A 57,671-nucleotide genomic window follows, 5' to 3' on the forward strand; every position below is an offset into this window, starting at 1 on the left:
AAAAAGCCCGTAAACATTACTGTTACGAGCTTTTGTTGCGGAGAAAGAGGGATTCGAACCCCCGGAGGTGTGACCCTCAACGGTTTTCAAGACCGCCGCATTCGACCACTCTGCCATTTCTCCTTGAGTGCCTCATCAGGTATTCCCTGAATGCGGGTGCAAATATAGTAACCTTTTGTTATTATATCAAATATTTTTATCGATTTAGTCTTTTAATCATTAGAGACCTTTCTAAAGGTGTTGTCCCTTAATAAATTAAGCGTTGATTTTTTTTAAGTATCACTAGAAATAAATGGATTATGTTTGTACGAGACTAATTAGATGATAGCCATCCTTCAATAAATTCATCATTTATTAAACTGTCGTCTATTAACACAAAACCAACGTGAGGTGTCCAAATGGCATTGCTTTCACGATGGCCATGCGCAGTTTTAATATTTACTTGGTATTTACCTTCGTCTTCAGGTAACTTGTCTTTTAAATTAATGTATTCCATGGCGTAAAACTAATTAATTCAGTCGTTGTATGAAAGTTTAGAGGTGTTTTCAAGGTGTTAATTTGCGGTATAAATAGAAAAAGGCTTCTTTCATTTAAAAGAAGCCTTTATATCTCTATGTATTTTGTAAAAAAGTTAGCTTTTAAAAGCGATTTTATTAAGAACTTCTAGTCTAACTTTATTCTTTCGTCACGGTTAGCAAGTTCCCATGCTGTGTGGAATACCAAGCGTGCACGTGTTTCTAATAAATCGTATTGAATTTTATCTGGTGTATCTGATGGTCTGTGATAATCTTCATGAGTACCGTTAAAATAGAAAATTACAGGAATGTTATTTTTTGCAAAGTTGTAATGGTCGCTACGGTAATAAAAGCGGTTCGGATCGTTATCGTCGTTATATTTGTAGTCAAAGTCCATGTTAATGTACTTTTTATTAACCTCCTCGGAAAGGTTATGTAATTCTGTACTTAATTTATCTGAACCAATAAGGTAAACATAGTTTCTGTTATCTTCATGCTTTTTATCAACACGACCAATCATATCAATATTTAAATCGGCTACTGTATTTTCTAATGGGAAAATTGGATCTACATCAGTATAGTATTTTGAACCAAACAATCCGATTTCTTCTCCGGTAACATGTAAAAACAAAATACTGCGTTTTGGCCCATGGCCTTCGTTAGCAGCTGTTTTAAAAGCTTCAGCGATTTCCAGTATGGCAATTGTTCCAGAACCATCGTCGTCGGCACCGTTATTAATTTTTCCATTACCATTAACTCCTATGTGGTCTAAGTGTGCAGAAATTACAATAATTTCATCTGGTTTTTCAGTTCCTTTAATGTAGGCCACAACATTTTCTGAAGCTTTAGCTTTATTTGAAAAGAAGGATTCAGGAATATCTTGAAAATAATCACCTTTAGCAATAGGGGATTCGATACCTAAACTTTCGTAATGTTCTTTTATAAAATTAACGGCCTTCTTTTGGCCTGGTTCACCAGTTTTTCTGCCTTCAAATTCATCGGAAGCGTAGGTGTATAAGGCTTCTTTTAGTTCGTCGGACGTAATGGTTTTGGCATAAGTAACCGGTAACCCCTCGTTGTCTTGTTGTTTATTGTTTTGCGAAGTACCACACGATGTAATTAATAATGCGGTACATAAAAAGACACTTAGTCGTTTCATGAAATTAAATTTAATTAGACTCTAATATTACAAAAATGAATTTATAGGTAACCCGATTTTGAAATTAATTTAACAAATGGTTGTTTTCGTCGGTAAGTAAACGGTTACTTTGATTAGCGATTTGCCATGCAGTTGCAAAAATAAATCGAGTGCGTTGCTCTAAAAGGTCAAATTCTATCTTATCTGGTGTGTCTGTAGGTTGGTGATAATCGCTGTGTTCGCCATTAAAATAGAAGATTACAGGAATGCCTTTATCCGCAAAATTATAATGATCAGATCTTGTGTAATATTGATTACGATCACCTTCGGCGTTGTAGCGGTAATCTAAATCCATATGAAAATAGGTGTTGTTTACCTTTTCTGAAATATAATGCAATTCTTTACTTATACGATCTGCACCTATTAAATACAGATAATTAGGATTGTTTTTATGAATATCGTCTACACGGCCAATCATGTCAATATTCAAATTTGTTACCGTGTTTTCTAGTGGAAATACAGGGTGTAGCGTATAATATTCTGATCCTTTTTTACCAATTTCTTCGGCAGTTAAATGCAGGAATAAAATACTGCGTTTTGGTCCGTGACCTTCATTCTTGGCTTGTTTAAAAGCCTGTGCCATTTCCATTAAAGCGACTGTTCCAGAGGCGTCATCATCGGCTCCAAAATAGATCTCATTTTTGTTATTAACGCCTAAATGGTCTAAGTGGGCAGAGATAATAATAATTTCATCAGGAGATTCACTCCCTTTTATAAAGGCCAGAACATTCTCTGTTGGTTTTATGTCTTTCAGGAAAAAGTCTTTGGGTATGGATTGATAATAGTTGATGGTATCACCGAGCGGCGAAACAATACCTTCGCTTTGATAGTAAGATTTTAAAAAATGAGCCGCTTTTTTTTGTCCGGGCTCACCAACACGTCTACCGTTAAATTCTGAAGAAGCAAACTTATAGAGTTGTTCTTTTAATTCTTCTGAAGTAATCGTACTTGCATATTTAGTAACCCAAGGTTGGTCAACCAATTGAATACTGTTTTTAATGTTTTCAATTTTTGTGGTATACTTAGGTGTTGCACATGTACCAACTAGGGTAAGTGCAGAGAGCATGCAGAAGATTTTCATGTGTTTAAGTTATGTCACATGAAACTTACGACCATCATTCTCTGGGGCAGAAAAATGTTGAACCTGTGAGTTTCATTTTTGTTCCTAACCCAAATATAGAAAAAACAAAGAAATTACTTACTATTCAATTTCTATGTTTTCTAATTCTGAAGCATCTATTTCAGATTCTATAATTTCATCAGCTTGAATTTCAATATTCTCTAATTCTGCTTCATCAATTTCTAAAGATTCTACCTGAGAATCGTCTATTTCTAAAGCTTCAATTTCAGAATCATCGATTTCTAAACCACCTAATTCCGATTCGTCGATATCAATTTCCAAACCTTCTAATTCTTCAATGGCAGCTTCTTCAAATTCTTCTTCCTTTGCTTCAAGAGCTTCGGTGTTTTCTACTTCGGTAACGGTAAAAGCAGCTTTATATGTTGTAACGGCTAAAGCCATAATGGTTAATAAAAAAGAAAACTGAACTAATTTTTTTACCTTACCTGTTTTCTTTCCCAAATAATACGCACCACCTGAAAAGAGCAGAGCTGCGATTGCCGGAAAAATAGCAAGATTAGATATTGGCAATACCGAAAATATTATAGCAAAAACAGAAGCTATTACAGCTAATATGGTTAAAGTCTTTCTCATTATTAATTAATTTTTTAATCCGGTAGCCGATTTAATTTTTAGCTCACCGTTACCAACAGGAATTTTAAATTTACCGTAAACCAAAACCTTATTAGCATCGGCTGTCAGCCAAATTAGGTTACTATTGGTTCCTTGTAAAACATTGTCACTGGAACCAACGGCTAATTTGTAACATTCTTTCTTACCGATAGCAGTGTTAATGGTTTCTTTACCTAAGTAAGTCACCTGACCTTTGGTTTCTTCTCGGTCAAATATAATGGTAAAACTTTTTTTAGATCCCACTTTCATGGCACTAAAATCTATCAACCTTAAGTTGTATATGGTAGAAACAATATCCTTTGTGCCTGCATTAATTTTTACGGTTTTGTTTTCCTCGTAATTGTTTTTCTTTTTCATTAACGATTTAACGGTTCCTTTGCTGTGGCTAAAGGTGTATTTCATGTATTTGTAATAACCACCTTCGTTAATATCGCGAGAGTATAGGTAAGGCGTAAGGGTTTTAGGATTTACATAGCTTTCGTATAAATCTCTAATCTTAAAAAAATTATCCCATTTGCTATAGGTTACCGCTGTACATTTTAATCGGAGTAAAGTTGCTTTAGAGGTTTTTACCGGGCTGGTTTCCATGGTAACCTGGGCGATATCGTTTAATACTCCAGACATATTGTAAGAGGCTGTATAGGTAAGTTTTTCCTTGTAACCAATGGCTGTGTTTTGGGCATTAGTAGTCAAGAATGCTAATAATAGCATGAAAAGAAATGGGATGCGCTTCATAATTATTTTAGATTATAATTTATAACGTCTAGGTTATCATTTATTGTGCCGAAAATACAATGCTTTAATTGATTATACTAATTTTTATTAGTTTGTAAGTGTTAATGTAGGAACACTGATAATTGTCATGATTTATAAGAACAAGTATTTGTAAATTTATACATCTGAATTTTAATTGTTTAATATTCAGTGATGAAATACGAGTGACAAGAAAAAACTTTAATTATGAAAACGATTTTATTACCTACAGACTTTTCAGATAATTCATTAAACGCAATTCATTATGCAATGAAGATGTTCAAGAATCAAACCTGTAACTTTTATGTTATAAATATACAGCGTGTTGGTTCCTATATAACAGATGATTTGATGATGTCGAACCCAACCGGAGTGCTTTACGATACGGTTGTTGAAGCGGCAAAAGTGTCTATAGATAAATTAATTGCCAGATTGGTTAAAGACTATCCTAATGAAAAGCACGAATTTATTTCGCTGGTAGATTACGATAATTTTACCGATGCCATTAATCAGGCTGTTTTAAAGCATCATGTAGACTTGATTATAATGGGAACCAAGGGCGCATCAGGATTAAGCAAGAAGATTTTTGGAAGTAACACCGTTAAAGTATTACAGCATAGCGACGTGCCGGTATTGGTGATTCCTGATGAATGTGAATTTTCAGGGTTGCAGGATGTTGCTTTCACAACGAGTTTTCAATCCTTATATAATATGACAGAATTGAGATTGCTGGATGAAATTATAGTAAAAAATAAAAGCAAGCTTAGTGTGCTTCATGTAGTCTTAGAAAATGAAGACCCAAAAGAACTCTTTCAGGATATTGACTTTTTTAATGAACATTTCGAAGAGGTGTCGTATAAAATGATTGAAACCAATGTTCAGGATATTTTTAATTCCATTCAAGGCTACATAACAAATAACGATGTGAAATTAATAGCTATGATTAATAAGAAACATTCGTTTTTTGAAAGTTTATTTGTGCATCATCAAGCCGAAACATTCGCATATAATGTAAACATACCTTTATTAGTTTTACCAAAACGAGATTAGAAATATAACACATTTTAAAAATTAGATTGATGTCTCTTCCAGATAACAGAAGAATGTAACCTTTGTTACACATTGAAGTAACATAAGTTACTGAAAATAAATATCTATCAGCCTACTTTTGAATTATTAATTTAAATAATTATGAAAGATAAAATAGGTGTATTAATATTTAGTTTTCTTAGTCTTGCTTTTGCGTCTCAGGCACAGGAAATCGTCCTGTTGTCAAAGGCAGAGGTATTGAACAGAGTTCAGGAAGAAAACACATCGATAAAAATATCGGAGGAAGAATATAATTCAGTAAAAGCCGATTTCAGGCAGACCAATGCTGTATTCTTACCAAATATAACTGCAAGCCATACCGGAATTTCTACAACAAATCCGCTTATGGCTTTTGGTTCTAAATTAAACCAGGAGATTTTAACGGCTTCAGATTTCGATCCGGCCTTGTTAAATGATCCGTCAAAAACTCAAAACTTCGCAACTAAAATTGAGGTGCAGCAACCTTTAATGAATGCCGATGGTATTTATCAGCGTAAAGCCGCTAAAACAAAAATGGAGGCGATGTCGTTACAAACACAGCGTACTTCAGATTATCTTGCATTAGAGGTCGATAAAGCGTATATGCAATTACAGTTGGCCTACAAAGCGGTTGATGTTTTAGAAAAAGCTCTTGAAGCCGCAAATGCCAATAAAACCTTAGCAGAAAATAGTTTTAAGCAAGGGTATTTACAACGTGCCGATGTGCTAAACGTTGAAGTACGTGTAAGCGAAGTTCTGGCACAGTTGCAAAACGCAAAAAGTAATGTGCAGAATGCATCAAATTACTTATCGTTTTTAATGAACGACGAATCCTATGTGGTTTACAAACCAAGTGAAGATTTGGTAGTCGAAGCTTTAGATTTTCAAAATTCAGGAATTTCAGAAAACCGTAGTGATATTAAAGCCATGGAGTTAGCAAGTGAAGCTTATAAAAATATGAGTAAAGCGGATAAAATGACTTTCCTACCGCGATTAAATGCTTTTGGAAGTTATGAATTGTATGACGATAAAATTTTCAGAGCCGATGCCAGTGGTTATGTTGTTGGTGCACAATTAAGCTGGGATATTTTTCAGGGGTCGAAACGCTTTGGTAAAGCACAGAAAAGTAAAGCCGAATACGAAAAATCGAAGTTAGAATACAATCAGTATGTATCGCAGAGTAAACTGGAGCTTAACAAAGCCAAACGTATGTTACAAGATGCAGAAAATAAACTGAATTTAACAAAACTGGCCTTAGAACAATCTGAAGAATCTTTAAGAATAAGAACCAACAGGTTTAAAGAAGGCTTAGAGAAAACTTCAGACTTACTAATGGCTGAAACCCAGTTTTCACAAAAACAATTAGAATATTATCAAACCATTTTTGAATATAACTATGCGCAGGCATATCTAGAATTTTTAACTAAAGAATAAGAGCAAGACATGAAAAAAATATACACATTAACAATATTATCACTAGCCGTTTTATTCGCTAGTTGTGGAAGTGATGACAAGAAGGCCATTGCAGATACCAGGGCTGCGATAGCGGTTACCGTAAATCAAGTTTCAGCAAATGGAAACTCGCCTTTTTTAGCCGTGAGTGGAAAAATTAAAGCAGAAAACAGTGCTACGTTAAGCACCAGAACGATGGGGTACATTAATAATGTGCTGGTTAATGTAGGTGATGAGGTTAAAAAAGGACAGTTATTAGTAGCTATTAATAATGTTGATTTACAAGCTAAAAAAGCGCAGGTTAATGCTGGTATTACAGAAGCAACTGCTGCCTTTAATAACGCTGAAAAAGACTATAAACGTTTTAAACGTTTATACGATAACAACAGTGCCTCTCAAAAGGAGTTAGATGATATGACGGCGCGATACGAAATAGCAAAGGCACGTTTAGAGTCGGCTAAGCAAATGGAAAACGAAGTGAATGCGCAGTTTGCCTATACAAATATTACAGCACCTTTTAGTGGTGTTGTAACCAGTAAAATGGCAGAAAAAGGCGATATGGCCAATCCGGGTCAGCCGCTTATTACCGTTGAAGCTCCAGGGAATTACGAAGTGATGGCTATGGTTCCGGAAACTGAAATTTCTTCAATTAAGAAAGGAACTGATGCAACGGTTTTAGTGAAATCTATCAACCAGAGTTTAAAAGGTAAAGTGACCGAAGTAAGTACCTCGGCGAGTCAGACTGGCGGACAGTATTTAGTAAAAGTGGTTTTAGAGAAAACCGATGCGAATATCTTATCAGGTATGTTTACAACCGTACAGTTTCCGGTGGAACGCAAAGCTAAAACTGCTATGGTTTTAATACCAACAGAAGCGGTGATTACAAATGGGCAGTTGTCAGGCGTGTATACTGTAAGCCAAAGTAATACAGCTATTTTACGTTGGTTGCGTTTAGGAAGAACGTTTGGCGACCAGGTGGAAGTATTATCGGGTTTATCGGCAGATGAATCGTATATCGCTTCGGCTGAAGGTAAACTTTATAACGGAGCAAAAATTTCAATTCAATAACTATAAATCTGCGTTAGGGATGGCAGCGGCATCCTTTTATTTTAACTTAGAAAATAGGTGTCATTACGAGGAGCGATTGCGACGAAGTAATCTTAAAATAATAAAGAGATTGCCACAGTAAAAAAGACGATTACTTCGCAATGACAAAAAATAAAAGATACAGCGTACAGCCCGTTAAAACGCCCAAAAAATTAAAACAATGAAAGAAGGTTTAGCAGGAAAAATAGCCAAGCTTTTTATAGGCTCGAAGCTTACTGTGCTTTTAATGATCGTTTTTATGGTTATTGGAGTGTATAGTTCGTTTTTAATTCCGCGTGAGGAAGAACCGCAAATTGATGTGCCTATGGCCGATATTTTTGTGGGGTACCCGGGAGCGAGCCCAACAGAGGTCGAGTCGCGCGTGGTAAAGCCGTTAGAGCAATTAATTTCGAATATTAAAGGGGTAGAGTACGTGTATTCTACGTCGATGAAAGAACAAGCCATGGTGATTGTTCAGTTTTACGTGGGTGAAGATATTGAGCGCTCGTTTGTGAAATTGTACAATGAAATTAATAAGCACATGGACCAAATGCCGGAAGGGGTGACGTTTCCGTTGGTGAAAACGCGGGCCATTGACGATGTGCCGATGTTAGGGTTGACGCTGTGGAGTGAGCATTACGACGATTATCAGTTAGGGTTAATGGCTCAGGAGTTGGAAGCCGAAATTAAAAAGGTGAATGATGTGGCCATAACCCATAAAATAGGCGGAAGAAGCCGCCAGTTGCGCGTGGTTTTAGATAAGGATAAGTTAGCCGCCAGTGGTCTGGATTTCTTATCGGTTTCTGAAATGATTAAGGCGAATAACGCACAGTTAAATTCAGGAACCTTCGATAAGAATGATACCGAGTTTGTAGTCAACACCGGTAAGTTTTTAGAGAGCGTTAACGATGTAGAGAATTTAGTGGTTGGTGTGCAACAAAATCAGCCGATTTACTTAAAACAAGTGGCGTCTATTATTGATGGACCAGAAGTGCCGCAAAATTATGTGAGTTTAGGTTTTGGTCAGGGTAGTGAAAAGGCATCAGATTTTAATTCGGAGTATCCGGCTGTTACTATTTCGGTAGCGAAACGTAAAGGTGCCGACGCCATGAAAATTGCCGATGTAATTATTGATAAAGTTGAGCATTTAAGACAAAATTTAATTCCGGACGATGTTCATGTAGAAATTACCAGAAACTATGGTGAAACGGCATCGCATAAAGTATCGGAATTATTATTACACCTTATCGGCTCTATTATTGCCGTAACCTTTGTGGTAATGTTAGCCATGGGTTGGCGCGGTGGATTAGTGGTGTTTTTATCGGTGCCAATTACCTTCGCTTTAACCTTGTTAAGCTACTATATGTTAGATTATACACTTAACAGAATTACCTTATTTGCGTTAGTGTTTGTTACTGGTATTGTGGTCGACGATTCCATTATTATCGCCGAAAATATGCACAGGCACTTTAAGATGAAGCGTCTGCCATTTAAACAAGCGGCTTTATACGCCATTAACGAGGTAGGGAACCCGACTATTTTAGCGACGTTCACTGTTATTGCTTCGGTATTACCAATGGCGTTTGTATCTGGATTAATGGGACCATATATGGCGCCAATGCCAATTGGAGCGTCTATCGCGATGATTTTATCGTTATTCGTAGCCTTAACCATAACACCATATTTAGGATATATTTTCTTAAGAGAAAAGGATAAAAAAGGTGTAGAAGAGAAACCCAAAAAGACTTTAGAAGAAACAGTAATTTATAAGTTCTATAACAAGTTCGAGCGTCCATTAATGGAAAATAAAGCAAAACGCTGGATATTTTTAGGCGGTACATTTGTTTTACTTATAGGAACCATGATGATGTTCTTTACCAAATCGGTGGCGGTAAAAATGTTACCATTTGATAATAAGAACGAATTTCAGGTGGTAATCGATATGCCCGAAGGCACCACTTTAGAACGCACAGCGTTAGTGGCTCAGGAGATTTCTCAGTATTTATCGACTCGCCCTGAGGTGGTGAATTATCAGAATTATATTGGAACATCGGCTCCAATAACGTTTAATGGGTTGGTACGTCACTACGATTTACGTGGCGGAAGTAATATGGCTGATATCCAGGTGAATCTTTTAGATAAGGAAGCACGTTCGGCACAGAGTCATGATATCGCTAAGTTGTTACGTCCGGATATTCAAAAGATTGCTTCAAAATACAATGCCAATGTGAAGATTGTTGAAGTTCCGCCAGGACCACCTGTATTATCAACGATTGTAGCTGAGGTTTACGGGCCAGATTACGACAAGCAAATGCAGATTGCCGACAGCATTCAAAGTATATTACATAATACCGAAGATGTAGTGGATATCGACTGGATGGTAGAAGCCGATCAAACCGAATATCAGTTTACGATTGATAAAGAAAAAGCGATGCTTTATGGTGTGGCGCCAAAACAAATTGCGTACACGATGAATCTAGCGTTGGCTAATCGTCCGATAACAACATTATACGACGAAGATGCAGTGAATCAGGTTGGTGTGGTGTTGAGTTTAGATGAAAAGGAAAAATCTACGATTCAGGATATTTCGCAGCTAAAAGTGAAATCGCAACAAGGCAATTTAGTGCCCATCGCCGATTTAGTTGATGTTGTTGAAACCACAAGCGCGAAGAGTATTTACAGAAAAAATCAGAAGCGCGTAGTATATGTGATGGCCGATATGGCTGGTGAACTGGAAAGTCCGGCGTATGCGATTTTAGGTATGGAAGAAAAACTTAAAGCGATTGATTTACCTCAAGGTTATGAGATGAATGAAATGTATTTAGGACAACCAGATTACGAAGATGATTATACCGTAAAATGGGATGGCGAGTGGCAGATTACTCTGGAAGTATTTCGTGATTTAGGAATTGCCTTTTTAGGAGCCATTATCTTGATTTACATCTTAATTGTAGGGTGGTTCCAGAACTTTAAAGCACCAGTGGTTATGATGGTGGCTATTCCGTTATCGTTAATCGGTATCATTTTAGGACACTGGATGATGGGCGCCTTTTTTACAGCAACATCATTTATTGGAATGATTGCTTTAGCAGGTATTATGGTGCGTAATTCGGTATTATTAATTGATTTTATAAATCTACGATTAGAAGAAGGTGTACCATTAAAACAAGCAGCAATCGAGGCAGGAGCGGTAAGAACAACACCTATTTTACTAACTGCTGGAACGGTGGTTATCGGGGCCTTCGTTATTCTATTCGATCCTATTTTCCAAGGTTTAGCTATTTCGTTAATGGGAGGCACCATCGTATCTACTGTGTTAACTTTACTGGTAGTGCCATTGGTGTATTACATGATTGAACGTAAAAACCATAAATAATCTATTAAAGGATAGTTAATTTAAAATTTAGGATCATGAAATTAGTAATAGTAACAGCGGTTGAAGAGTATCATAACGAGATTATAAAACTGTTCAGAAAAGCACAAATAGAAAATTTTAGTGAGTCAGATATTGATGGCTATAAAACATCAAATCCTTTAATAGTAGCTTCAAACTGGTTTGCTGGAGAATCTAGAGGGAACGAGTCTAATATGTTTTTCTCTTTTACAGAGGAAGATCGCATTGATGATTTATTTAAACTGATTAAAGAATTTAACACACATTTGGAAACCAACAATCCAGTAAAGGCGATTGTACTTCCTATAGAACGATTTATATAAAATTAAAAATTAATAAAAATGAAAAATAGAATAGTACGTGGTATTGCCGGAACTTTTATTCTGGTAAGTTTAATATTAGCCATTTATGTAAACCAAAACTGGTTATGGTTTACAGCTTTTGTAGGCGCTAATTTATTACAATCGTCTTTAACTAAATGGTGTTTAATGGATACCATTTTAGAAAAATTAGGAGTTAAAGATTAAGGTTTTTAAGTTGAAATTTACAGGGTTTGGTTGGCACTCAAAATTGATGTTGTTTAAGTTATTAATGTGTTAAGGTTATTTCTTATTGATAATATTTTTATTGTAAGTGATTAACTATTAACTTTATAGGGTGATCAGCCAAACCTTAAATTTCAATGATATGCAAGTTTTTTAGAATTGTATTATTTCTTTACTTTGCTGTTTCTTTTGGTCAATCGACAAAACTAGATAGCTTACAACAAGCTTTACAACTTGTAACCAACGATTCTTTACGGGTAAAAATATTAAAAGACATTTCGTGGGAATATTTAAATAATCGATCAAATATTCCTTTAGCAAAAAAATATATTGACAGTTTCTCAAAGTTAAGTAGCCAATCTCACATTGAGTGGGGGCAATATTTAGCAAGGTATCAATATGGTGTTTTAGAACGTCAGAAGGGTAATTATGATGTCGCTTTAAATCATTTCAATGTTTATTTAGAGTTTGCTAAAAAAAATAATGATAGTATTCAAATAGCAAACACGCAATATCAGCAGGCCCTAATTTACGACTACAGAGGTCAGTACGATAAAAGTCTCAAAATCTATCATAGAATTCATAAGATATACCAAAATGCAGGTGACGAATACAGTGCTGCAAACATTTTAAATAGCCTTGGAGAGATTTTAAAACGTTCAAATCGTATTGAAGAAGCCTTAGAGAATTATAACCAGGCCTTATCTATTTTCACACGTTTACGAGCAAAGGCTGATATGGCTAACTGTTTGTATAACATCGGTACGACGTACCAGCTTCAAAAGGATTATTCGAAAGCTTTAGCGTACCTTAACAAAGCATTACTATTAGATGAAGATACCGGGAGCCTTTGGGGAATGGCTTATGATTATGAAGCTATAGGGGAGGTGTATAAGCTTCAGGGAGATTATCGAAAGGCTTTAGATGTACATTTAAAAACACTGGAAATTCGGCAGGGATTAAATCAAAAAAGAGAACTATCCGCAATTTATGTACAAATAGGGCAGGACTATTTAAAACTTAGTCAAAACAAAAAAGCAGAAGAATACTTTTTAAAAGCCTTGGATCTGGCTGAAGAAGTTGGAGCTACAACCGAATTAGTGAATGTTTATTCAGGTTTATCACAGTTATATGGAGAAACTCAAGACTATCAAAAGGCATTAGACTTTAATAAAAAACTAATAGCAGTAAAAGATAGTTTGTTTAACGAAACTAAGTCTAAGCAAATCGAAGAACTTCAGGAACGATTTAATACAGAAAAAAAGGAAGCCGCTATTCTGGCTTTAGAGCAGGATGCAGAGATTCAAAATTTAAAACTGAAGCGTCAAACCGTTTTCCGAAATATATTTATTGCAATTATTTTGCTCGGCGCGCTATTGACGTTTTTGTTGATAAGACGTTACAAGTTCAAACAGCGTGTCCGTCTAGAGCTTATTGAACGGCGTAGACAAATAGAAGAGGAACAGCAGAAAACAGAGTTTGAAAAACAACGCGTTACTCAGCTGGAAAAAATAGATCTGCTAAAAGATCAGTTTTTAGCAAATACCTCACATGAATTGCGAACACCTTTAAATGGGATTATAGGTCTATCGGAATCGTTAAAAGATGGTGCTGCCGGTCCGTTGTCGTTTAAAGCTATCGAGAATCTCGATATGATTGTTAATAGCGGTAAACGTCTATCAAATCTAGTAAACGATATTTTAGATTTTTCAAAGTTAAAGAACAATGATCTTCAATTGTCTATTCATCCTGTTGATTTATATGCTATTACTAATTTGGTGTTGAAGGTGTCAGAAAGTTTAATAAAAGGAAAAACCCTTCAGCTTATTAATTCTGTTCCAAAGGACATTCATTTAGTTGAGGCTGATGAAAATCGCCTTCAGCAAATACTTTTTAACTTAATCGGGAATGCCATAAAATTTACAGATAGCGGCACTGTTCAGGTTAAAGCCGAATTGAAAAATAATTTTATAAAGGTTGCTGTTTCCGATACAGGTATTGGTATTCCAGCAGATAAGTTTGAAAGCATTTTTAAGTCATTCGAGCAGATTGATGGTTCGGTAGAGCGTGCTTATGGAGGCACGGGTTTAGGCTTGTCGGTGACAAAACAGTTGGTAGAGTTGCATGGCGGAACTATTCATGTGGAATCTAAATTAGGGGAGGGATCAACGTTTATGTTTACTTTACCATTAAGTGAAACAGATAGAAAGGATGTAGCTAGTATTAAAAGAATAGCGACAAACGATGAAGTCCATAAAATTAAACCTGACGACGAATGTGTTAAGGTTGAAATGCTAAATTCTGAAAACACAAATATTAAGATTTTAGTGGTAGACGATGAACCTATAAATCGTCGGGTTTTGGAAAATCATTTAAGGGTTGCAGGGTACTCGGTTGTAGAAGCAGGTAGTGGTCAAGAAGCTTTAAATTTAATGAAAACTGAAAATTTTAATTTGATTCTTCTAGATATCATGATGCCAAATCTTTCTGGGTATGAGGTTTGCGAAATGATTAGAAAAGATTATTCAGCTAGCGAATTACCTATTGTTTTGCTTACGGCCAAAAACAGGGTAAGTGATTTGGTTGCTGGTTTTAATGTCGGGGCTAACGATTATTTAACGAAACCATTTTCTAAAAACGAATTGCTTAGCCGAATAAAAACCCATGTTAATTTAAATGGCATTCATAAAGCGACCAGCCGATTTGTGCCAACTGAGTTTTTAAAATCCGTTGGTAGAGAGGCGATTACCGATGTGGTTTTGGGTGATCATATTGAAAAGCACGTTACTGTTTTATTTACCGATATTCGTGATTATACCAGTTTATCAGAAAGCATGACACCAGAACAAAACTTTAAATTTGTAAATGCTTATGTGGGGCGCATGGGACCTCTAATAAAAAAGAATAAAGGTTTTGTAAATCAGTATTTGGGAGACGGTATCATGGCGTTGTTTCCTGAAAAAGCTTCTCATGCTTTACAAGCAACCATCGATATGCAAAAGGTTTTAATCGAGTATAATCAACGAAGAATATCAGAAGGTTTTCGACCAATTTCGGTAGGGATGGGGTTGCATACCGGAGAGTTGGTTATGGGAATTATTGGAGATGTTTACCGAAATGATACCGCTATTATTGCTGATACGGTGAATACGGCCTCCAGAATGGAAGGTGTAACAAAATACTATGGCGCCAAAATTATTATTAGCGATAGTAGCCTGGCAACTATAGATAATAAAAAAGATTTTAACTTTAGGTATTTAGGAAAAGTCCGAGTAAAGGGTAAACATAAAACCATGGGGATTTATGAATGTTTTGATGGTGATGATAGTGAAAATATAACATTAAAACAACAAACTCTGATGCAGTTTGAGAAAGGAATGACTCACTTTTTTGCTAAAGAATTTCCAAAAGCTTCTGTAGCTTTCGATGGTATTCTGTCTTTAAACCCCTCCGACTTGGTTGCAAAATATTTCTTAACCAAGTCAGCGGAATATACCATTTCAGGAGCTCCCGATGATTGGGATCAGGTTAATACAATTCCAGTGAAATAGACCTTATATTTTTCGTTTATACTAATTGTATACTTTGAATGGTTTAATCATACCACGCTCCTTAGCGTTAGGTATTTCGGAAATTAACACATAGTTCCCTTGGTCTAAAAACACTTTAAAAAAGCCAGTTTCTCCTGCTTCTAAATCTTCAACACCACCTAGAAAAGTTAATCCGGATGGCGCAGGAGATCTTAAAGATGTTATATCTGCACTGTTAACCCATTTACAAAGAGTGGTTATTAGTGTGTCATTTTCAATTTTAACCAGATTTACATCATGACCAAGAAAACTCTCGTACTTTTTTTGATCTTTGAAATGAACACCAAATTGATAATTTCCGGCTTGCAGGGAATCTTTAAAAGTGATTCCTGTTTTGGCCGATACAGTGATATTATAATCAGCTTCAGGCATAGAAGCTTTACTTTCTTTTTCAGTAACTGTTATTTCTTTAAGCATACCGTAAAAAGCATGTGGCATACCATCAGGCATTCTAACATAGCATTCCATAGCATAGGTTCCTGGTTTTAGGTGTATTGTTGTTTCTGCTTGGCTTTTTGGAGATATTAAACCAACACCGCCAGCAAAGGTGACATCATACCACCATTTAGGTGTTTTTTCAAGTTCTTTCATGGCTGCTTCAAAGTCTCCTTTATTTAAAAATGTAAAAGCAGCTTTAAAGGGAGGTACTAATTCATTTTTATAAGTCTCTAGAGTAACCCCTTCAGGTAGCTTTTCAAGAATAAAAAAATGTGTTTCAGTCGATTTATTAGTGTATCTAAAGGTGTTCCATCCAGAACGTAAAGTATCAGGCATAACAAAATCCATTACGTTTGTGGTGACTTCTACAATGTTGTTATCTAAAGATTCTAGCTCAGTAGCCTGAGGCGGGATAGTATTCTTATGCTTGTCATTTTTGCAGGATGTAATAAAAATAGCAGCAAGGAAAATTAAAATGAATTGTTTTGAGAAATGGACATTAAAAATCATAATAGTGTGTTGTTATTGGTTAGAAAAAACATTTACGCTATTAGAAATCAGGGTGGTGAAATTTCTTTTTGTTAAGAAACTTCTAAGCTAAAGATAGATAATTATTGCTAAATAACAACGAATAGGTTTGGTTTATTTGGCTAATTCACAGTAGTTTTTTTGATTTAGTTTATTAAAATATGCCGGTTGGGTTAAACTGTAATTTTAATGTTACTGTTTATATTTAATAAATCTGTAATCATCTCCTCATTGTCTTTGGGAGCTATGTAAATATCATCGTATTTATTGAATTTTATAACTAAACCATTACCAGATAAAGCTGGTTTTACACCAAACCACATGGTTTTATCTTTCAATATTTCTGTAATTTCATTGATATTGATTGCTCCTCGCAAATAACCAGAACGATAAATTAATTGGTTGTTTTCAATCTTATATGAAGTGTCTATATATATCCAGATTATTAAGCCTAACGGAATTAGGATAGGGATATAATTATAGAATTTTTCAAGAATGTCTTTATCCTCAAGAATAAATAGAATGATAGGTAAAATCATGAAACCTACAATAATGTAATTTATAAGTCCTTTTCGTCTTGCTTTATAGGTTTTCATAAGCTTTGTTTTAAATCCATTCGATAGTTAATTGTTTAAGAGTCGCATTCATTTCATCCAACGAATTAGGATTAATAATTTGGGTGTTTATGGTAAGTTTAGTGTTGTTCGTTTGTATAATATAGTCTCCGGCAAAGCTTTTTATTTGTTTAATGTCTTTTAAACGAACAGATTTTTTAGGAAAGGTATTAACGGTTAAGGTTTGGTCTTTAATTGTTATATACTGGATATGTTTTTCATAAATATAAATACAGATATAAACAATGCCGAATACAAGATAGCCAAAGTCAGACCATTTATTTTCTCCATTGTAATCTATTGTTAAAAGACCAAACAATAACAGGCTTGCCCCAAAAATTAATTTATAGTTAAGGTGTTTATTTGAATAAGCAATTTTCATAATTATAGCAAAGAATTAAAAAAGCAACATCATGTTTAAATGTAAGAAAATTATTTTAATTATTTAGAAATTACTGTGTTTTAGAAGAGTTGTTAATAGGTTTTCTTCGAGTCATGTTCGATATTTCTTCGAGGATTCTTCGGTAAAACCCTTATTTTACGAAGGAAACTCGAACAATTCCCGAAGGAATATCGAATGAAACCATAATTTTTGTAGAATTAATTTCTTTGAGAATAAGGAAAAAGACGTAAAAAAAACTGCTCATTCAAAAGCAGTTTTTTTAAAATATGGAGTATCTAGAAGATTATTGTCCTTCTTTTATATAACCCCATCCCTGGTTTTGCTTCGATACAATTTCCAGAATCCCATCGGGTACCTGTTTTACCCCTTTAATGAGGTCGCTGTCTTTTGTTTTATGACGTTTCATAGTGCCCTGACAAATCACAAAATCTATGTTGTCTTTTTGAACCAGCTTACTAATATCGTCAGCAACTACCGATTTGTCTTTTATAACCATATCCATTGCACCGCTATACATAACGACTTCAAATTGTGAATTCGGATAGGCTTCAGACATGGCTTTTACATGTCTAACAGTAGATTGATGTACTTTGGTATTGTCGCTAGTTACATCAAATACTATTTTTACTGGTTGTTCCTGAGCCATGACAATTATAGAAAATAAACATGCCCAGATACAGTTAATTACTGTTTTCATTTTAATTCGGTTTTAATTTTATTCTCCTGCGAAAATATAGGCACACTTATGTGCTTGAGCTCTCTCCAAAGCCCATACACCAGAAGGAACCAGTTTAACATTCGGAAGCATACCATTCACCCATTCCTGATATACTTTTGTTGGGGCTAAGCCCATTTTCTCGGCAACTTTGTTACTATAAACTTTAGTTGCTAAATCGCAGGCGCAAAACATGGCACCGCGCTCATCTAAACTTTTTAATCCTCCTGGCCCGTTAATAGGATAATCCCCGTCTTGAGGTTCGTAAAATGGGTTTCTTAGTGCAAATTCTTTTGTGTGATCTTTGACATTAAATATTTCACCTAGTTTATATTTTTTCCAGATGTCATCGTTTAGTGCTAAACATAGACCACTATGACGTAAAACGCTCATGGCTGTAATATCGGTATCAGGTGAGCCGGTTTCATTATTGGTTAAATAAAATGCCCAATTCCATAAAATAGGAAGTCCGTAATGCGGTGTCGATCCATCATAAACTACACGATGAGTTCCTTTAATTTGGTCAAACCAATCATAGGTTTCATCCATTTTTGAATCGTCAAATACGGTTGTATTCGCATACATAGGATTCGTTAATACCGAAATGGTACTTGCTGTTGCTCCTAAAGCTAGTGCTCCTAAAAATTGTCTTCTGGTGTTGTTTGTTGTTTTCATAATTATTTGGTTTTGGTAATGTTGTATGTTTTTTTGTAGTATTCCATAATAGGTTGAAACGGACCTATCTGGTGCTGTTCTGTTGAAAAATCATCTGCATAAGGAGGGTAAGGCGTAGAGACAGGTTTCTTTTTTAAATCAGGGAAATCTTTTTCTGGGTTTGGTTTTAATGGGCGTTGCTGCTGATTAATATAGCCTGCAACATCGTATGCTTCCTCATCGGTTAGAACAGGCGCATCATAAGTGGTTCCGAAAGGCATATTGGCTTTTATAAATTGAGCAGACGTAATAACTCTGGCCATACCGGCACCATGATTAAAGGAATCGTCACCCCAAAGTGGTGGATATTCGTAAGTATAGCCGTTATTGTCTTTCACACCTAGACCGCTACTGGTGTGGCATACGGTACAGTTGTTTTCAAAAACAATCTTTCCGTGTGATAAATTTACTGGCCTTTCTGGTATCTTCAGTTTAACAAACCCCTGACCTTCAATGTTCCCATCTTTTGGAGCATATCGACTGAGGTATTCAAGATATTTTACAATCGCTTTCATTTCTTTACTATCAGCAGGTAACATATTGCCATTCATACTGCGTTCCATGCAACCGTTGATGCGTTCTTCAATAGTACCAATTTTATTTTCCCGTCCTCTAAACTGGGGGAATCGTTGAATGATACCTATTAAAGGTGCTGAATAAGGTTTGGTGCCTGAATTGAGGTGACAATTTTTACAAGCCAGGCGATTGCCCTGATATGCCATTTCTGGCCTACCATTATCCGGGCCAATGTATTTTGGTGTTTCGTTAAAGAGCTCATAGCCATATTTGATAATTTTATTATTTTCTGAATCATCAAGCGTAGCAACATCATAGTTCATATAATAAATATTCGGCATTCTTTTGGTGGGATTCAGGGTGATGATATCGAAAACCACCAGTATAAGTAAAACAGATAGCATTACAATGGCGCTAAAACAGATGATAATTAATAGCCCCATCTTTCCTAATATGTTATTTGGTTGGTTACGCATTGTTAGGTTTTTAATTGATAATAGGTGAGGTTACAGGTAGCCTGGGCAATTAAATAAGTATGGAAAAAGGCCCCACAAAAAATTGAAAGTAATTGCTTTTTGTGGTTTGTAAATTAGGGGGTACGCTAAAATCTTACTTAAAATTACGAAAAAATAATATTAGTTGTTGGTGTGAGTTAGTTTGTTGTTAATCAAATTGTTGTGATTGGTTAGGTTTAGGTATGTTTTAAATTTATTATTTATGTGATATTGATAGGTGTCGAGCGTATTTTTAACTGAATCTTCATGATTTTGAAAAAGTTTTGAAAACCGTTGTTCTAATTTTAAATACTCTGATATCTCAATACTTGGTGCATCTGAATCTAATTGTAAAGCTGATTGTCCTTTTCTAAGACGTCTTGGATCATGACGATACAATAACCATTGTCCGGATTTTACGGCGGCATTATGATACTGACTAGGTTGGGTCATATCAATACCGTGAGATTCACTGTGACAGTAGGCTATAATTATTGAAGGACCATTAAAACTTTCGGCGTCGTTAAAAGCTTTCAAAGTTTGCGTTGGATTTGCTCCCATGGCTACTGAAGCGACATAAACATTACTGTAATTCATAGCCATAAGTCCTAAATCCTTTTTCTGTTTTTTATTACTGTTATGAGTGAATTTCGCCTGGGCGCCAAAAGGTGTTGCTTTAGAAGCTTGACCTCCAGTGTTGTCATAAACCTCATTGTCGAGAACTAAAATATTAACATTTTTACCCGAAGCCAGCACATGGTCTATTCCTCCAAAACCAATGTCGTAAGCCCAACCATCGCCTCCAACAATCCAAATGCTTTTTTTAACTAATGCATCTGCAAGATTATAGAGAAGCTCGTGTTTGTTTGTTTTAAATGGTTTTATTAGTGTTTTTAGTTGATTAATTTTAGTTTGTTGAAAATGAATCTCACTTTCAGAGGATTGTTTGTTATTAAGAATATCATAAACCAATGTTAATGGTAATTCGGGAGACAATTGCTTTAAAAGTTGTCTTGCTTGTCGTTCTTGTTGGTCTATAGATAATCGATAACCTAAACCAAATTCAGCATTATCTTCAAATAAAGAGTTAGCCCAGGCAGGACCTTGCCCTTTGTTATTGGTGCTCCATGGAGTAGTTGGTAAAGCGCCTCCAAAGATAGAGCTGGCTCCAGTGGCATTCGCAATTAATAATCGGTTTCCATAAAGTTGAGATAATAGTTTTAGGTAAGGCGCTTCGCCACAACCTTTAACTCCCATAGAGTATTTAAATAAAGGTTCTTGTAATTGCTGTTGGGAAACTTTTGTTACATCGATTTGATTTCTGTCAATTTCGGGTATAGATTTGAAAAAATCCCAGTGCTCGTTATTATTTTCACTTTTTTTATCTACCAGCATTAAAGCTTTGTTATTACAGGCATCGACACAGTTATTACATCCATTACATTGATTTGTATTGATTTGAATGGAGTAATTTAAGAGATCAATTTTCCATTTTGGCTCTGTTGCTTTTAGGGTTTTAAAACACTCTGGAGCTTTATTTAAGTAATCATCATCAAAAACTTTAATACGTAATGCGCCTTGAGGGCAGGCCATGCTACAAACACCACATTGGGTACATAAATTGGTATTCCAATCAGGAATAAAAGATGTAGCTTCAATTTGGTTGTGTTGTGAGGTATTGGTAGGGTAGGTGCCATCTACAGGTAAAGCGCTAACAGGAATTGAATGTCCCTGGTTGTTTAGCAATTTACCTAATAATGTATTTAGGAAGGGATTGGTGCTTTCGGCATCAGATGTCACCTTTGAAGTATCTACTATATGTATGTGTTGATTTATCTGCTGTTTGGCCCTTTCATCCAAGCACTGATTAGTTAGGGTTAAAAAGCAAGCTTGTAAAGCTGAAATTTCAAGTTCACTTATGGTGTTTATGTTTTTAAGAAGTACTGTGTTTACGATTTTTAGAGTAATTGATTTTTTTATAATTAATACTTGTGCTCTTTCGGATAATGTATTCCAAAAGCTATGAGTTGTCAAATTTGTTTGGACGAGTAATATTCCTCCAGGTTTAATGCTTTCTAACACCGAATCGTTTTCGATGAAGTTTACATGGTCTGTAAAGATAAAATTAGCCTTCTTAATTAAGTATGGAGCTTTTATAGGTTTGTTGTCTATTCGTAAATGCGATACGCTTCTGGAATTCGATTTTTTATAATCACACTCGATATACCCTTGTATGAAAGTCTGGTTTTTAGAACCAATGAGCTCTAAGGTATGTTTAAATTGTTCAGTCAGTGAGTTGTGTTTTGTTTCGTAGAATACCGCTTGATAGGATTGATTGATGTTTAAATTATTTTTTACATCTAAACTTAAGCGTGTTATATCATCTTGGATACCCACAGTAAAATGATTCTTAGGGCTGTTGGTTTTAAGGTTTTCGAAAATAGCTAGAACCATTTTGGGAGTAAATTCTTTTGAAGATAAGCCGTAACGTCCGCCATATATTTTAGGTAAATGTGTTATTAGGTTAGTTTGATAGGCTTCTGTTAACGTTTCTAATACATCTAAATATAAAGGTTCGCCGTTGGTGCCGGGTTCTTTAGTTCGGTCTAATACGGCTACAGATTTGCAAGTTTTTGGTAAGGCTTCAATCAGATGTTTGCTGCTAAATGGTCTGTACAATTTAACTTTAATCAAGCCTAGTTTTTCGCCTTTCAGGTTTAATTGCTGAATAGTTTCTTCAATGGTTTCAGTTGAAGAGGCCATGGATATTATTATAGATTCAGCCTCAGAGTGTCCTATATAATCGAAAAGTTTATAATGTCTTCCGGTTAATTTTTGAAAAGAATCCATTGTAGATTGAACAATATCAGGACAGGTATTATAAATTGAGTTTGTGGCTTCTCGACTTTGAAAAAAGACATCTGCTCCCTGTGAAGTGCCTTTAATGGTCGGTTGGTTAGGATTTAAAGCACGATTGCGGTGGTTTTCAATTTCCTGGGAAGGCATCAATAATTGAATGGCTTCATCAGTAATCGTTTCAATTTTTGAAATTTCATGAGACGTTCTGAAACCATCAAAAAAGTGAATAAAAGGAATTCTGCTTTTCAGACTAGCTACCTGAGCAATAAGAGCAAAGTCCTGAGCTTCCTGAACAGAAGCACTAACCAACATAGCATATCCAGATTGTCTAACGGCCATAACATCGCTATGATCGCCAAAGACTGATAATGCATGGGTAGCGATACTTCTGGTAGCAACATGAATAACATTTGGGGTAAGTTCTCCGGCAATTTTATAAAGATTTGGAAGCATTAATAGTAAACCTTGTGAGGCAGTAAAGGTTGATGATATAGCTCCGGTTATTAAGGCACCATGCATGGCTCCGGCAACTCCGGCCTCACTTTGCATTTGATATACACTTGGAGTCATGCCGTGATAGTTTATTTGGCCTTCGGCTGCCCACTTTTCAACCAATTCGCTCATTTCTGATGCAGGAGTAATTGGATAGATGGGCATCACGTCGTTCGTTTTAAACGCGATCCTTGCCACAGCTTGATTGGCATTTACAATATTAAATTTTGAAGTGTTCATGGTGTTGTTAAAAAATTAAGTGATAAAAAATGGCTACCGGTTAGTTTTTAGTAGCCATTTTTTTAATAGACTATTGTTTTACAATTTCTATTTTAACAGGCGTAGGGTTAGTAATCATGTCGAATACTGGAGAGAATTTGGCAAGGTTTTCTAATTGTTCAGCCGTAGCATCAGACTTTACTTTTAAAGTAAAGGTGATGCCGTCGAATCCAGTTCTAACTTCAGGATCTAATCCTAAAAACCCATGTAAATCGATGTCACCTTTTAAAGACGATTCGGCTCCTTCAATGGTAATACCATTTGCAGCGGCATGGTAAACCATAGCGCCTGTTAAACACGAGCCTAAAGCGTGTAATACAACTTCTGGTGGAGTAGCCGCTGTATCGTTACCTAATAAGACATTAGGGTGATCACATTCCATAGTGAAAGTTTCTTGACGCGTGGTATCTTCTTGTCCGACACCATAAAATTCTTTGATGCTTGACACACAGTGTCCGCCATCAATCCAGTTGTTTTTAGATCGGAACTGGAATTTTGCTAATTCCGGATTTTGTTGAACTGCTCCAATAGTTTCTACTAATTGATCTACGTTTACTCCGTTTTTTACATTTGCTGTTGTAATCATGTTTTCTAAATTTTAAATTGATTAATTTGAATAATTGTTTCGTTGCCATAATAGATGCATTTGGCGTGCCAAACTATTTAAAATATTGAAAACCAGTAATTTATGTGTTTTTGTAATGCGAAGTTAACTAACTGAAAATCGTGTATTTACGATATTTCGTTAGTGTATTTACGATATTTCGTGAATTTACACAGGTCGTTCTATGCCAAAAGCTTTAATTTTTGATGCCAGGGTAGTAGGGGGAATTTTTAAAAGAGATGCAGCACCGTTTTCACCAGATATTTTCCATCTGGTTTGTTTAAGGGCTTTAATAATATTTGATTTTTCTAATGCAGATAGTTCCTCAGCGGTATAAATTTTATCTGCTATAGGTTTTGTCGCTTTTGTATCTTCCTGTATTTGAAGAGGAATAATACTCTGTAGATTAAGGATTTTGTTTTTAGAAACAATAACCGCACGTTCTATCAGGTTTTGAAGTTCACGGACATTCCCGGGCCAATTGTAATTAATAAGTAAGGATCTATCGGCTTCAGATAGGGTCATAGGTAGTTTGCCCATTTTTTTTGAAAACTGGTTAGCCATCTCCTGTGCTATTAACACAACATCCGCGCCACGGCTTCTTAAAGCTGGAACTTCAATAGGGAATACATTTAGGCGATAATATAAATCTTCTCTAAACTTACCTTCTTTGGCAAAAGTTTTCAGGTTTCGATGAGTTGCCGCAATTATGCGTACGTCAACTTTAATGGTTTCAGAGCTGCCAACCGGATCAAATTCTCCTTCTTGTATAACCCTTAAAAGTTTGGGTTGAAGTTCTAAAGGCATTTCTCCTATTTCATCTAAAAATATAGTGCCTTTGTCAGCCAGTAAGAAACGTCCTTTCCTACTGGCTGTTGCTCCCGTAAAAGCACCTTTTTCATGACCAAACAATTCACTTTCTATAAGATTAGCAGGAATAGCACCGCAATTAATTTTAATGAGTGGTTTATCGCTTCGGTCACTTTCTTTATGTATCGCCCTGGCAACAAGTTCTTTTCCTGTTCCTGTTTCACCATGAATTAATACCGTGGCATTAGTTTTTGCAACCTGATGAATAAGGTTTAAAACTGTTTTCATACTTTGGTCTTCGGCTATGATGCCATAACCACTAGTAAGTTCTTGTATTTCTTCTTCTAAGTATTGCGTTTGATTTGTGAGCTGATTGATTTTGTTTTCAGCTCGAATGCGGTCTTCGGTATTTCTTAAAATTAAAGTGTAATAATACTCGTTTTCAACACCATACTTACTTATGGTGCCTTCATTTAAAGTTTCAGTATTATTTGAACCAATAACTTTAATAATTTGTGGCAGGAATTGGTTTATGGTATTATTATCAATTTCATTGCTAACAATGGTTTCAATTAAATCGGCGCTGTCGTCGTCGAAAAAAAACAGGACATTTCGTTGTAATACATCGTCGTTTTCCAGCATTTTGTTAGCTGAAGGGTTGGTTAAAATGATTTTAAAATTCTGATTAAACATAATAATGGCATCCATAGCACCATTAATAAGGCCACTCATTTTAGAATGAGCGATTTCAATGGCTTTTTTAGAACTGGCTAAACGCTCTTGGATGATGTCTAATTCACGATGGCGTTTAATTAAAACCGATAAAATACCGTTGGCAAAACCGGTGTCTGTTTTTATTAGGTTAACGAAGTTTTTTCGGTCTATTATTAAAACGTTTGTTTTTTCAACTGTGGTAACCGAAGCAGAACGCCTTTGGTCGTCTATTAAAGCATATTCACCAAAACATTCTCCAGCTTTAAGAAAACAATAAATATGGCTGCCTTCATGAACCTTTACATGACCTTCAAGAATAACATACATAGAGTCACCAACATCCCCTTTGGTTAAAATGCTTTCATTTTTTAAATAGGTTTCTGTTTTTGATGATTTGCAGAGGTTGTCTAATGAAGGTCTGGAAACCTCGGTAAAAAAAGGAACACCTGTTAGGAATTCAGAAACGTTATTTTTAAAAGTGTCCGGCATTTAAGATGGTATTGTTCTATAAATATAAATAATTATCAATATACAATTCTGTTTATGAGTTAATTATGTGAAATGTATTGTTTTAAAAGATAAAGTTTTAAATTAGTGTATTAAACTTTTATCTATTACGATAAAATGGCACAGTCAAGACAACTTGTAGCAATAATGTTTACCGATATTGAAGGGTATACAGCCTTAATGCAAAAGGATGAAAAACAAGCTGTGCATATACGTCAAAAGCACCGTGAAGTGTTTAATATGTCAACAAAAGAGTGTGAAGGTGAATTAATTCAGTATTACGGAGATGGCACATTAAGTGTTTTTAAAAGTTCGATAGCGGCAGTTAACTGTGCGATTAAAATGCAGCAGTATTTTCAGCAAAGTCCTGTTATTCCGGTTCGTATTGGAATTCATCTTGGAGATATTATTAAAACAGAAACCGATATTATTGGAGATGCCGTAAATGTGGCATCGAGAATTGAATCTTTGGCTGTTGCAGGAAGCATCTTGGTTTCAGGTAAGATTAACGATGATTTAAGAAACCAAAGTGAATTTGAAACTAAATATCTTGATGTTTTCGAATTTAAAAATGTGAATCAAACCATGCCGGTTTTTGCTATAGCAAATGAAGGAGTTGTTGTGCCGAATTTATCTGAAATAAATGGGAAAACCGAAGAGCGTATAGGGAAATCCTTCAAAAGTTTTAAGAGAAAAGCAGCTGTTTTACTTTTTGTGTTATTGGCTTTTATTGCCACATTATTAATAACCAGACAGCAAACCAGTAACGGTCATCAATTAAATGAATTAACAATTGCTGTACTACCATTTAACAGTGTGAATTTAGATAATAATTCGGAGTCTTTTACCGATGGTGTTACCGATGATATAATAACTCACCTTTCTAAAATCCAGCATTTGCAAGTTATTTCCAGAGCATCGGCCATGCATTACAAAGGAACCGAAAAGTCTATTCAGCAAATAGCAAAAGAATTAGATGTAAATTATATTCTAGAAGGAAGTGTGCGTGTTAATGATAATCAGGTCCGTATCAATGCCAATTTGGTAGATGCCGCCAGTAATAAAAATTTATGGGCCAATAATTACGATAATACGATGGTGCAGATATTTAAGTTGCAGACTGATGTTTCAAAAGATATAGCTAATGCACTTAAAATTCGATTGAGTGAAACTGAGGAATCTCGTTTAAATAGTTTACCCACAAATAATCCGGAAGCCTACAGTGTGTTTAAAGAAGGTCAAATGTATTTACACAGAGGAGGAGGAAAAGTTGAGGAACTTAAAAAAGCAGAGCAATTATTTAAGCGCGCCACAGAGATTGATCCTAATTTTTGTAGAGCCTATGTTGGTTTAGCAGAAACCTATCTTGAATATATTTTCTGGGGAAGAGAGTCTCCAAAAAAAATGTTGGAACAGGCATCTATACCTGCGTTAAAGGCTTTAGCGATTAATTCAAATGATGGAGGGACTTTTGGAGCCTTAGGGGCTATTAGTTATTATAAATACCAGAGAGAAACAGCCATACTTTACTTGAAAAAAGCTATTGAAATTAACCCAAGTTATGTAAACGCTTATGATAAGTTGGCATGGATTTATGCATTTGAAGGAAATCTGAAATTGATGGAGGAGAACTTCAATAAGGTAATTAAATTAGACCCTTTGTCCTCCAAATATATAGGTGATATGGGGCAGCACTATTATTATCTTGGTGAATATCAAAAAGCCATTGATAAAATGGATGAATCCTTAAAAATGTTTCCAAATAATAATATGCTGATATGGATGAAGGCCACAAATTTAACCGGTTTAGGAAAATATCATGAAGCTATAGAGCTTTATACATCCAGAAGTGTTGCTTCTAATACCAATTGGATGTTAGGTTACTCTTATGGTATGATTGGCGAACGAGAAAAAGCCCAAGATATTTTAGAATACCAGCTGAACAAAAACAAAATGGTTTATGTGCCACCTTTTATGATTGCAACCATTTATATGGGCTTAGGAGATGTTGAGAATGCTTTAACCTGGTTGGAAAAAGATTATGAAGTTGGAGGTCAAGGACTTTTCTTTTGGGGACTGAAGCAAGATATAAGGTTTAAACCTTTAAGGGAAGAACCAAGATTTCAGGCTTTATTGAGTAAAGTAAACTAGCTTTAAAAATTAAAAGCGCAATCTAGAATATCGATTACGCTTTTAGGTGACTAATTCAAATAAAATATTAAATAAACTTACCATTACTATTTAACTTCAAAGATTTTTTATTACCGTTTGCATCTATTTTTACCTTGTAAATTTTGTTTGTTCCAGCTTGTTCATTGTATGTAACTATATAGGTGTTGGTTTTAATAACAGCACCGGGATATTCATTGTTAATAGCATCTAACACAATACGAGGAAGTCTGATATCTTTAAAGCGTTCATACGATCTTAGAAGATTTCCTTCCGAATCAAATACCGCATTAATTTGACCGTTTTTATCGGCACCTTCTTTAAAGGCTATTTCAAATGTATCTGGTTTTTCGCTATAAGATTCGTGTTGTGTAATATCAAAATTAGCAACCATTGTTTCTAATACACTAATGCGGTCACAATCCGATGATAATGAAACGGCTTCATGGTATTCATCGTTTAAATGATTTTTTGTTGTTTTGGCAATTGAAGATTTCCCTTTTATTGATTCCACAATATAGTTGTCATCAACCATAAAGTCATCATTTAAAATAGCTATTAGGTTATCTTTAAAACTTGAAATTTTACTTGATGTAGCAAAATTGGGCTCTCTTTCTCTTACTATTTTATGAGCATTTGCTTTATTCCATACAACCTCAGGAGATTCTATTAAAAACGTTTCCATGATTGTTTCTAAATAGAGTGGATGACGTTGATCCTCGATTTGTGAATAACTTAGGTTGGCTAAGCCTAAGAGGGTTAAAGCCAGTAAAAAATTTTTCATCATAATAGAATTTAATTAAACAATTTGCTATTACTATTATTCAGGGAGAAAAATTTTATACTGTAAAACTAGTCCGATTATGCAATGTCGTTTGCTACCTAAGTAGCATTTTAATATGTTTTAAGAAATGTTTAACTTTTAATAATCACTCGTTATTTAACTTATCTAAGAGTAGATTCATATTCTTTATTTCTATTGTTTTGTTTTTAATGTCAATAATGCCTTCTTTTTTAAAGATTTGAATCTGACGGTTTAAAACGGCTCTGGTTGTACCTATAAGTTGAGCGAGTTCTTTATGAGGGAGGTTGTTTATGTTTTCAATTTGATTTGAAGAATGGTTGATGTTATTTATAAGAAGCTTTGCTAATTTGGTCGAGGTGTCATCAATAGAAGTACTGGAAACATAGGCTTCTAAATCATTAAGTTTGTAAAGCGTATAATGTAGTAATGATTTATAAAATTCAGGATTATCGGCCATCCACCGTTTTAGTAAAAGTGAGTTTGTTACTAGTATCTTGGCATTTGTTAAAGTCTCATAATACACTTTGTGTTGAGAAAAATTCAATAAACGCGACACATCAAAAGCATCATGTTTAACTAATAAAAAAAGAGTGATTTTACGGTCTTTAGATTTGTTGTAATAGTAGAGTTTTAGTTTCCCCGATATAATAATGTAAAAGTTATATTGAGTACCATCTCCATCTAACAGGCAGGTGTTTTTAGGCCATTGTTTTACTGTGGAAATTTTCGTGTAGGCATGTAATTGCTCATCAGAAATCTCATTGAATAAAGAGTTTTCTTTCAGAATAGGGATGATATAATCTTTATTTTCTTTAGCCATGTTAGGGAACAGTTATTTTTAATAAAGATTATCAGGGAGGTGCTATAACCTCAGGGTATTCCAAATTTAATCAATTTTAAGTTAGTAATCTCAATTTTTAATTAGAATTGTTTTATTCCCAGTGTTAAAAGAAATACTTTTGAAGTCTGAAAATTATACACTACACACATGTCCTTTTCAAAAAAATTAAAATCAACTTATTCGCCAAACAGATTAGCCGTAAAACTTAACACAAAAGGTGAGCAGTTTGTTTTAAAAGGGCACCCTTGGGTGTTTTCAAACAACATAACAAAGATAAAAGACGATGCTAAGTCGGGTGATTTAGCTATTGTTTTTGATAAAAGTAAAAATAGAGTTATTGGTTTAGGGCTTTACGATGCCAACTCGCCAATACGTATAAAAATGCTGCATAGCGGGTTTGAAAAGGCCGAAATAAATGCTGAATTTTTTCAGAATAGAATTAACGAAGCTTTCGCTAAACGTCATGAATTACTTCAAACCAACACCAATAGTTATCGTTTATTGTTTGGAGAAAATGATGGTTTTCCAGGGCTAATTGCTGATGTGTACAATACAGTTTTAGTGGTGAAGATCTATTCAGAAATCTGGTTACCTTATTTAGAAAGTATTGTGCCAAGTCTTCAAAAAATATCGGAAGCCGAAACGGTTGTTATTCGTTTAAGCCGAAGTTTAGAACAATCTAAACTGCATGATTTAGAAAATGGAGAAGTAGTTTTTGGGAAGCTCGAAAATGAGGTGGTTGAGTTTGTAGAACATAATGTAAAGTTTTCAGCTAACGTTATTAAAGGACATAAAACGGGTTATTTCTTAGATCATCGTGCTAATAGAAAACAAGTGGGAGAGTGGAGTAAGGGTAAAACAGTTTTAGATGTCTTTAGTTATGCAGGAGGATTCTCGGTTCATGCATTGTACAACGGAGCAACCTCAGTAACGAGTTTAGATATTAGTAGACAGGCTTTAGATATAGCAGTCGAAAACGGAAAGCTTAACGATTATCCTGGAGAACATAAAATTATAGCAGGCGATGCTTTTGAGGAACTTCAAAAACTTATAGACAACAAGGTAACATTTGATGTTGTGGTTATCGATCCACCGAGTTTTGCCAAGCAAGCTTCAGAAATAGACTTGGCAAAGAAAAAGTATGCCCAGTTGGCTCAGTTAGGAGAAAGACTGACTGCAAAACACGGGCTTTTGGTTTTGGCGTCTTGTTCATCACGAGTAACGTCGCAAGCTTTTTTCGATATCAATCAGCTAGTTTTAAGCAAAGTTAATCGTCCGTATAATTTAAAATTAAAAACCTATCACGATACCGATCATCCTATTGGATTTGAAGAAGGCGCTTATTTAAAATGTGGATATTATCAGTTTTAATATTCAGATTGCATAAGGTGTTATGCGTGCATAATATTTTGTATGTTTGTATAAAACCAACAGTAAATGTCAACTAAACTTACCACACTTCTCAATATTAAACACCCTATTATTTTAGCACCAATGTTTTTGGTGTCTAACACGGCCATGGTTAAGGCAGCCATGAACGAAGGGATTGCCGGGTGTATTCCTGCGCTTAATTACCGAACCTTAGAAGAATTAAGGTTAGCTATTAAGGAATTAAAGGAAGCTAAGGTAGAAGGAGGTTCCTTTGGTTTTAATTTAATCGTTAATAAATCAAATATTAAGTACAAAGATCAGTTACAGGTGCTTTGTGACGAAGGGTGTGACTTTATTATTACCTCCCTCGGTAATCCCGAAGAAACCATTACCGAAGCTCATAAAGCAGGAATTAAAGTGTTTTGTGATGTGGTTGATTTAAAGTATGCTAAAAAAGTTGAAGCCTTGGGGGCCGATGCCGTTATTGCTGTCAATAATGAAGCAGGTGGCCATCGAGGCGATTTATCGCCTGAAACCCTTATAAAATTATTAACGGCGCAATGCAAAATTCCTGTGATTTCAGCGGGAGGCGTTGGTTGTAAAGCTGATGTAGACAGGATGTTAAGTTATGGTGCAGCGGGAGTATCTGTGGGGAGTCCGTTTATAGCCTCAATGGAAGCTAACGTTACGGACGAATATAAACAGGCTTGTGTAGATTATGGTGCAGATGATATTGTTATGACCGAACGTATCTCTGGGACACCATGTACTGTGATTAACACCCCTTATGTTAAAAAAATAGGAACTAAAGCAACATGGTTAGAGTCTGTTTTAAATCGACATAAAAAACTTAAGAAATGGGTGAAAATGATTCGGTTTTCAATAGGTATGAATGCCACAAAAAATGCAGCTACAAAAGCGACGTATAAGACCGTTTGGGTTGCAGGTCCAAGCATTGCACACACGACTGAAATATTGCCGGTTTCATCTATTATAAAACGCTTAATTGAATAAGGGCTTTTTTCTGAATTGTTTATTATAACTTTGTTTGCAGAAATTTAGAAATTAAACAATAATGAAACATAGATATTTAGGCCAAAATGGTTTTGAAGTTAGTGAAGTAGGATTAGGATGCTGGCAATTGGGAGCCGATTGGGGGCAAGATTTGTCAAAAGAAACAGCATTCGAAATTTTAAACGAAGCCGTAAAAAACGGCATCACCTTTTTTGATACTGCCGATGTTTACGGTAATGGAAAAAGTGAAGCGTTAATTGGTGAGTTTTTAAAAACCTGTGATATACCAATCAGAGTAGCCACTAAGTTTGGTAGAGCTGCCAATGCTTATCCAGATAAATATACTAAAGATGTATTGCGAAAAACGGTTCAAGAATCCCTTGAGCGTTTAGGAGTAGATAGTTTAGATTTGCTTCAATTACATTGTATCCCAACGGAATATTTAAAAGAAGGAGAAATTTTTGACTGGTTACGAGATTTAAAAGCAGAAGGTTTAATACAACATTTTGGAGCAAGCGTTGAAACGGTTGAAGAAGGATTGATTTGTTTAGAACAGGAAGGTATATTATCACTACAAGTTATTTTTAATGTATTTCGCCAAAAGTTGGTAAGCGAATTATTACCTCAGGCACAAGAAAAAGGTGTTGGTATAATTGTAAGATTACCATTGGCAAGTGGTTTGCTAACTGGAAAATTTAATGCAAACACTACTTTTGCTGAAGACGATCACAGAAATTTTAATCGCGACGGACAAGCTTTTAATGTAGGGGAGACTTTTGCAGGATTGCCTTATGAGAAAGGATTGGAGTTAGTTGATGCTATTAAAAATAATATCCTTCTAGATGAATTGACTATGGCACAACTGGCTTTACGTTGGATTTTAGATCACAAAGCGGTAAGTTCAATTATTCCTGGAGCGAGTTCAAAACAACAGGTTATTGGTAATGCTCAGGTATCAAATTTAAATGCCTTATCTCCGGAAGTACATCAGGCATTAACTCAATTATATAAAGAAAAAGTTCACGATTACATTCGTGGGGGATATTAAAAACCCTGTTAAAACACACTAAACATCGCAGCAAGTTAGTTTCTGCGATGTTTTTTATGTTAAAAGATGTTTTGATACGTTAAAACGTTTGATATTCAGAGTTTAATAAACTAATTTCGTAAGAAACGTATTAAATTTATTTTTCTTATGAAACACTTAACCTTATCTTTCTGTATAGCTTCACTGCTGTTATTTTTTTCTTGTAAAACATCACAATCTACCAGCGATGCATTGTTCGATACACAATGGGAATTAGAATATGTTACCGGACCCAGAATAGCTTTTGAGGCGCTTTATCCGAATAAAAAACCTCAAATTACATTCAATAAAGAAGACGGTAAAGTCATGGGGAATAATGGTTGTAATGGATATTCAGCCGATTATACTTTAGAAGGTAATAAATTATCTTTTGGAGAGCCCGGACCATCGACTTTAATGTTTTGTGAAGGAGGAGGAGAAGCAGTGTTTTTAAAAACCATGAAAAAAATTGAAGCCTACAGCATAGATGCAGATGGTAAATTGAACTTAATGATGGGAGATTTACCAATGATGCGCTTTAAAAAAATAACACGTTAGTTATGCGTAGATTGTTATGTTATTTTCCAGTTTTTGTCATCTTATGTTTTTCATGTAAAAATCAAAAAACAAAACCTTCCGAAGCGTTAGAGGTTGAAGCAATAGATGTTGCTGATATTCAGGTAAAAGAAGAAAATTCAGAAGCTATGAAGTCTGGTTCGTATTTTATAGCTGCAGGAACGGAGCCATTTTGGGGATTGTCTATAGCAGATAATAAAATTGAATTGAAAATGATGAGTGACACGATAACAACACCTCATGTAGCCCCTGTTCGTGCGATGGATGCTAATGTTAAGCGTTATAGAGTTGAAACGGAAGCCGTGAATTTAACTATCCAGGTTTCAAAGCGTAAGTGCATTAATGCCATGTCGGGAGAGGAGTTTCCGTATTCTGTAACGATAAATTATAATTATACGGGACTGGAAACAGAACATACTTTTCAAGGGTGTGGTTACTATACAACAACGTTAAAAACGGGTTGTTATGCTTATAATGATAATAACAATTCAGTAATGTTTAAAATTACAGATGTAAGTGATGAGGTTTTCGGCAGATTAAAATATAGTTATCATGAAAAGGATGAAAGTACTGGTAATTTTAGAGGAAGGTTGTATCGTGATAGGCTGTTTGGAACATTCACATTTATGTCAGAAGGTATTGAAAGTGTTCGAGAAGTGGCCTTTTTGGTAAAACAAGATACCTTAATTGAAGGATTAGGGGCACTAAATGAGGCAGGTACTGCGTTTAAATTTAGAGATAGTATTCAATATACATCTAAAACCCCATTAACAATTACGGATTGTAAATAATATTGATTTAAGCTCTTATGAAAACAAGGTTAGCTTATAGCATTGCGATATTAGGTTGGTTTGCTGTATTGATGCAGTTTGTATTGATGCTGATGAATAAAACCATGTCTTCAACCGAAACGATAGTTCGGTTTTTTAGTTATTTCACGATTCTAACCAATACCATAGTCGCTTTATTTTTTACCACTAAAAATTTAAACTTACAAAAGGTAGATTTTAAAACCTGGTTAACACCTATAGCTGTGTATATTACAGTAGTCTGTTTGGTATATCAGATTTTATTAAGGCCTGTTTGGTCACCGGTAGGGTTTCAAATTGTAATAGATGAATTATTGCATAGTATAATCCCTGTTTTAACGGTGTTATATTGGTTTTTATATGACGGTGCTAAGCATGTAGTTTGGTCGTTAATTCCCAAATGGTTGATATATCCGTTAGTGTATTTGATTTATATTTTAGTTCGAGGTATGTTTTCTGGTTTTTACCCGTATCCGTTTATTAATGTTCTGGAAATTGGCTGGCAACAAACACTAATTAATAGCGCATTAATGTGTTTGTTGTTTTTAATGTTGTTTTCGATGTTTATTGGTTTAGGACAACGTTTAAAGTTGGGCAATTATAACTGATTTTATCTCTGGCCACTCTTCTTTTAAAATACCATAATAGCAAGTACTTCGTTTAAATCCGTCGAGCATTAATACATCTTTTCTTAAAATACCTTCTAACGAAGCACCTATTTTTTCAACGGCTTTTCTTGATCTTGTGTTGCGCTCGTCTACTGTAAAACAAACTTTATCAAAATTCAGAGTTTCAAAAGCATATTCCAGCATTAAATATTTCATATGCAAATTGAGTCCGCTGCCTTGAAATTCTTTTCCAATCCATGTCCAACCAATATGCAAAAGTTTGTTTTGCCAGTTTATTAGTGCAAATCGCGTGCTTCCGGCATACGTGTTTGTCTGTTTGTCCAAAATAATAAAGGGTAATGCTGATTTATGGTAATAGGCATCGACCGCAGTCTGTACATAACCTTTTAAATCCTCTGGCGTATCAATTTTACTTGGCGAATATTGGACAAGGTTCGGTTGTTGCGCGATATCTAAAAGATGTTTGTAATTGCTCAGATCCAACAAGGAGAGTTTTACACGATGATTTTCGAGAGAAGGAGCTTTCATAAAAGTGTTAGGATTCAAAATTTTAATTAAAGGTTAATTTTTGATGCCTTTCCTTAGCATTTTGTATTTTTACCTGCGCTAATAAAAATACAATATTAAATGCCATTATCTAAAGAAAATGTAATAGCCCAAGCCAATGCGGCTTGTAAAAATACTTTAATGGAAACCTTAGAAATAGAGGTTGTAGATTTTGGCGATGATTTTTTAGTAGCGCGCATGCCAGTAAACTCTCGTGTGCATCAGCCTGATGGTGTTTTGCATGGTGGCGCTACAGCTGCTTTAGCTGAAAGTGTAGGGAGTTTTGCTTCGCATATATTTATAGATACTGAAACGTTTTTTGTACGTGGTATAGAAATTTCTGCAAACCATTTAAAAAGTATTCGAGAAGGCTTTGTTTATGCCAAGGCGACATTTGTTCATAAAGGAAGAACAACACAGTTGCTCGACATCAAAGTAACCGACGAGGATAACAACTTAATTTCGGTTTGCAAATTATCTACCATTTCGTTGCCAAAACAAGGATAGTTAATGACCCTATTTAATTTTTTTAACTGTATTGAAACCCAATACAACAACAAGTTGCCTTTTGTTGCTTATCGGAAACCCGGAGAATCTTCCATTTCCGGACTGTTACAAAAAGACAATGCCTTACATGTAACTAAAGATTTTACCGAAAAAGGCTTTGTTTTTGCACCTTTTGATGATGCTTCAGATGCTGTTTTATTGCCAGTAGATTATGCCTCAAAAATTGTATGTTCAGATTATGAGGTGATTCCAACGCAACTCAACGTTAAACCACTATCGGTGGTAACCGATGAGCAAAAAGTGTTTCACATTAATTTGGTGAATAAGGGCGTTGAAGCAATAAAGGATTCAGCTTTTAAAAAGGTGGTTTTATCAAGACAGGAAGCTGTAGAAATTAGCGAGCAAAATCCAATAGAAATTTTTAAGAGTCTTCTGAATCATTATTCTTTAGCTTTTGTGTATTGTTGGTATCATCCTAAAGTTGGTTTATGGCTTGGAGCCACACCGGAAACCTTAATAAAAATTGAAGGGCATCAGTTTTCTATCATGTCTTTAGCAGGAACTCAGGAATACAACGGAACACTTGATGTAACTTGGCAGGATAAAGAAAAAGAAGAACAACAGTTTGTTACCGATTTTATTGTAGACAGCATTAAACCATCGGTAGATTATTTAAAAGTTTCCAATACAGAAACTGTAAAAGCAGGTAACTTGGTGCATTTAAGAACTTTGATTTCGGCCCGGTTAGATTCAAATTCAGCATTAAAAGATGTGATTTCTATTATTCATCCAACACCAGCGGTTTGTGGTTTACCAAAACAGGCTTCGAAGGATTTCATCTTAAAAAACGAAAACTATAATCGAGAATTCTACACAGGATTTTTAGGTGAACTTAATTTAGAAACTGTAGTTAAACCGCGTTCTGGGCGTAGAAATATAGAAAACAGAGCTTATGCTATTCCTAAAAAAAGTACGCAGTTGTATGTTAATTTGCGCTGTATGCAAATCAAAAATAATACGGCTATAATCTATGTTGGAGGCGGTATAACTTCGCATTCAAATGCTGAAAGTGAATGGGATGAAACTGTTTCAAAATCTAAGGTGATGAAAAATGTACTGTAATTAGGGTATTTGCTGCGCTATTATTACTTTTACATATTCATTAAAAAGCTATGATTTACCCAAATATTCCTCTTGCTCAAACTGTTATCGAGTTGTGTAAAGCTAAAGGTATTCAACATATTGTAATATCTCCAGGAAGTAGAAATGCACCTTTAACGCTTGGTTTTTCCAATAACCCATACTTTAAATGTTACAGTGTTGTAGATGAGCGTTGTGCCGCTTTTTTTGCTATGGGTATTGCGCAACAAATACAAAAGCCTACAGCAGTAGTATGTACCTCAGGTAGTGCACTTTTAAATTATTATCCAGCGGTAGCCGAAGCGTTTTATAGCAATATTCCGTTCGTCGTGTTATCAGCCGATCGTCCAAAACATTTAATTGGTATCGGTGACGGACAAACTATAAATCAGAAGAATGTTTTTGATAACCATATTCTCTATTCAGCAAATTTGAAACTGGATTTGAAGGATGAGAATAACCTTCCGGGAAATGAAGATTTACCGATTTTCAAAAATTTGGAAGACCGATTAGAACGTTTTTTAGGACTTCAAAAAGATATTCAGTCGTTCAACGAAGAGGAAATTCAGGTAGCAATAAATCATTCAATCATAAAACAAGGGCCAGTTCACATTAATATTCCTTTTGATGAACCCTTGTATCAAACGGTAGATAAGTTAAGTGTAGCGCCGAAAGTAACAGAATTTTCTATTAAGCAAAAAACTATTGAAAGTTATACGTTGCAGGAGTGTCTGGAAGACTGGAATGCTGCTACCAAAAAGATGGTTTTGGTGGGGGTAAATCAGCCTAATGCCATTGAAAAAAAATGGCTTGATGAGCTGGCTGAAGACGACAGTGTGATAGTGTTTACAGAAACCACATCAAATTTAAACCACGATAGCTTTTTTCCGAGTATCGATCAAATGATTGCGCCATTAACAGAGAAGGAAGAGCAGGCATTGCAGCCGGATATTTTGGTTACTTTTGGAGGATTGATTGTATCAAAAAAAATTAAAGCTTTTCTACGCAAGTATCAACCAAGAGAACATTGGCACATAGGGAAGAAAGATGCAAATGATACATTCTTCTGTCTAACCAGTCATTTAGAGGTCACTCCAAATCAGTTTTTTGAGACGTTTTTACCAAAATTAACGCACTATGTTAAGAGTCATTACCATTCCGATTGGATGAAGGTAAGAGAACTCCGTTTGGAAAAACATCAGCAATACTTAGAACAAATTCCGTTCAGTGATTTTAAAGTATTCAATTATTTATTTAAAGCCGTTCCTAATCATACGGTATTACAAATAGGAAACAGTTCTGCTATTCGTTATGCGCAACTGTTTACGTTAAATAAGACACTAGAAGTGTATTGTAATCGAGGAACCAGTGGAATTGATGGCAGTACCTCTACAGCGGTGGGTTGTGCAGTAGCTAATGAAAAACAGACTACATTTATAACGGGAGATTTAAGCTTTTTTTACGACAGTAATGCGCTTTGGAATAACTATATACCCGCTAATTTTAGAATAATAGTAGTGAATAATACGGGTGGTGGTATTTTTAGAATTCTCCCAGGGCATAAGGATACAGAAAACTTCGACACCTATTTCGAGACCAATCATAATCTTACGGCAAAACATCTTTGCGATATGTATGGTTTAGATTATGCTATAGCTAATGAAGAAACCTCTTTAGAATATGCATTACAAGGGTTTTATGAGAAAAGTGAAAAGCCTAAATTACTGGAAGTGTTTACGCCAAAAAAAGTTAACGATAAAGTTCTATTAAACTATTTTGAGTTTTTAAAATAAGTCGTTTTATCCGTTAACAATTACTTTCATTGTAAAGTCTGTGTTATATGTGACTTTTCAATTTTTATAGTGTCTTAAAATTAAGTATATTTAGAACAACTAATTTATTAATTTATAAAAGACCTAATTATGAGTAAAAGAGATGAGCTTATTGCAAAATATGCTGCCGATTTAAAAGAAAAATGTGGAGTAGATGCAGATATGGATTTGTTAACGAAAGTAACTATTGGGTGCGGACCTGCAATTTATAATGCAGATGCAGCAACAGTTTCCGGATCTGATGAAACCGAGGTAGCAACGGTAAAAAACAACTTTTTAATTAAAAAATTAGGTTTAACCGATGGTCCGGATTTAGATGCAGGCATTGAAGCAGTTATGGAACAATACGGTAAATCTAACCGTAATAAATACCGAGCTGTAGTTTATTATTTGCTAACTAAGCATTTTGGTAAAGAATCTGTTTATTAGAATACACTTAATTATATAAATGAAAAGCGTTGTAATTATGTATTGCAGCGCTTTTTTTATGTCTTATATTTATTAGAAAAACTCTTGTTAATATTATTACCTTTGCAGCATGATAAATATAGGGCAAATTAATACATTAGAAATTCTACGTGAAACCGATCATGGTATTTACTTGGTAGATGAAGATAATAATGAGGTTTTACTACCAAACAGGTATGTTCCGGAAAGCTTTAAAATTTGGGATAAGCTAGATGTTTTTGTGTATTTAGACAATGAAGAACGTCCGGTAGCAACTACCGATATGCCTTATATAAAACTAGGTGAATTTGCCTTATTACGTTGTAGTCAGGTGAACGATTATGGTGCTTTTTTAGACTGGGGACTGGTTAAGGAATTATTTTGTCCGTTTAAAGAGCAAGCTTTTAAAATGAAACCTAAAGGGTGGTACTTGGTGCATTGTTATATGGATGAGAAGACCGAAAGATTGGTAGCCTCAAGTAAAACCAATCGTTTTTTAAGTAATAAAGAACTTACCGTTAAACAGTTTGATGAGGTGGATTTAATTGTATCGCATCCTTCAGAAATTGGTATGAACGTTATTGTGAATAAAAAACATACAGGTTTAATTTATAACGATCAAATCTTTACAGAGCTTAGCGTAGGTGATAAATTAAAAGGAATCGTTAAGAAGATTCGTCCTGGCAATAAACTGGATATTGTTTTAGGACAGATTGGTTATAGAAATATAGAGCCTAATGCTGAACGTATTTTAAAGGAGTTGGAAGACAATAGTGGCTTTTTAGATTTAACTGATAAGTCGTCACCCGAAGATATTAAAGACCTACTTCAAATGAGTAAAAAGAACTTTAAAAAGGCAGTAGGTTCTTTATACAAAGAGAAGAAAATTGAGATTAAACCAGACGGCATTTATTTAGTTTAGACCTTTATGATTAATCAAGATACCATAGTTGCCTTAGCAACCCCTTCAGGAGCAGGAGCTATTGCGGTTATTCGTTTGTCTGGTAAAGATGCGATTACTATTGCCGATAGTTGTTTTAGGTCGGTTGTAAATAATAAATCGCTTGCCAAACAGAAAACCCATACCATACATTTAGGACATATTGTCGATGGACCTAAAACCATTGATGAGGTTTTGGTGTCGGTTTTTAAAAACCCGAACTCCTATACCGGTGAAGATGTGGTTGAGGTGTCTTGTCATGGTTCTAATTATATTCAACAGGAAATTATTCAGTTGTTTCTTCGAAAAGGCTGTAGAACAGCAACGCCTGGAGAATTTACATTGCGAGCATTTTTAAATGGAAAATTAGATTTAAGTCAGGCGGAAGCTGTAGCCGATTTAATTTCCAGTGATAATGAAGCGTCTCATCAAATAGCGATGCAACAAATGCGTGGTGGATTTTCGTCTGAAATCGCTAAACTTCGTGAAGAGTTATTGAATTTTGCTTCCTTAATAGAATTAGAATTAGATTTCGCAGAAGAAGATGTCGAGTTTGCAGACAGAACTCAGTTTAAAGATTTAGTAGACCGCATTAGTGTGGTATTAAAGCGTTTAATTGATTCGTTTGCTGTAGGGAACGTTATTAAAAACGGAATTCCTGTAGCTATTGTAGGCGAACCTAATGTTGGTAAATCTACTTTATTAAATGCCCTTTTAAATGAGGAACGCGCTATTGTATCAGATGTTGCAGGAACGACAAGAGACACTATTGAAGACGAAATTTCAATAGGAGGTATCGGTTTTCGATTTATCGATACTGCCGGTATTCGAGAAACTCAGGATGTGGTTGAAAGCATTGGTATAAAAAAGACGTTTGAGAAAATAGAGCAAGCTCAGGTTGTGGTTTTCTTAGCAGATAGCACCAATCTTAAAGAGGATAGTTTTATTAAATCGTTTAAGATAGAAATTGAAAAAATTAAGAATAAATATCCGCAAAAGCCAATTGTTATTATAGCTAATAAAATTGATAAGCTTTCAGAAACCGAAATAGAGAATATTAAAAGTCAGATTTCAGATTTACATTTATTATCGGCAAAAACCGGATTTGGTGTCGAAGACTTAAAAGAGAAACTACTAAGTTTTGTAAATACCGGAGCTTTAAGAAATAACGATACCATTGTAACGAATACAAGACATTACGACTCGTTATTGAAAGCTTTAGAAGAGATTGAAAAAGTGCGCTACGGTTTAGATTCTGGTTTGTCTGGAGATTTATTGGCTATCGATATTCGTCAGGCCTTGTATTACTTCGGTGAAATTACTGGTCAGGTTACGAACGATGAGTTACTGGGTAATATTTTTGCTAATTTCTGTATCGGTAAATAGCCACACAAAACATAATATTTCAACAACAGCCTCTTTGGTATCAAAGAGGCTGTTGTTTTTCTATATAGTTGCTTGATTACTATTAATTTTATTACATTAGTAAGTAAAGCATTGTATTTTGATACCAACTAAATCTCTACCGCAATTTTTTATAATGTTTATGTGCTTTGTATTAACAGCACAAGAGCATCCACCTATTCAAATTTATACGCCAACCGATTATGGAGCAGAGAATCAAAACTGGTCTATTTCTCAATCTCAAGATAAATATATTTATGTAGCCAATAATAAAGGGCTTCTTGAATTTAACGGTGCGAAATGGACGGTTTACGAATCTCCAAATAAAACTATTGTAAGGTCGGTTAAGGTGATTGATGATTATATCTATACAGGGAGCTACAGAGAGTTTGGTTATTGGAATAGGTCTGAAAAAGGGGTATTAGAATACACCTCATTAGCTTTACAGCTTGATATTGATTTTTTGGAAGACGAAGAGGTTTGGAATATTCTGGACGTGGAAGATTTTATTTTATTTCAAACGTTAAAAAGAATTTATGTTTTCAATAAAACAAAGAATTCAGTTAACATTATTGAGTCAAATTCAGGAATTTATAAAATTTTCAAGATTAAGGAAGGGGTTTATTTTCAAAAGCCTAAAGAGGGTGTTTTCGAAATTGTAAATGGCCAGGCAAAACTAGTCACATCAGACGATATTTTAAAAAATAACCTTTTGGTTAATATTTTCAACCATGAAAATAAAACCCTCTTTCAAACAGAGGATAAAGGCTTTTTTGAGCTGGAAGGTAATGATTTAATTCAATGGGAAATTCCTGCTAATAAAACGCTTTTAAACGATAGAATTTATAGCAGTATTAAGCTAGAGGATGATAGTTTTATTTTGGGTAGTATTTCTAACGGAATTATCCATATTACAGCTTCTGGAGATATTAATTATCAAATCAATCAGAATAACGGTTTAAGTAATAATACGGTGTTATCGGTTTTTGAGGATGTTGACAATAACATTTGGTTGGGACTTGAAAACGGAATTAATTGTGTTAATATTAAATCACCTTTTAGAATCTATAATGATGAAAAAGGAGAGATTGGTTCGGTAAACACTTCCATTGTTTATAGAGACAAATTGTATATCGGGACCAATCAGGGCTTGTTTTATAAAGAATTCAAAAGTAATCATAACTTCCAGTTTATTGCTGGTACACAAGGTGCTGTTTGGTGCTTAAAAAATATAGATAACACGTTGTTTTGTGGTCATAATTCAGGGACATTCATCATTGAAGACAACAGAGCAACTTTAATAGCCGATGTTTTAGGGACCTGGGATATTAAGTCTGTTAAAAATCATGAAAACTTGCTTATTCAAGGTAATTATAGTGGTTTAAATATTTTAGAGAAAAAGAATGACTCATGGTTATGGCGAAATACTATTGAAAATTTTGATATTTCCAGTCGGTATTTTGAAATGATCAATGCATCAGAACTTTTTGTAAGCCATGAATACAAAGGAGTTTTTAAAGTTAAGTTAGATCAAGATTACAAAAAGGCAATAAATGTGGAACAAGATCGCTCGGTGGATAAAGATGTGAAGACGAGTCTTACAAAATTTGGAGGAGATATACTTTATACGCAAAGTAAAGGTGTTTTTAAGTATGATTTAAAAACAGGGAAATTTTTAAAGGACACAATAAAGAGTAAATTGTTTCATACTGAAGATTATACCTCAGGGAAACTGGTTTATACAAAGCAAACCAATAAGCTTTGGGGTTTTTCAAGGCAAGGACTCAGTTATTTATCTCCCGGCAAACTGAGTAATACATTGGATTTGCATACCATTGCGTTACCAGGTTATGTAAGAAATGATGTTTCTAGCTATGAAAATATAACTTATCTGGAAAATAATAAATACCTGTATGGTACCACTACAGGATACATTGTAATAGATTTAAATGTCTTACAAAACAAACCACATAAAGTTCATTTAAATTTAGTATCTAATAGAAATCTTAAGGGCAGTCATGAGAATGTTTTTGTTAAGATAAATGAAGCAGGAACGTTTAAAAATAACAATAATAATTTAGAGTTTCATTTTAGTGTTCCTGTTTATGAAAAATTTTCAGTACCAGAATATCAGTATAAGCTCAAGGGTATTTATGATGAATGGAGTCAATGGTCCACTAAATCGGAAGTGTTTTTTGAAAACTTACCATTCGGCGATTATAAATTCTCTGTAAGGTCGCGGTTAGGTAACGAAATTTCAGAGAATATAGAAAGTTTTAATTTTTCTATTGCAAGACCATGGTATTTGTCAAATACCGCCATTATAGGGTATATCATTACTGTGGCGTTATTTTCAATATTTATGCATCATACCTACAAGCGTTACTATAAAAGGCAACGTGAAAAACTCCTTTATAAAACACAGCGTGAATTAGAACTCAAAGAATTAGAGAACAAAGAGCAAATCATGCGTCATAATAATGAAAAGCTTAAGCAGGATATTGAAAGTAAAAACAGGGAGTTGAGTCTGTCCACGATGAATTTAATTAAGAAGAATGAGTTTTTAAATAATCTTAAAAAGGAGCTGAAAAAGATTCCGGATGACAAGAATTTAAACAATGTAGTTAAAATCATTGATAAAAATCTTAATAATACTGATGACTGGCAAACGTTTGAAGAAGCCTTTAATAATGCCGATAAAGATTTTCTTAAAAAGATAAAAACATTACATCCGTCGCTAACCTCAAACGACTTACGTTTATGTACGTATTTGAGGTTGAATTTATCCTCAAAGGAAATTGCACCTCTATTAAATATATCTCCAAGAAGTGTAGAAGTTAAACGTTACCGATTGCGAAAAAAAATCGATTTACCTCACGATGCGAGCTTAACAGATTATATTTTGAAAATATAACGACACAACATTTAACTTTTTCACCTATACAACACCACAACATTTGCTGATTTTATAGATTTTAAGTAAATTCTATAGCTTTTATAAATTCTTAATAAAACCTAGTAATATTAAGGTTTTGTTAGTTTTTGTTGTTCATTATTGTGATGTATGTTTTTTGTAGTGGTAAAAAATTAGAATACATCAATATGTAAATATAATTTTATGGAAACTAAAATAAACTAAATTCACATGAGACATTATCTCTTTAAGATTTTAACATTATTCTTTGTTTCCTATGCTAGTGCTCAAAGCATTGAAATAAAAGGTAATGTGAAAGATGGTTCCGGTGTGCCTATTCCCGGAGTTAACATCTTGCAAAAGAATACAGCAAATGGAACTGTTTCTGATTTTGATGGAAACTTTACCATTTCTAATATTGAAATAGGATCAATACTAACCTTAAGTTATATCGGTTTTATAACTCAGGATGTTGTTGTTGAAAATGATGCTTTTTTAGAAATTCAATTACAAGAAGACCTCGCCAAATTAGACGAAGTTGTGGTTATTGGATATGGTACACAAACTAAAAAGGAAATTACTGGTGCTGTAAGTGTGTTGGGAGCAGAAACTATTGAAGAGTTGAAACCAACTCGAATAGAGCAAGCTCTTCAAGGTCAGGTTGCCGGGGTTAACATTACATCACAATCGGGATCGCCAGGAGCCGGAGCGACCATCAACATTCGTGGGGTATCTACAAATGGAGATAGCCGACCATTAATATTAGTTGATGGAAATGTTATAGAAGACCTTAGTGTTATTAACCCGAACGATATTGAAAGTATAAACATCCTTAAGGACGCAACTGCCGGTATTTATGGGGTTAGAGCAGCTAACGGTGTTATCTTGATTAAAACTAAAACGGGACGAAAGGAGATGCCGCTTCAGGTTGAGTATAATGCTTATGGAGGCTTTCAGCAAACCACCAGAAAAATCCCTGTTTTAAACGCGACAGAGTATGCGTTAATTGTTAACGAAGCGCATGCTGCTGGCGGAAGTGCAATTCCGTTTCCAGATGTTTCTGGTTTAGGGTCAGGAACCGATTGGCAGGATAAAGTATTTAAAAATGCTTTTATAACTAATCATAACATTTTGTTTAAAGGGGGGACGAAAAATTCCTATTATTCTTATAGTGGGTCGTTTTTAACGCAGGATGGTATTGTGGGAGGTTCGAGATCAAACTTTACACGTTTTACAAATAATATTAGTTATAATGTTGATTTTCTGAAGAATTTCAAATTTACTTCAGGATTGATGCTTATAAGAACTAATAAGCGAAACCTACCTGAGAATTCTAATTCTTCCGTATTATTTAATGCCTTAAATATGGCGCCTACATTTTCGGTTAGAGATGAAAATGGTGATTATACTTTAGCTGAAGGATTGGGAGGAGAGGTTATAAACCCGCTGGCTCAAATCGATGATACTTTCGATAGAGGGAAAGTATTAAAGCTTAGCGGTAATGCTGGTTTATCATATAATTTTTTAGACCATTTTACGGCTCAAACCAATATTCAGTGGAATTATTCCGAAGTAAGTTCTAACATCTTTAATCCGGTGGCTTATTTCGGTAGTGGTAAAAACAGTAATGTTGATAGAAGCTCGATTGTAACAACTTTAGATCATTATAGAGATTATACGTTTGATGCTTTTGTTAAGTATCAGAATAACATTAATGAAACCCATAATATCAATGTACTGTTAGGAACTTCGGTATTTAAAACGACAGGAGAGTTTTCAGGACTTACAGGATATGATGTAACGATTGCGAACCCTTCTCTGGATGTGGCTTCCGATATTGAAGACCGCTACGAAGCGCAAGGTAGAAACCCAAGATTCGATTCTAGACTACTGTCTTATTTTACAAGGTTACAATACGATTATAAAGGGAAGTATTTATTTTCGGCAGTTTTGCGCCGTGACGGTTCAACAAAATTTGGTCCTGAAAATAAATTCGGATTTTTCCCTTCAGGATCAATAGGTTGGGTGGCCTCAGATGAGCCATTTCTTTCAGAGAGTAAGTTTTTCGATTTACTGAAATTCAGAGCGTCTTATGGTATTTTAGGTAACGATAGAATTCCTGATTACCGCTTTGTATCACTTTTAAATGGGGAAGGGACTTATATATTTAACAATCAGGAAGTGTTCGGTGTGGCCAGCGGAGCTATTTCAAACCCCGGAATTAAATGGGAAAAGCAAAAAACCTTAGATATTGGTGTCGATATGCGCTTTGCAGATAATAAAATTGATATCACAGCCGATTATTTTAAGAAACGTACCGAAGATTTACTGGTCATCCCACAGGTGTCAGGATTGTTAGGAACAGGTGGAGCACCAGTAATTAATGGTGGAATAATCGAAAATTCAGGATTTGAATTTGCCATAGGATATTCCGATAACATTAGTGATGATTTTAAATTAAGTGTTAAGTATAATTTAACGGCACTAAAAAATGAAGTGATATCTGTAAATACCGATGGAGATTTCTTAACAGGAGGTTCCTTTGGTATTGGTCAGCCAACACCTTCAAGAATGGAAGCTGGGTATCCAATTGGATATTACAGAGGCTATAAAACAGATGGTATTTTCCAAAATGAAAATGAAGTATCCAATTATCCAACAATCGATAATCGTGTACAATCGGGTGATTTAAAATTTGTGGATATTAATAATGATGGTGTTATTGATGATGCCGATAAGACCAATATTGGCGACCCAATTCCAGATGCAAACATGGGACTTAATTTGTCGATAGATTTCAAAAACTTTGATTTTTCAGCTTACGCTTTTGCTTCGTTAGGAAATGAAATTGTTAGAAATTTTGAGCGTAATCAGGCTTTAACCAATAAAACGGTGTATTATCTGGACCGCTGGACGGGAGAAGGTTCTACCAACTCAACGCCGAGAGTCACTACAGGAGCGACATCAAATATATTATTTTCAGATTTTTATGTGGAAGATGGTTCATTTGTAAGACTGCAAAATATACAATTGGGTTACACCTTTGGAGATAAATTTTTTGGCGGTTCAAAAATAAATAAACTTCGCTTGTATGTGTCTGCAAATAACTTATTTACCCTGACTAAATATTCGGGTTACGACCCAACAGCGTCTAGTGGAGCTCCTATTGGCGGAGGAATCGATCAAGGGTTCTATCCAAGTGCGAGAACCTATTTATTCGGTGTTAACTTAAAATTCTAATCTCATCATGAAAAATATAAAACTAAATATAATCTTGTTGATGGCGCTAATCGCATGGTCGTGTAGTGATGACTTTGTAGATGTAGCTTCGCAGGATACAAACTCGGAGGACTTTTTTAATTCTGAAAAAGATTATCAGGATGCTTTGGTTGCTGCTTACGATTATTTGCAGGCTACAGCTAGAAATGTTCAGTTAGGAGAAATAGCTTCAGATAATACCTTGTGTGGCGGTGAAAGTGCTACAGATGTTATCGGATTTCAGGAAATAGACGATATGATTCATACGCCAATTAATGCCAATTTAAGAGAAATCTGGACTTGGATGTATACCGGGGTGAATCGTGCCAATTATATAATGGAATTTCAGGATAAATATGATTTTACAAGTAAAACCAGCGTTATTGCTCAAACTCGATTTTTAAGAGCCTATTACTATTTCGAACTGGTAAAATGGTTTGGTGATGTGCCTTTAGCGATAGATAAACGTATTCAGTTTGGAGAACAATTTGATATTGATCGTGCCCCAGCATCCGATGTTTATGCATTAATCGAGCAGGATTTAATCTTTGCAGCTGGTAATTTACCATATACACAAAGTCAAACAGGTCGAGTAACGAAAGGCGCAGCTCAGGCATTATTAGGTAAGGCATATTTGTATCAAAATAAGTTTTCTGAAGCAGCAACGGTTTTAGAAGATTTAATAAATAACGGACCACATAGATTACTATCTTCCGAAGAAGCTCCGTTAATGTTTGAAAATGAATATGAAAACAACATTGAATCGGTGTTTGAAATTCAATACTCAGATGTCGATGGTGGTAGTTATGATTGTTTCCAATGTTTGGAAGGAAATTATGCTGTTGGATTTAATGGTGTAAGAAGTTATGATGGACCGCTTTACGACTTTGGATATAGTTTTAATGTGCCAACTCAAGAGGTTGTCGATGCTTTCGAAGAAGGAGATATCCGATTAGGGTATTCTATTTTAGATATCGAATCCTGGGCAGAAGAAACAGGAGCAACTTACGCAACAGGTTACGAGCATACGGGATATTTCAATTTAAAATATATCGCCAGAAAAGGAGATTTAAATCAGCCTGATGCCGCATTAACCAATCCTAATAATTACAGATCCATTCGTTTTGCTGATGTTTTACTTATGGCTGCTGAAGCTTTAAACAGAGGAAGTATTAGTGATACGCGTGCAGCCGAATATTTAAATATGGTGAGAACCAGAGCGACATTGGCTCCAGTGAGTGTATCAGGGTCTAATTTGACCAATGCCATTTACAAAGAGCGTCGTGTAGAATTGGTGGGAGAAGGGCATCGTTTCTTCGATTTAGTAAGAACAGGACGAGCAGCTCAGGAAATTGATGGTTTTGTTTCTGGTAAGCATGAGCTATTTCCAATACCCGTTGAAGAGATTGAATTATCTGGAGGCAGATGGAACCAAAACCCAGGATACTAAAAAACGACATTATGAAAACAGTAAAATATATATACAGTTTATGTCTAATGCTACTAATAGTTTTTAATTGTAGCGACGACGAAAACTTCGAGTATTTAGACGATATCGTGGCGCCTTCAGGTGTTACAGCAACTTTTCTTCCGGTCTTGGATGAAGCTAACGGAGATTTAGGATTGATTACTATTACACCAAATGCAGTAGGAGCATCATCCTATAATATCGATTTTGGAGATGGTACTTCAGAAAAAGCTAAGGTGATGCAGGGGGAAAGTGTAGTCCATAAATATGCTGAAAAACCTGAAGGTGAATTTTATACAGTAACGATTGAAGCTGTAGGATTATCAGGATTAAAAACTACAGCAACCGAAAATCTGGAAGTTGTATTTAAAGCTCCTGAATTGAGTTGTGATATTGTTAATGGTTCAGATATTAAAATCTCAAATAATGAAGCCATTTCGAAACAAGTTGATGTTCAGGTGAGCGCAAAATATGGATTGAGTTATGAAGTGTATTTTGGAGAGGACGGAAATGATGAGCCGATGGCCGCGAATATCGGTGACCCGGTATCTTATATTTATCAGGAACCCGGAACTTATAGTATTAAAATTGTTGTTATGAGTGCGTCATCACAAATAACAGAATGTACTTTTGATTTTGAGGTTACCGAAATCTTACAGCCTATAGAATCTGCTCCTTCACCACCAAATAGAGATGAGCAGGATGTGATTTCTATTTACAGTGCAAAATATAACGATGTTGCAGGGACTAATTATTTTCCAGATTGGGGACAAGCTGGTCAGGGAAGTGGCTGGGCTACCTTTGATTTAAACGGTGATGAAATGTTACAATACATTAATCTAAGTTATCAGGGAATTGCTCTGGCCGACGGAACAACCATTGATGTTTCAGGAATGAAATACTTACACCTTGATGTTTGGACGGCTTCAGAAGGCTTAAAAATGGAAACCTCTTTAATCAATAATGCTTCTGGAACAGTAACTGAAAAACCAGTTTGGCGCGATTTAACCTCAGGAGAATGGACAAGTTTGGATATTCCAATTTCAGAATTCACAGATCAAGGACTTACAGTAACTGAAATTTTCCAAATGAAGTTTGTTGGAGAACCGTGGGCAGTTGGTACAGTGTTTATTGATAATATCTATTTCTATAAACCTTCAACGGTAGCAGAAACGCCGGAATATAATGCGCCAACACCAACTCAAAATGCATCAAATGTGGTGTCTATCTATAGTGATGCTTACACTAGCGTTGGTATAAGTGAGTTAAATCCGAATTGGGGACAAACCACGACATTAACAGAAGTGAACCTTAACGGAAATAATATTTGGTTGTATGAAGCATTAAATTATACTGGCATCGTTACCGATTATGGTAATCCAACTAATCTAGCAAGCATGGATTATGTGCATTTCGATTATTTTACGCCTGATGCAGAGGCTTTAGGATTAAAATTAGTAAATACTGTAGTGAATCAGGAAGATATTGTATTCGTTGATGAAATTGTACGTGGCACCTGGGTAAGTGTAACCATTCCAATGTCTGAATTTAATATAGATCCTTCAGCGGTAACACAACTGTTATTTGATACCGCAGGGGGCAGTGCTAAGGTATATATAGATAATCTTTATTTTTATTCTGATAGTTCTACGGAGCCGGAGGTAACAGCTCCTGTGCCTACAATTGCTCAGGCCGATGTGGTTTCAATTTACAGCGATGCATATACAGGCGTAACTTTAAACGAAGTAAACCCGGATTGGGGACAAACAACGAGCTTGTCAGATTTTAGTGTAAATGGAGATAATATCTGGTTGTATCAATCATTAAATTACTCAGGAATTGTAACCGATTATGGTAATCCTACCGATTTAACGGGGGTAAAATACCTGCATTTTGATTATTATACACCTGATGCCACAACTTTAGGGTTTAAAATTGTAAATACCGCGTTAGACCCAGTTATGGAAGACATTGTATTTCTACCTAAAATTATTACCGGAACATGGGTTAGTGTAACGATTCCGTTATCAAAATATAATCTTGATTTTTCAAATATTACCCAATTAATATGGGACACTTCAGGAGGCAGTGCAACAGTGTATGTAGACAATATTTATTTCCATAATTAAGAATAAAAAATAGAACGATGAAAACATTAAAATATATATTAATTCCATTTTGTGCGGTTTTATTCTTTATGGTGAGCTGTCAGGATGAAGATTTGGATATTGGTGATATTACGACCCCAACAAACATTCAAATAGATGTCGAGATTATTGGAGTAGATGTTAATAATCCTAACGGAGACGGTACAGGCTTTGTGAAATTTTCAGCTAAAGCCGATAAAGCGATAACCTATATCTACAATTTTGGCGATGATACCGATAATGTAGTTTCAACAGGAGAGACGATGCATCGTTTCACTCAGGTAGGCGTCAATTCGTATACTGTTACAGTAATTGCGTCAGGAACTGGAGGGACTCAAAGCTCCAAGTCTATGGTTGTTGAAGTTTATAGTTCCTTCGAAGATCAGGAAGCTAAAGACTTCTTAAGTGGAGGTCCGGGAACGAGTAAGACTTGGTATTGGGCAGCAGATAAACCTGTAAATATTGGGTTAGGACCTAATGAAGTATCAAGTGGCGGAGAACACAGATACCCGGCTTGGTTCCAGTCTAATGCATGGCATTCAGATAAATTGTGTATGTACGATGCAGAAATGGTGTTTACACAGTCAGCGGATGGAGCTTTAACATATGAACAAACCGTTGGCAATGCATACATTCCTGGTACTTATGCTGGTAATTTAGGGGTTGATGGTGATACGTGTCATGGCGCAGATGTCGTACCATCCTTAGTCGGTATTAAAAATGTACAGTTGGTGCCTTCAACGTCTATAGCAACCATAGATCAAGATGATCCGGACAATGAACCTTATCGCGGTACGACCATTAATTTTTCAGATGGTGGTTTTATGAGTTGGTATGTGGGAAGCAGTAGTTTTGAAATCATAGAAATTACAGATAGCACGCTGGAAGTTCGAGTAACCGAACCTGGTTATGCTTGGTATTGTGTATTTCAAACAGAAAAACCGGTTCAACCATAATCTGATTTAGCTAATGAGGGAGGTTAACCCATTAATCTTCCTCATATAAAAATTTCAAACTTTAAATAATGATAAAGAAGATGCTTTATGTTTTAAATATAGGCTTGTGGTTGTTATTGTCTTGTTCAGGAGGTAGCGATGATGTAAGCCCACCAGATACCCCAAAAGATATTATACCTACTAATTTAACGGTAACGGTTGATGTTTTGGGGACAGACACTAATAATCCTAATGGAGATGGCTCTGGAGTAATTACTGTCTCGATACATGCAGATAATGCCGATTCCTATGGTTTTAAAGTAGAATCTCAACAGGAAGTTAAAAATACAACAGGTGTTTTTGAGTATACGTTTACAGAGGGAGGTACGCATGAGTATGTCATTACGGCTTTTGCGTATTCAAGTACAGGAAATGAGATTAGTACATTTAAAAAGGTTACAGTTTACGTGGCTTCAAACGATTTACAGTTGGTTTGGTCTGATGAATTTGATACCGATGGTGCTCCCAACGCTTCAAAATGGGGGTACGATATAGGTAATGGTTGTCCCGATATTTGCGGCTGGGGTAATGGCGAAAAGCAGTATTACACTAATCGTTCAGATAATGTGAAGGTAGAAAATGGAATGTTGAAAATCATTGCTAAAAAAGAAGACTACCAAGGATCTGAGTATACTTCAGCTAGATTATTAACTAAAGATAAATATGAATTCACTTATGGCCGTGTCGACGTAAGAGCGAAGTTACCTAGCGGACAGGGTACATGGCCTGCCATTTGGATGCTAGGAGCCAATATTGATGAAGTTGGTTGGCCTGAGTGCGGTGAAATAGATATTATGGAACACTGGGGGCATAATGCAACCGTTGTTTCCAGTGCTACTCATACGTTGTCCTGTTCTGGAGGTTGTGAAAATACCAAAGTCGGTGAGACTGTTGTAACCGATTATGCGTCAGAATTTCATGTGTATTCATTGGTTTGGAATGAAGATCAACTACAGTTTTTAATTGATGGTGATTTAAAATATACTTACAATCCTGCTACTAAAAATGTGACTACATGGCCGTATAATAAATCACAGTTTTTGATTTTAAATGTAGCACTTGGCGGAAGTTGGTTTACTATAGATCCGAACTTTTCAGAAGTTGTTATGGAAATTGATTATGTAAAAGTATACCAATAGTATGAAGACAATTCACATATATATTGTTCTGATTCTGCTTGTCATTTTCAATAGTTCTTGTAAAGAAAATGAAATAGGTTGTACCAGAGATAATACAGATAGTATTGAACAGAACGTATCCGATTTACTTTTCAAAATGACTTTAGAAGAAAAGATTGGTCAGATGAATCAATACAACGGATTTTGGGATGTAACAGGGCCTACACCATCTGCAGGAGATGCCGCCAAAAAGTACGAGCATTTAAAGAAAGGTTACGTAGGTTCAATGCTAAACGTACGAGGCGTTGAAGAGGTTAAAGCGGTTCAAAAAATAGCGGTCGAAGAAACCCGTTTAGGTATTCCGTTAATTATTGGGTTCGATGTTATTCATGGTTACGAAACCTTGAGCCCCATACCGTTGGCAGAAGCCGCAAGTTGGGATTTAGAAGCCATTAAAAAATCTGCTGAGGTAGCAGCTAAAGAGGCAGCCGCAGCAGGAATTAACTGGACCTTTGCACCGATGGTTGATATTTCCAGAGATGCCCGTTGGGGACGCGTAATGGAAGGAGCAGGTGAAGATCCGTTTTTGGGGAGTAAAATAGCCGTAGCTCGAGTAGAAGGATTTCAAGGTGAGGACTTATCGTCGCCCGAAACCATCGCTGCTTGTGCTAAGCATTGGGCAGGTTATGGTTTTGCCGAATCAGGAAGAGATTACAATACAGTTGATGTAGGTACGTCCACTTTAAATAATATCATATTTCCACCGTTTAAGGCTGCTGCTGATGCGGGCGTAAAGACTTTCATGAATTCCTTTAACGAGTTAAACGGTATCCCAGCAACAGGTAACACCTTTTTACAAAGGGATATTTTAAAAGGACAATGGAATTATGAAGGTTTTGTTGTTTCCGATTGGGGCTCTATTAACGAAATGATGGCGCATGGTTTTGCAGAAGATAAAAAAGCTGCGGCAAAATTGGCAGTAATTGCTGGGTCTGATATGGATATGGAATCGTACGCCTATGTTGATGAATTAGCAAACCTTGTGAGAAAAGGACAGGTAGATGAAGCTTTAATTGATGATGCTGTAAGGCGCATTCTAAGAGTAAAGTTTGAATTAGGACTGTTCGATGATCCTTACAAATATTGTGACATGGAAACTGAAAAGAAGGTGATCGGTAGTAAAGAAATTAATGATGCTGTTTTAGATGTCGCTAAGAAATCAATTGTGCTTTTAAAGAATAAGAATCAGTTATTACCATTAAAGAAAAGTGGTCAGAATATAGCTTTAATAGGAGCCTTGGCTGCTGATAAAACAAGTCCTTTAGGAAGTTGGCGTATTGCAGCCAAAGACAGTACAGCAGTATCTGTTTTAGAAGGGATGCAGCAATATTCAGAAAATAGGCTGACTTATGCTAAAGGAGCTGATTTAACTTTCGGAGAAACGACTTTCGCTAAAGAATTAGATATTAATATCACAGATAAAAGTGAGTTTTCAGAAGCTGTTTCAATAGCTAAAAATGCAGATGTTGTGGTCATGGTTTTAGGAGAACATGGTTTTCAAAGCGGTGAGGCGAGAAGTAGAGTTAATTTGGATTTACCGGGAGTACAACAGGAGCTATTAGAAGCTGTTTTTGCGGTAAACCAAAATATTGTTTTGGTTTTAAACAATGGCAGACCATTAACTATAACCTGGGCCGATGAGCATATTCCAGCCATAGTGGAAGCATGGCAATTAGGAACGCAAAGCGGTCATGCTATAGCTCAAGTCTTGTATGGTGATTATAACCCTAGTGGAAAATTACCGATGACGTTTCCAAGAAGCGTAGGGCAGGTACCTATTTATTATAATTATAAAAATACCGGCAGGCCGGTTATTCCTGCTCCAAATGAAGTGTTTTGGTCACATTATACAGATGAAAGCAACAAACCATTATATCCATTTGGGCATGGATTGAGTTATACGTCGTTCGAGTATTCTAATCTTCAGATAAGTAAATTAAATAATGATGAGGTTAAAGTTACAGTCGATGTGACAAACACAGGTGATGTGCAAGGCAAGGAAGTGGTTCAGTTGTATGTTAGAGATTTAGTCGCAAGTATTACCAGACCGGTAAAAGAATTAAAAGGATTCGAATTAATAGCTTTAAATCCTGATGAGAAAAAAACGGTAAGCTTTGTTTTAACTAAAAATGAATTAGGTTTCTTTAATAATTCAGGAGCATTTGTTTTCGAGTCAGGTGACTTTAAAGTTTTTGTTGGTGGAAGTTCTGAAACTGCTTTGGAGCAGAATTTTAAACTTTGAGTCTAGTTTAGTTGGTAAAAAGCCTTTCAGTTTAAATGAAAGGCTTTTCTATTTTAAAAAAACTAATCTTCTAAAGTGTTTAATATTTGAGCAAAATTAGCTTTTGTTGTTAAAACCTTGTTGGTGACTTCTATGTTTTTTAGTTCGGTTTCAATCAGCTTTGCTTCCCGGTAATTAATTAAAAATAAAGAACCTTCACCAAGTTCAAATTTTTTCTCCTCGGCTACAACCAGTTTTTTGTAGTCGTTTACCAGATGTTGTACAATGTCGCTTTGCTTTTCATAGGAGTCGATTTCTTGTTGAACCGCATTTATTTTATTAAGTAAACTAACTTTAGTTGACGACAAATTGAAATCAATATCTTGTAATTTCAGTTTAGTTAATTTTAAATCTGCACGAGCTTTTCTTAAAAACAGGGGCATACTAATATTTAATCCGGCTTTGTAGTTTTTTGTGTTTAGTGTATTCAGGTTTTCATAATCACTGGTTAGAAAATTGTACTGAACATCTATTTTAGGTAACAGGTTATTATTGTTTAACCGTTTTTCTAAAACTAATTGTTGTCTTTTTAAGGATAGCGATTGGATTTTTGGATGATTCTCCAGAAGTTCATCATTTATTTCCAGAATACTACTATTTAAAACCCGGTCTGCAACAAAAGGCGAATTCACATCAGGAATTAAACTATAATCCAACTCCACAGGGGTATTATCTTCCAACCATAAATAATTCGATAATTCCAATTGCGATTTAATGTATTTTATTCGAGATTTCTCAACATCTAACGCTCTGTTTTTGTAATTGATGCTCGCTTCTAAAGTATCTACTGCAGGTTTATCTCCAGCTTCAAAACTAGATTTTACCTGACTTAATCGCACATCGGCATTGTTTTGATAATCGTTATAAACCTTGTATTCCTGATAGCTTTTTAGCCAGTTAAAATAGGTCTCTATGGCTTTATAAAGGACGTCGTTTACCGCAAGACTTTGCTTATTTAAACTTATATCTTTATAAAGTTTAGCTTGTTTTAAGGTAGCCATGCGCTCATTGGCTAAAAAGCCTTTTGCTAAAGACATGGAAACTCCTGCACTATACAAGCCATCTTCAGGAACTGTAGATTCAGGATTTAAATAATACCCTTCATTATTTTCATAATTTGCTTTTAGTTCAATGCCGTACCATGTTGGAATTTTAAAAGCGGCGTTTAATTTATCGTAATATTCAGTTCCTGTAAATTTCTTTTTATTGTAATCGACTTCTATTTTAGGGTCGAAGGCACCACGAGCTTTAAGAAGTTTTATTTCTCCTTCTGAAGCAATAAGTCGTGCCTGT

At 35.2% G+C, this 57,671-nt stretch carries 45 protein-coding genes and 1 tRNA gene (1 of these 46 running past the window's edge); 27 read left to right on the forward strand and 19 right to left on the reverse strand.

The window, feature by feature from the left end; all coding sequences use genetic code 11:
* Nucleotides 1–38: 38 nt before the first annotated feature.
* From ICJ85_RS00325 to ICJ85_RS00350, 6 genes are all read right to left on the reverse strand, one after another.
* A tRNA-Ser gene (locus tag ICJ85_RS00325) sits at nucleotides 39–123 on the reverse strand.
* A 190-nt stretch (nucleotides 124–313) separates the two neighbouring features.
* Complete coding sequence (locus tag ICJ85_RS00330) at nucleotides 314–496, reverse strand: hypothetical protein (protein ID WP_188221778.1); 183 nt, start codon at nucleotides 494–496, stop codon at nucleotides 314–316.
* 167 nt (nucleotides 497–663) lie between these two features.
* Complete coding sequence (locus tag ICJ85_RS00335) at nucleotides 664–1,674, reverse strand: M28 family metallopeptidase (protein ID WP_188221779.1); 1,011 nt, start codon at nucleotides 1,672–1,674, stop codon at nucleotides 664–666.
* A gap of 64 nt (nucleotides 1,675–1,738) precedes the next feature.
* Nucleotides 1,739–2,794, reverse strand: a complete 1,056-nt coding sequence (locus tag ICJ85_RS00340; RefSeq protein WP_188221780.1) for a M28 family peptidase — start codon at nucleotides 2,792–2,794, stop codon at nucleotides 1,739–1,741.
* Nucleotides 2,795–2,914: 120 nt separating this feature from the next.
* A complete protein-coding gene (locus ICJ85_RS00345) occupies nucleotides 2,915–3,427 on the reverse strand; it encodes an FUSC family protein (protein ID WP_188221781.1) in 513 nt (170 codons plus the stop codon).
* 6 nt (nucleotides 3,428–3,433) lie between these two features.
* Entirely contained in the window at nucleotides 3,434–4,201 is a 768-nt protein-coding gene (locus ICJ85_RS00350; protein ID WP_188221782.1) for a DUF3108 domain-containing protein, read from the reverse strand.
* Nucleotides 4,202–4,426: 225 nt separating this feature from the next.
* Here ICJ85_RS00350 and ICJ85_RS00355 point away from each other — a divergent pair, with 225 nt between their 5' ends.
* The 7 genes from ICJ85_RS00355 (at nucleotide 4,427) to ICJ85_RS00385 (ending at nucleotide 15,315) form a co-directional block, all read left to right on the forward strand.
* Complete coding sequence (locus ICJ85_RS00355; protein WP_188221783.1) at nucleotides 4,427–5,269, forward strand: universal stress protein; 843 nt, start codon at nucleotides 4,427–4,429, stop codon at nucleotides 5,267–5,269.
* 141 nt (nucleotides 5,270–5,410) lie between these two features.
* Entirely contained in the window at nucleotides 5,411–6,721 is a 1,311-nt protein-coding gene (locus ICJ85_RS00360; protein ID WP_188221784.1) for a TolC family protein, read from the forward strand.
* Nucleotides 6,722–6,730: 9 nt separating this feature from the next.
* Nucleotides 6,731–7,807, forward strand: coding sequence for an efflux RND transporter periplasmic adaptor subunit (locus tag ICJ85_RS00365; protein ID WP_188221785.1), 1,077 nt, complete (start codon nucleotides 6,731–6,733; stop codon nucleotides 7,805–7,807).
* 199 nt (nucleotides 7,808–8,006) lie between these two features.
* Complete coding sequence (locus tag ICJ85_RS00370; RefSeq protein WP_188221786.1) at nucleotides 8,007–11,201, forward strand: efflux RND transporter permease subunit; 3,195 nt, start codon at nucleotides 8,007–8,009, stop codon at nucleotides 11,199–11,201.
* Between the two features lie 35 nt (nucleotides 11,202–11,236).
* Nucleotides 11,237–11,542: a hypothetical protein gene (locus tag ICJ85_RS00375; RefSeq protein WP_188221787.1), complete on the forward strand. Its 306-nt coding sequence runs from the start codon at nucleotides 11,237–11,239 to the stop codon at nucleotides 11,540–11,542.
* A gap of 18 nt (nucleotides 11,543–11,560) precedes the next feature.
* Nucleotides 11,561–11,746 (forward strand): YgaP family membrane protein, encoded by a 186-nt coding sequence (locus ICJ85_RS00380; RefSeq protein ID WP_188221788.1) that lies wholly within the window; start codon nucleotides 11,561–11,563, stop codon nucleotides 11,744–11,746.
* Nucleotides 11,747–11,901: 155 nt separating this feature from the next.
* Nucleotides 11,902–15,315, forward strand: coding sequence for a tetratricopeptide repeat protein (locus ICJ85_RS00385; RefSeq protein WP_188221789.1), 3,414 nt, complete (start codon nucleotides 11,902–11,904; stop codon nucleotides 15,313–15,315).
* A 21-nt stretch (nucleotides 15,316–15,336) separates the two neighbouring features.
* Here the strand turns inward: ICJ85_RS00385 and ICJ85_RS00390 are convergent, their stop codons facing one another.
* The 9 genes from ICJ85_RS00390 to ICJ85_RS00430 form a co-directional block, all read right to left on the reverse strand.
* Nucleotides 15,337–16,302 (reverse strand): hypothetical protein, encoded by a 966-nt coding sequence (locus ICJ85_RS00390; RefSeq protein ID WP_188221790.1) that lies wholly within the window; start codon nucleotides 16,300–16,302, stop codon nucleotides 15,337–15,339.
* Nucleotides 16,303–16,493: 191 nt separating this feature from the next.
* Nucleotides 16,494–16,916 carry a PH domain-containing protein gene (locus ICJ85_RS00395; protein ID WP_188221791.1) on the reverse strand — a complete coding sequence of 141 codons (423 nt, stop codon included), beginning with the start codon at nucleotides 16,914–16,916 and terminating at the stop codon, nucleotides 16,494–16,496.
* Nucleotides 16,917–16,926: 10 nt separating this feature from the next.
* Nucleotides 16,927–17,316, reverse strand: a complete 390-nt coding sequence (locus ICJ85_RS00400) for a hypothetical protein (protein ID WP_188221792.1) — start codon at nucleotides 17,314–17,316, stop codon at nucleotides 16,927–16,929.
* Between the two features lie 304 nt (nucleotides 17,317–17,620).
* Complete coding sequence (locus ICJ85_RS00405; protein ID WP_188221793.1) at nucleotides 17,621–18,034, reverse strand: DsrE family protein; 414 nt, start codon at nucleotides 18,032–18,034, stop codon at nucleotides 17,621–17,623.
* Nucleotides 18,035–18,052: 18 nt separating this feature from the next.
* Nucleotides 18,053–18,727 carry a twin-arginine translocation signal domain-containing protein gene (locus ICJ85_RS00410; protein ID WP_188221794.1) on the reverse strand — a complete coding sequence of 225 codons (675 nt, stop codon included), beginning with the start codon at nucleotides 18,725–18,727 and terminating at the stop codon, nucleotides 18,053–18,055.
* Between the two features lie 2 nt (nucleotides 18,728–18,729).
* On the reverse strand, nucleotides 18,730–19,758 hold the full coding sequence (locus tag ICJ85_RS00415; protein ID WP_188221795.1) for a c-type cytochrome: 1,029 nt from the start codon (nucleotides 19,756–19,758) through the stop codon (nucleotides 18,730–18,732).
* Nucleotides 19,759–19,917: 159 nt separating this feature from the next.
* The gene (locus tag ICJ85_RS00420; protein ID WP_188221796.1) at nucleotides 19,918–23,367 is read right to left on the reverse strand and encodes a 4Fe-4S binding protein; all 3,450 of its coding nucleotides are present in this window, start codon (nucleotides 23,365–23,367) and stop codon (nucleotides 19,918–19,920) included.
* 70 nt (nucleotides 23,368–23,437) lie between these two features.
* Nucleotides 23,438–23,992, reverse strand: coding sequence for an OsmC family protein (locus ICJ85_RS00425; RefSeq protein WP_188221797.1), 555 nt, complete (start codon nucleotides 23,990–23,992; stop codon nucleotides 23,438–23,440).
* A 186-nt stretch (nucleotides 23,993–24,178) separates the two neighbouring features.
* Complete coding sequence (locus ICJ85_RS00430; RefSeq protein ID WP_188221798.1) at nucleotides 24,179–26,023, reverse strand: sigma 54-interacting transcriptional regulator; 1,845 nt, start codon at nucleotides 26,021–26,023, stop codon at nucleotides 24,179–24,181.
* 135 nt (nucleotides 26,024–26,158) lie between these two features.
* Between ICJ85_RS00430 and ICJ85_RS00435 the strand changes: the two genes are divergently transcribed.
* Entirely contained in the window at nucleotides 26,159–28,192 is a 2,034-nt protein-coding gene (locus ICJ85_RS00435) for an adenylate/guanylate cyclase domain-containing protein (RefSeq protein ID WP_188221799.1), read from the forward strand.
* Nucleotides 28,193–28,259: 67 nt separating this feature from the next.
* Here the strand turns inward: ICJ85_RS00435 and ICJ85_RS00440 are convergent, their stop codons facing one another.
* Together ICJ85_RS00440 and ICJ85_RS00445 are read right to left on the reverse strand one after the other, a co-directional pair.
* Nucleotides 28,260–28,997, reverse strand: a complete 738-nt coding sequence (locus ICJ85_RS00440) for a hypothetical protein (RefSeq protein ID WP_188221800.1) — start codon at nucleotides 28,995–28,997, stop codon at nucleotides 28,260–28,262.
* Between the two features lie 142 nt (nucleotides 28,998–29,139).
* On the reverse strand, nucleotides 29,140–29,835 hold the full coding sequence (locus ICJ85_RS00445) for a Crp/Fnr family transcriptional regulator (RefSeq protein ID WP_188221801.1): 696 nt from the start codon (nucleotides 29,833–29,835) through the stop codon (nucleotides 29,140–29,142).
* 168 nt (nucleotides 29,836–30,003) lie between these two features.
* Here ICJ85_RS00445 and ICJ85_RS00450 point away from each other — a divergent pair, with 168 nt between their 5' ends.
* The 6 genes from ICJ85_RS00450 (at nucleotide 30,004) to ICJ85_RS00475 (ending at nucleotide 35,300) form a co-directional block, all read left to right on the forward strand.
* Nucleotides 30,004–31,227: a class I SAM-dependent rRNA methyltransferase gene (locus ICJ85_RS00450; protein ID WP_188221802.1), complete on the forward strand. Its 1,224-nt coding sequence runs from the start codon at nucleotides 30,004–30,006 to the stop codon at nucleotides 31,225–31,227.
* Between the two features lie 66 nt (nucleotides 31,228–31,293).
* Entirely contained in the window at nucleotides 31,294–32,241 is a 948-nt protein-coding gene (locus ICJ85_RS00455) for an NAD(P)H-dependent flavin oxidoreductase (RefSeq protein WP_188221803.1), read from the forward strand.
* Nucleotides 32,242–32,302: 61 nt separating this feature from the next.
* Nucleotides 32,303–33,289 carry an aldo/keto reductase gene (locus tag ICJ85_RS00460; protein ID WP_188221804.1) on the forward strand — a complete coding sequence of 329 codons (987 nt, stop codon included), beginning with the start codon at nucleotides 32,303–32,305 and terminating at the stop codon, nucleotides 33,287–33,289.
* 147 nt (nucleotides 33,290–33,436) lie between these two features.
* The gene (locus ICJ85_RS00465) at nucleotides 33,437–33,865 is read left to right on the forward strand and encodes an META domain-containing protein (RefSeq protein WP_188221805.1); all 429 of its coding nucleotides are present in this window, start codon (nucleotides 33,437–33,439) and stop codon (nucleotides 33,863–33,865) included.
* A 2-nt stretch (nucleotides 33,866–33,867) separates the two neighbouring features.
* Complete coding sequence (locus ICJ85_RS00470) at nucleotides 33,868–34,674, forward strand: COG3650 family protein (RefSeq protein WP_188221806.1); 807 nt, start codon at nucleotides 33,868–33,870, stop codon at nucleotides 34,672–34,674.
* A 17-nt stretch (nucleotides 34,675–34,691) separates the two neighbouring features.
* Nucleotides 34,692–35,300 carry a Pr6Pr family membrane protein gene (locus ICJ85_RS00475; protein ID WP_188221807.1) on the forward strand — a complete coding sequence of 203 codons (609 nt, stop codon included), beginning with the start codon at nucleotides 34,692–34,694 and terminating at the stop codon, nucleotides 35,298–35,300.
* Here the strand turns inward: ICJ85_RS00475 and ICJ85_RS00480 are convergent.
* Nucleotides 35,277–35,849 carry a GNAT family N-acetyltransferase gene (locus ICJ85_RS00480; RefSeq protein ID WP_188221808.1) on the reverse strand — a complete coding sequence of 191 codons (573 nt, stop codon included), beginning with the start codon at nucleotides 35,847–35,849 and terminating at the stop codon, nucleotides 35,277–35,279. The genes ICJ85_RS00475 and ICJ85_RS00480 overlap by 24 nt on opposite strands.
* 99 nt (nucleotides 35,850–35,948) lie before the next feature.
* Here ICJ85_RS00480 and ICJ85_RS00485 point away from each other — a divergent pair, with 99 nt between their 5' ends.
* The 13 genes from ICJ85_RS00485 (at nucleotide 35,949) to bglX (ending at nucleotide 56,339) form a co-directional block, all read left to right on the forward strand.
* Nucleotides 35,949–36,374, forward strand: a complete 426-nt coding sequence (locus tag ICJ85_RS00485) for a PaaI family thioesterase (RefSeq protein ID WP_188221809.1) — start codon at nucleotides 35,949–35,951, stop codon at nucleotides 36,372–36,374.
* 3 nt (nucleotides 36,375–36,377) lie between these two features.
* Complete coding sequence (locus ICJ85_RS00490; protein ID WP_188221810.1) at nucleotides 36,378–37,496, forward strand: chorismate-binding protein; 1,119 nt, start codon at nucleotides 36,378–36,380, stop codon at nucleotides 37,494–37,496.
* A 50-nt stretch (nucleotides 37,497–37,546) separates the two neighbouring features.
* Nucleotides 37,547–39,307: a 2-succinyl-5-enolpyruvyl-6-hydroxy-3-cyclohexene-1-carboxylate synthase gene (gene menD / locus ICJ85_RS00495; protein WP_188221811.1), complete on the forward strand. Its 1,761-nt coding sequence runs from the start codon at nucleotides 37,547–37,549 to the stop codon at nucleotides 39,305–39,307.
* Between the two features lie 129 nt (nucleotides 39,308–39,436).
* A complete protein-coding gene (locus ICJ85_RS00500) occupies nucleotides 39,437–39,775 on the forward strand; it encodes a DUF2853 family protein (protein WP_188221812.1) in 339 nt (112 codons plus the stop codon).
* A gap of 109 nt (nucleotides 39,776–39,884) precedes the next feature.
* A complete protein-coding gene (locus tag ICJ85_RS00505; RefSeq protein WP_188221813.1) occupies nucleotides 39,885–40,715 on the forward strand; it encodes a CvfB family protein in 831 nt (276 codons plus the stop codon).
* Between the two features lie 6 nt (nucleotides 40,716–40,721).
* Nucleotides 40,722–42,119, forward strand: coding sequence for a tRNA uridine-5-carboxymethylaminomethyl(34) synthesis GTPase MnmE (mnmE, locus tag ICJ85_RS00510; RefSeq protein ID WP_188221814.1), 1,398 nt, complete (start codon nucleotides 40,722–40,724; stop codon nucleotides 42,117–42,119).
* 160 nt (nucleotides 42,120–42,279) lie between these two features.
* Nucleotides 42,280–45,051, forward strand: a complete 2,772-nt coding sequence (locus ICJ85_RS00515) for a helix-turn-helix and ligand-binding sensor domain-containing protein (protein WP_241739460.1) — start codon at nucleotides 42,280–42,282, stop codon at nucleotides 45,049–45,051.
* Nucleotides 45,052–45,282: 231 nt separating this feature from the next.
* Nucleotides 45,283–48,291, forward strand: a complete 3,009-nt coding sequence (locus ICJ85_RS00520) for a SusC/RagA family TonB-linked outer membrane protein (protein ID WP_188221815.1) — start codon at nucleotides 45,283–45,285, stop codon at nucleotides 48,289–48,291.
* Between the two features lie 7 nt (nucleotides 48,292–48,298).
* Complete coding sequence (locus ICJ85_RS00525; protein ID WP_188221816.1) at nucleotides 48,299–49,759, forward strand: RagB/SusD family nutrient uptake outer membrane protein; 1,461 nt, start codon at nucleotides 48,299–48,301, stop codon at nucleotides 49,757–49,759.
* 11 nt (nucleotides 49,760–49,770) lie between these two features.
* Complete coding sequence (locus tag ICJ85_RS00530) at nucleotides 49,771–51,906, forward strand: hypothetical protein (protein ID WP_188221817.1); 2,136 nt, start codon at nucleotides 49,771–49,773, stop codon at nucleotides 51,904–51,906.
* A gap of 17 nt (nucleotides 51,907–51,923) precedes the next feature.
* Nucleotides 51,924–52,880 (forward strand): PKD domain-containing protein, encoded by a 957-nt coding sequence (locus ICJ85_RS00535; RefSeq protein WP_188221818.1) that lies wholly within the window; start codon nucleotides 51,924–51,926, stop codon nucleotides 52,878–52,880.
* Nucleotides 52,881–52,948: 68 nt separating this feature from the next.
* A complete protein-coding gene (locus ICJ85_RS00540; RefSeq protein WP_188221819.1) occupies nucleotides 52,949–54,058 on the forward strand; it encodes a glycoside hydrolase family 16 protein in 1,110 nt (369 codons plus the stop codon).
* 1 nt (nucleotide 54,059) lies between these two features.
* Nucleotides 54,060–56,339: a beta-glucosidase BglX gene (bglX, locus tag ICJ85_RS00545; RefSeq protein ID WP_188221820.1), complete on the forward strand. Its 2,280-nt coding sequence runs from the start codon at nucleotides 54,060–54,062 to the stop codon at nucleotides 56,337–56,339.
* A 62-nt stretch (nucleotides 56,340–56,401) separates the two neighbouring features.
* Here the strand turns inward: bglX and ICJ85_RS00550 are convergent, their stop codons facing one another.
* On the reverse strand, nucleotides 56,402–57,671 hold the 3' portion of the coding sequence (locus tag ICJ85_RS00550; protein ID WP_188221821.1) for a TolC family protein. 146 nt of this gene lie beyond the right edge of the window; only the last 1,270 of its 1,416 coding nucleotides appear in the window; its start codon lies off the right edge, out of view; it ends in the stop codon at nucleotides 56,402–56,404.

Source organism: Aestuariibaculum marinum (assembly GCF_014596975.1).
GTDB lineage: Bacteria > Bacteroidota > Bacteroidia > Flavobacteriales > Flavobacteriaceae > Aestuariibaculum > Aestuariibaculum marinum.

Excerpts from the sequence above, each read along its gene's own strand:
- ICJ85_RS00330 (WP_188221778.1), bottom strand. The coding sequence starts at position 496 with ATGGAATACATTAATTTAAAAGACAAGTTACCTGAAGACGAAGGTAAA.
- ICJ85_RS00335 (WP_188221779.1), bottom strand. The coding sequence starts at position 1,674 with ATGAAACGACTAAGTGTCTTTTTATGTACCGCATTATTAATTACATCG.
- ICJ85_RS00340 (WP_188221780.1), bottom strand. The coding sequence starts at position 2,794 with ATGAAAATCTTCTGCATGCTCTCTGCACTTACCCTAGTTGGTACATGT.
- ICJ85_RS00345 (WP_188221781.1), bottom strand. The coding sequence starts at position 3,427 with ATGAGAAAGACTTTAACCATATTAGCTGTAATAGCTTCTGTTTTTGCT.
- ICJ85_RS00350 (WP_188221782.1), bottom strand. The coding sequence starts at position 4,201 with ATGAAGCGCATCCCATTTCTTTTCATGCTATTATTAGCATTCTTGACT.
- ICJ85_RS00355 (WP_188221783.1), top strand. The coding sequence starts at position 4,427 with ATGAAAACGATTTTATTACCTACAGACTTTTCAGATAATTCATTAAAC.
- ICJ85_RS00360 (WP_188221784.1), top strand. The coding sequence starts at position 5,411 with ATGAAAGATAAAATAGGTGTATTAATATTTAGTTTTCTTAGTCTTGCT.
- ICJ85_RS00365 (WP_188221785.1), top strand. The coding sequence starts at position 6,731 with ATGAAAAAAATATACACATTAACAATATTATCACTAGCCGTTTTATTC.
- ICJ85_RS00370 (WP_188221786.1), top strand. The coding sequence starts at position 8,007 with ATGAAAGAAGGTTTAGCAGGAAAAATAGCCAAGCTTTTTATAGGCTCG.
- ICJ85_RS00375 (WP_188221787.1), top strand. The coding sequence starts at position 11,237 with ATGAAATTAGTAATAGTAACAGCGGTTGAAGAGTATCATAACGAGATT.
- ICJ85_RS00380 (WP_188221788.1), top strand. The coding sequence starts at position 11,561 with ATGAAAAATAGAATAGTACGTGGTATTGCCGGAACTTTTATTCTGGTA.
- ICJ85_RS00385 (WP_188221789.1), top strand. The coding sequence starts at position 11,902 with ATGATATGCAAGTTTTTTAGAATTGTATTATTTCTTTACTTTGCTGTT.
- ICJ85_RS00390 (WP_188221790.1), bottom strand. The coding sequence starts at position 16,302 with ATGATTTTTAATGTCCATTTCTCAAAACAATTCATTTTAATTTTCCTT.
- ICJ85_RS00395 (WP_188221791.1), bottom strand. The coding sequence starts at position 16,916 with ATGAAAACCTATAAAGCAAGACGAAAAGGACTTATAAATTACATTATT.
- ICJ85_RS00400 (WP_188221792.1), bottom strand. The coding sequence starts at position 17,316 with ATGAAAATTGCTTATTCAAATAAACACCTTAACTATAAATTAATTTTT.
- ICJ85_RS00405 (WP_188221793.1), bottom strand. The coding sequence starts at position 18,034 with ATGAAAACAGTAATTAACTGTATCTGGGCATGTTTATTTTCTATAATT.
- ICJ85_RS00410 (WP_188221794.1), bottom strand. The coding sequence starts at position 18,727 with ATGAAAACAACAAACAACACCAGAAGACAATTTTTAGGAGCACTAGCT.
- ICJ85_RS00415 (WP_188221795.1), bottom strand. The coding sequence starts at position 19,758 with ATGCGTAACCAACCAAATAACATATTAGGAAAGATGGGGCTATTAATT.
- ICJ85_RS00420 (WP_188221796.1), bottom strand. The coding sequence starts at position 23,367 with ATGAACACTTCAAAATTTAATATTGTAAATGCCAATCAAGCTGTGGCA.
- ICJ85_RS00425 (WP_188221797.1), bottom strand. The coding sequence starts at position 23,992 with ATGATTACAACAGCAAATGTAAAAAACGGAGTAAACGTAGATCAATTA.
- ICJ85_RS00430 (WP_188221798.1), bottom strand. The coding sequence starts at position 26,023 with ATGCCGGACACTTTTAAAAATAACGTTTCTGAATTCCTAACAGGTGTT.
- ICJ85_RS00435 (WP_188221799.1), top strand. The coding sequence starts at position 26,159 with ATGGCACAGTCAAGACAACTTGTAGCAATAATGTTTACCGATATTGAA.
- ICJ85_RS00440 (WP_188221800.1), bottom strand. The coding sequence starts at position 28,997 with ATGATGAAAAATTTTTTACTGGCTTTAACCCTCTTAGGCTTAGCCAAC.
- ICJ85_RS00445 (WP_188221801.1), bottom strand. The coding sequence starts at position 29,835 with ATGGCTAAAGAAAATAAAGATTATATCATCCCTATTCTGAAAGAAAAC.
- ICJ85_RS00450 (WP_188221802.1), top strand. The coding sequence starts at position 30,004 with ATGTCCTTTTCAAAAAAATTAAAATCAACTTATTCGCCAAACAGATTA.
- ICJ85_RS00455 (WP_188221803.1), top strand. The coding sequence starts at position 31,294 with ATGTCAACTAAACTTACCACACTTCTCAATATTAAACACCCTATTATT.
- ICJ85_RS00460 (WP_188221804.1), top strand. The coding sequence starts at position 32,303 with ATGAAACATAGATATTTAGGCCAAAATGGTTTTGAAGTTAGTGAAGTA.
- ICJ85_RS00465 (WP_188221805.1), top strand. The coding sequence starts at position 33,437 with ATGAAACACTTAACCTTATCTTTCTGTATAGCTTCACTGCTGTTATTT.
- ICJ85_RS00470 (WP_188221806.1), top strand. The coding sequence starts at position 33,868 with ATGCGTAGATTGTTATGTTATTTTCCAGTTTTTGTCATCTTATGTTTT.
- ICJ85_RS00475 (WP_188221807.1), top strand. The coding sequence starts at position 34,692 with ATGAAAACAAGGTTAGCTTATAGCATTGCGATATTAGGTTGGTTTGCT.
- ICJ85_RS00480 (WP_188221808.1), bottom strand. The coding sequence starts at position 35,849 with ATGAAAGCTCCTTCTCTCGAAAATCATCGTGTAAAACTCTCCTTGTTG.
- ICJ85_RS00485 (WP_188221809.1), top strand. The coding sequence starts at position 35,949 with ATGCCATTATCTAAAGAAAATGTAATAGCCCAAGCCAATGCGGCTTGT.
- ICJ85_RS00490 (WP_188221810.1), top strand. The coding sequence starts at position 36,378 with ATGACCCTATTTAATTTTTTTAACTGTATTGAAACCCAATACAACAAC.
- menD (WP_188221811.1), top strand. The coding sequence starts at position 37,547 with ATGATTTACCCAAATATTCCTCTTGCTCAAACTGTTATCGAGTTGTGT.
- ICJ85_RS00500 (WP_188221812.1), top strand. The coding sequence starts at position 39,437 with ATGAGTAAAAGAGATGAGCTTATTGCAAAATATGCTGCCGATTTAAAA.
- ICJ85_RS00505 (WP_188221813.1), top strand. The coding sequence starts at position 39,885 with ATGATAAATATAGGGCAAATTAATACATTAGAAATTCTACGTGAAACC.
- mnmE (WP_188221814.1), top strand. The coding sequence starts at position 40,722 with ATGATTAATCAAGATACCATAGTTGCCTTAGCAACCCCTTCAGGAGCA.
- ICJ85_RS00515 (WP_241739460.1), top strand. The coding sequence starts at position 42,280 with ATGTGCTTTGTATTAACAGCACAAGAGCATCCACCTATTCAAATTTAT.
- ICJ85_RS00520 (WP_188221815.1), top strand. The coding sequence starts at position 45,283 with ATGAGACATTATCTCTTTAAGATTTTAACATTATTCTTTGTTTCCTAT.
- ICJ85_RS00525 (WP_188221816.1), top strand. The coding sequence starts at position 48,299 with ATGAAAAATATAAAACTAAATATAATCTTGTTGATGGCGCTAATCGCA.
- ICJ85_RS00530 (WP_188221817.1), top strand. The coding sequence starts at position 49,771 with ATGAAAACAGTAAAATATATATACAGTTTATGTCTAATGCTACTAATA.
- ICJ85_RS00535 (WP_188221818.1), top strand. The coding sequence starts at position 51,924 with ATGAAAACATTAAAATATATATTAATTCCATTTTGTGCGGTTTTATTC.
- ICJ85_RS00540 (WP_188221819.1), top strand. The coding sequence starts at position 52,949 with ATGATAAAGAAGATGCTTTATGTTTTAAATATAGGCTTGTGGTTGTTA.
- bglX (WP_188221820.1), top strand. The coding sequence starts at position 54,060 with ATGAAGACAATTCACATATATATTGTTCTGATTCTGCTTGTCATTTTC.